Origin of the sequence: Pseudomonas sp. 32_A (assembly GCF_017490905.1) — a bacterium.
Lineage (GTDB): Bacteria > Pseudomonadota > Gammaproteobacteria > Pseudomonadales > Pseudomonadaceae > Aquipseudomonas > Aquipseudomonas inefficax.
On sequence record NZ_JAFGYI010000044.1, the window covers coordinates 1 to 45972 of the forward strand.

37 protein-coding genes, 2 pseudogenes and 1 riboswitch are annotated in these 45972 nt (G+C 65.7%); of the genes and pseudogenes, 29 read left to right on the forward strand and 10 right to left on the reverse strand.

Annotated features, from left to right (window positions below; all coding sequences use genetic code 11):
- Positions 1–335 precede the first annotated feature (335 nt).
- Complete coding sequence (locus J5M58_RS21670; protein WP_112249498.1) at positions 336–1190, reverse strand: LysR family transcriptional regulator; 855 nt, start codon at positions 1188–1190, stop codon at positions 336–338.
- Between the two features lie 92 nt (positions 1191–1282).
- Here J5M58_RS21670 and J5M58_RS21675 point away from each other — a divergent pair, with 92 nt between their 5' ends.
- Positions 1283–1711: a multidrug/biocide efflux PACE transporter gene (locus J5M58_RS21675; protein WP_112249497.1), complete on the forward strand. Its 429-nt coding sequence runs from the start codon at positions 1283–1285 to the stop codon at positions 1709–1711.
- A gap of 252 nt (positions 1712–1963) precedes the next feature.
- On the opposite strand, the gene J5M58_RS21680 is transcribed toward J5M58_RS21675, so the two are convergent.
- The 3 genes and pseudogenes from J5M58_RS21680 to J5M58_RS21690 form a co-directional block, all read right to left on the reverse strand.
- Complete coding sequence (locus J5M58_RS21680) at positions 1964–2983, reverse strand: branched-chain amino acid aminotransferase (RefSeq protein WP_013972500.1); 1020 nt, start codon at positions 2981–2983, stop codon at positions 1964–1966.
- Between the two features lie 136 nt (positions 2984–3119).
- A pseudogene (locus J5M58_RS28340) lies at positions 3120–3609 on the reverse strand (AAA family ATPase); the annotation flags it as partial.
- A gap of 165 nt (positions 3610–3774) precedes the next feature.
- Positions 3775–4134 (reverse strand): hypothetical protein, encoded by a 360-nt coding sequence (locus J5M58_RS21690; RefSeq protein WP_112254063.1) that lies wholly within the window; start codon positions 4132–4134, stop codon positions 3775–3777.
- 98 nt (positions 4135–4232) lie between these two features.
- A riboswitch (cobalamin riboswitch) is annotated at positions 4233–4446 on the forward strand.
- Between the two features lie 99 nt (positions 4447–4545).
- On the opposite strand from J5M58_RS21690, the gene cobW reads away from it, so the two are divergent.
- From cobW to J5M58_RS21710, 4 genes are all read left to right on the forward strand, one after another.
- The gene (gene cobW / locus J5M58_RS21695) at positions 4546–5613 is read left to right on the forward strand and encodes a cobalamin biosynthesis protein CobW (protein ID WP_003247913.1); all 1068 of its coding nucleotides are present in this window, start codon (positions 4546–4548) and stop codon (positions 5611–5613) included.
- Between the two features lie 3 nt (positions 5614–5616).
- A complete protein-coding gene (cobN, locus tag J5M58_RS21700; protein WP_207879550.1) occupies positions 5617–9378 on the forward strand; it encodes a cobaltochelatase subunit CobN in 3762 nt (1253 codons plus the stop codon).
- 1 nt (position 9379) lies between these two features.
- Positions 9380–10402 (forward strand): ATP-binding protein, encoded by a 1023-nt coding sequence (locus J5M58_RS21705; protein WP_207879555.1) that lies wholly within the window; start codon positions 9380–9382, stop codon positions 10400–10402.
- Between the two features lie 101 nt (positions 10403–10503).
- Positions 10504–11070, forward strand: coding sequence for a VWA domain-containing protein (locus tag J5M58_RS21710; RefSeq protein ID WP_207879557.1), 567 nt, complete (start codon positions 10504–10506; stop codon positions 11068–11070).
- 107 nt (positions 11071–11177) lie between these two features.
- Here the strand turns inward: J5M58_RS21710 and J5M58_RS21715 are convergent, their stop codons facing one another.
- Positions 11178–11444: a hypothetical protein gene (locus J5M58_RS21715; protein WP_013972506.1), complete on the reverse strand. Its 267-nt coding sequence runs from the start codon at positions 11442–11444 to the stop codon at positions 11178–11180.
- 342 nt (positions 11445–11786) lie between these two features.
- On the opposite strand from J5M58_RS21715, the gene J5M58_RS21720 reads away from it, so the two are divergent.
- Complete coding sequence (locus J5M58_RS21720) at positions 11787–13112, forward strand: sigma-54 dependent transcriptional regulator (RefSeq protein ID WP_112254057.1); 1326 nt, start codon at positions 11787–11789, stop codon at positions 13110–13112.
- A gap of 151 nt (positions 13113–13263) precedes the next feature.
- On the opposite strand, the gene J5M58_RS21725 is transcribed toward J5M58_RS21720, so the two are convergent.
- Both J5M58_RS21725 and J5M58_RS21730 read right to left on the reverse strand, forming a co-directional pair.
- On the reverse strand, positions 13264–15264 hold the full coding sequence (locus J5M58_RS21725) for a U32 family peptidase (RefSeq protein ID WP_112254056.1): 2001 nt from the start codon (positions 15262–15264) through the stop codon (positions 13264–13266).
- 215 nt (positions 15265–15479) lie between these two features.
- Complete coding sequence (locus tag J5M58_RS21730) at positions 15480–15860, reverse strand: RidA family protein (RefSeq protein WP_112254055.1); 381 nt, start codon at positions 15858–15860, stop codon at positions 15480–15482.
- A gap of 148 nt (positions 15861–16008) precedes the next feature.
- On the opposite strand from J5M58_RS21730, the gene J5M58_RS21735 reads away from it, so the two are divergent.
- On the forward strand, positions 16009–16701 hold the full coding sequence (locus J5M58_RS21735) for a tRNA (adenine(22)-N(1))-methyltransferase TrmK (protein WP_207879559.1): 693 nt from the start codon (positions 16009–16011) through the stop codon (positions 16699–16701).
- Between the two features lies 1 nt (position 16702).
- Here the strand turns inward: J5M58_RS21735 and J5M58_RS21740 are convergent, their stop codons facing one another.
- A complete protein-coding gene (locus J5M58_RS21740; RefSeq protein ID WP_112254053.1) occupies positions 16703–16963 on the reverse strand; it encodes a DUF2790 domain-containing protein in 261 nt (86 codons plus the stop codon).
- A 124-nt stretch (positions 16964–17087) separates the two neighbouring features.
- Here J5M58_RS21740 and J5M58_RS21745 point away from each other — a divergent pair, with 124 nt between their 5' ends.
- On the forward strand, positions 17088–18020 hold the full coding sequence (locus J5M58_RS21745) for a LysR family transcriptional regulator (RefSeq protein ID WP_112254052.1): 933 nt from the start codon (positions 17088–17090) through the stop codon (positions 18018–18020).
- 166 nt (positions 18021–18186) lie between these two features.
- Here the strand turns inward: J5M58_RS21745 and J5M58_RS21750 are convergent, their stop codons facing one another.
- Complete coding sequence (locus J5M58_RS21750) at positions 18187–19338, reverse strand: acyl-CoA dehydrogenase family protein (RefSeq protein ID WP_003258582.1); 1152 nt, start codon at positions 19336–19338, stop codon at positions 18187–18189.
- Positions 19339–19354: 16 nt separating this feature from the next.
- Entirely contained in the window at positions 19355–20425 is a 1071-nt protein-coding gene (locus tag J5M58_RS21755) for an enoyl-CoA hydratase/isomerase family protein (RefSeq protein WP_112254050.1), read from the reverse strand.
- Between the two features lie 393 nt (positions 20426–20818).
- On the opposite strand from J5M58_RS21755, the gene mdcA reads away from it, so the two are divergent.
- The 21 genes and pseudogenes from mdcA to J5M58_RS28030 all read left to right on the forward strand — a co-directional run.
- Positions 20819–22480, forward strand: a complete 1662-nt coding sequence (gene mdcA, locus J5M58_RS21760) for a malonate decarboxylase subunit alpha (protein ID WP_207879561.1) — start codon at positions 20819–20821, stop codon at positions 22478–22480.
- Positions 22481–22692: 212 nt separating this feature from the next.
- Positions 22693–23556 carry a triphosphoribosyl-dephospho-CoA synthase gene (locus J5M58_RS21765; protein WP_112254062.1) on the forward strand — a complete coding sequence of 288 codons (864 nt, stop codon included), beginning with the start codon at positions 22693–22695 and terminating at the stop codon, positions 23554–23556.
- Position 23557: 1 nt separating this feature from the next.
- Complete coding sequence (locus J5M58_RS21770) at positions 23558–23857, forward strand: malonate decarboxylase subunit delta (RefSeq protein ID WP_112254048.1); 300 nt, start codon at positions 23558–23560, stop codon at positions 23855–23857.
- The gene (locus J5M58_RS21775) at positions 23850–24698 is read left to right on the forward strand and encodes a biotin-independent malonate decarboxylase subunit beta (RefSeq protein ID WP_025339385.1); all 849 of its coding nucleotides are present in this window, start codon (positions 23850–23852) and stop codon (positions 24696–24698) included. The genes J5M58_RS21770 and J5M58_RS21775 overlap by 8 nt, the downstream gene beginning before the upstream one ends.
- The gene (gene mdcE / locus J5M58_RS21780) at positions 24695–25486 is read left to right on the forward strand and encodes a biotin-independent malonate decarboxylase subunit gamma (protein WP_207879563.1); all 792 of its coding nucleotides are present in this window, start codon (positions 24695–24697) and stop codon (positions 25484–25486) included. The genes J5M58_RS21775 and mdcE overlap by 4 nt, the downstream gene beginning before the upstream one ends.
- A 1-nt stretch (position 25487) precedes the next feature.
- A complete protein-coding gene (locus J5M58_RS21785; RefSeq protein ID WP_207879565.1) occupies positions 25488–26102 on the forward strand; it encodes a malonate decarboxylase holo-ACP synthase in 615 nt (204 codons plus the stop codon).
- Positions 26099–27019 (forward strand): malonate decarboxylase subunit epsilon, encoded by a 921-nt coding sequence (gene mdcH / locus J5M58_RS21790; protein WP_207879567.1) that lies wholly within the window; start codon positions 26099–26101, stop codon positions 27017–27019. Before J5M58_RS21785 ends, mdcH begins: the two co-directional genes overlap by 4 nt.
- Positions 27020–27222: 203 nt before the next feature.
- Positions 27223–27645, forward strand: a complete 423-nt coding sequence (gene madL / locus J5M58_RS21795; protein WP_003258591.1) for a malonate transporter subunit MadL — start codon at positions 27223–27225, stop codon at positions 27643–27645.
- Between the two features lie 2 nt (positions 27646–27647).
- Positions 27648–28412, forward strand: coding sequence for a malonate transporter subunit MadM (madM, locus tag J5M58_RS21800; protein WP_024087229.1), 765 nt, complete (start codon positions 27648–27650; stop codon positions 28410–28412).
- A 1201-nt stretch (positions 28413–29613) separates the two neighbouring features.
- Positions 29614–35457 (forward strand): manganese-oxidizing multicopper oxidase MnxG, encoded by a 5844-nt coding sequence (mnxG, locus tag J5M58_RS21805; protein ID WP_207879569.1) that lies wholly within the window; start codon positions 29614–29616, stop codon positions 35455–35457.
- A 20-nt stretch (positions 35458–35477) separates the two neighbouring features.
- Complete coding sequence (locus J5M58_RS21810) at positions 35478–37454, forward strand: cytochrome D1 domain-containing protein (RefSeq protein WP_207879571.1); 1977 nt, start codon at positions 35478–35480, stop codon at positions 37452–37454.
- On the forward strand, positions 37451–38107 hold the full coding sequence (locus J5M58_RS21815; RefSeq protein ID WP_207879573.1) for an SCO family protein: 657 nt from the start codon (positions 37451–37453) through the stop codon (positions 38105–38107). The genes J5M58_RS21810 and J5M58_RS21815 overlap by 4 nt, the downstream gene beginning before the upstream one ends.
- Entirely contained in the window at positions 38104–38769 is a 666-nt protein-coding gene (locus J5M58_RS21820) for an SCO family protein (RefSeq protein WP_207879574.1), read from the forward strand. Before J5M58_RS21815 ends, J5M58_RS21820 begins: the two co-directional genes overlap by 4 nt.
- Positions 38770–39026: 257 nt before the next feature.
- Positions 39027–40511 carry an ABC transporter substrate-binding protein gene (locus tag J5M58_RS21825; protein ID WP_243432446.1) on the forward strand — a complete coding sequence of 495 codons (1485 nt, stop codon included), beginning with the start codon at positions 39027–39029 and terminating at the stop codon, positions 40509–40511.
- Between the two features lie 12 nt (positions 40512–40523).
- A complete protein-coding gene (locus tag J5M58_RS21830) occupies positions 40524–41165 on the forward strand; it encodes a SurA N-terminal domain-containing protein (protein WP_112254037.1) in 642 nt (213 codons plus the stop codon).
- Positions 41166–41413: 248 nt separating this feature from the next.
- On the forward strand, positions 41414–41947 hold the full coding sequence (locus J5M58_RS21835; protein WP_046614351.1) for a response regulator: 534 nt from the start codon (positions 41414–41416) through the stop codon (positions 41945–41947).
- Between the two features lie 60 nt (positions 41948–42007).
- Positions 42008–43813 (forward strand): GspE/PulE family protein, encoded by a 1806-nt coding sequence (locus J5M58_RS21840; RefSeq protein ID WP_243432447.1) that lies wholly within the window; start codon positions 42008–42010, stop codon positions 43811–43813.
- On the forward strand, positions 43797–44588 hold the full coding sequence (locus tag J5M58_RS21845) for a hypothetical protein (protein WP_112254035.1): 792 nt from the start codon (positions 43797–43799) through the stop codon (positions 44586–44588). Before J5M58_RS21840 ends, J5M58_RS21845 begins: the two co-directional genes overlap by 17 nt.
- Before the next feature lies 1 nt (position 44589).
- Positions 44590–45132 (forward strand): PilN domain-containing protein, encoded by a 543-nt coding sequence (locus tag J5M58_RS21850; RefSeq protein WP_112254034.1) that lies wholly within the window; start codon positions 44590–44592, stop codon positions 45130–45132.
- Positions 45119–45682, forward strand: a complete 564-nt coding sequence (pilO, locus tag J5M58_RS21855; RefSeq protein ID WP_112254033.1) for a type 4a pilus biogenesis protein PilO — start codon at positions 45119–45121, stop codon at positions 45680–45682. Before J5M58_RS21850 ends, pilO begins: the two co-directional genes overlap by 14 nt.
- Positions 45682–45972: pseudogene (locus J5M58_RS28030) on the forward strand (hypothetical protein); the annotation flags it as partial. The gene pilO and the pseudogene J5M58_RS28030, both read left to right, overlap by 1 nt.

The following is a 45972-nucleotide window of genomic DNA, read 5'->3' on the forward strand; positions in this document are numbered from 1 at the left end:
GCCAGGCGATAGGGGCGCCCTGTATCCGGGCGTGGGGCGTAGGCCTCGCGCAGCAGCAGAATCGGCAGGCCGGAGCGTTCGCAGGCATTACAGGTGCCGTAGGTATTGGGGATCTCTTCCTGCATGGCGATGTGGATGGTTTTGCTGATGCTCATCAGGAGTTCCTTTTCCAGTGATTTGACGCAACGGCCAAAACACTAGCGAGGAACACCTTCGCGGGGGAGCGATGGGCTTCCTAAAATGTTGTAGGATTTTTCGCTTTACTGCCCTGTAGGAGCGGCCTTGCGTCGCGACGGGCTGCTCAGCAGCCCCTGGATCTTGCAGGCGACAAAGGCCTATTGCCCCAGCATCTGTCGCACCAGCCACTGCCCGGCCGGCCCGAGCGCGCGACGGCTCGACCAGGCCACATCCATGTCAACCCGTCGCGGGTACCCGGCCACCTGCAGCTCCACCAGCCCACTGCCAAACCGAGCCACCAATGCCCTGGGCAGTTCGGCCCAGCCGAACCCGCGCACGGCGAATTCCAGCAGAGTGAGGTAGTCCGGTGCCGACCAGGCCTGGCCACGCCCCTGGTGCAAGCTTGGAGCATAGGTCTTTATATACAGCTGCCTTACGTTCTCCAGGTGCTGCGACTGCACCTTAGGCAAAGCCGCCAACGGATGCCCGCTGGCCACATACACTGCAAACTCTGCCTGCTCGGGCAAGCGTGCCACGGCAACGTCAGCGGGATAGCTGGGCTGGGTGGCAAGAATGCCGATATGTGCCAGGCCCTGCTGGATCAGCTCGATCACATCGGCATCTTCCGACGGGCCGCAGCGCAGCTCGGTATGCGGGTAGTGCTGAGCGAAGCGGGCCATTACCGCGCCCTGGAAGGTAACGCTGTAGCTGTCCGACATCACTACCGAGACCAGTGCCTCGACGTTTTCCGCCAGCCTTACCGCCAGGGCATCGAGCTGGGCGCTGGCATCGAGAATCGCCTCGACATGGCTCAGCACCTGCCGCCCAGCCTCGTTCAGGGTGGGATGACGGCCGCCACGCTCGAACAACGGGCAACCTACATCGACCTCGAAATTGGCGATGGCGATGCTGATGGTGGACTGGCTTTTGCGCAACTTGCGCGCCGCAGCGGAAAACGAACCCAGCGATGCAGCTTCGACAAAGGCGACCAGAGCTTCGGGTGAATAACGCATGGTATTGATAAAACCGATGGTAGCTATGTCGCGAGTATCAGTTCTATCAAAGAAGATGGGAAGCACGACTCACGCAATGGATGGATTTTGCAATGAAAAACGTGTCTTTCAGCGAACGCCTGGTTCATGCCGTCGGTTATGAAGTGTTCGCCGTGCTGCTGTGTGCGCCACTGTTGTCCTGGATCATGGGCAAGTCGCTGGCGACGGCGGGAGCGCTGGCGGTGACCCTGTCGGTGATCGCCATGCTGTGGAACATGGTCTACAACGCGCTGGTCGATCGCTACGTGCAGGTCGAGCGCATCCACTGGAAGGCCAGCGTACGCTTCGTGCACGGCCTGGGCTTCGAAGCCGGGCTGGTGGTGTGGTGCCTGCCGGTGGCGGCCTGGATGCTGGAGATTTCGTTGCTGCAGGCGTTCATGGTGGAGCTGGGCTTCTTCGTGATCATCCTGCCCTACACCGTGCTGTACAACTGGGCTTTCGACAAGGCCCGGCACCTGCTGATGCAGCGTCGCCTTGCATGAGAACTACCTGCCTGCGCCGTACCTCGATTTGTGCATTGTGCGGATATCCTGGGGCCGCTTCGCAGCCCTTTCGCGACACAAGGCCGCTCCTACAGGGACGGCGCTGGTTTCAGGCATGCGCTGTACCTGTGGGAGCGGCTTTAGCCGCGAACACCGGCGCAGCCGGTGCCATCCGAAGTTGACCGGGTCAGCCGAAAAAAAACGGGGCATGCCATCGCTGGCATGCCCCGTCCTTCAAACCGCTAAAGCGCCTCAGGCGACCTTGACGATCCAGCCAGCCGGTGCTTCCACATCACCGCTCTGGATACCGGTCAGCTCGTTGTAGAGCTTCTGGGTAACCGGGCCGACCTTTTCCAGGTCGTGGAATACATGCAGCTTGCCGTTGTACTCGATGCCGCCGATCGGTGTGATCACCGCAGCGGTACCGCAGGCGCCGGCTTCGATGAAGCGGTCCAGCTTGTTGATTTCCACATCGCCTTCGATCACGGTCAGGCCCAGGCGCGATTGCGCCAGTTCCATCAGCGACAGGCGGGTGATACCTGGCAGCACCGAAGCCGATTTCGGGGTGACGAACTCGTTGTTGGCGGTGATGCCGAAGAAGTTGGCCGAACCGACTTCCTCGATCTTGGTGTGGGTCAGCGGGTCGAGGTAGATGGCGTCGGCGAAGTTGGCCTTCTTCGCTTCTGCACCCGGTTGCAGGCTGGCGGCATAGTTGCCACCGACCTTGGCCGCGCCGGTGCCTTGGGGAGCCGCGCGGTCGAAGCTGGAGATCTGGAAGTTGTGCGGCTTCATGCCGCCCTTGAAGTACGAGCCAACCGGGATGGCGAAGATCGAGAAGATGAACTCGGGGGCGGTGCGCACGCCAATGTTGTCACCGGTGCCGATCACGAACGGACGCAGGTAGAGGGCGCCTTTGCCATGCGGTGGTACGAACTTCTCGTTGGCCTTGACCACTTGCTTGCACGCCTCGATGAACACATCGGTCGGCACCTGCGGCATCAGCAGGCGGGCGCAGCTGCGCTGCATGCGGGCGGCGTTCTGGTCCGGGCGGAACAGGTTGATCGAACCGTCCTTGCAACGGTAGGCCTTGAGGCCTTCGAAGCACTGCTGGCCGTAGTGCAGGGCCGTGGAGCCTTCACTGATGTGCAGTACGTTGTCTTCGGTCAGGGTGCCTTTGTCCCACTCGCCATTGCGCCATACGGACAGGTAGCGTTTGTCGGTCTTGATGTAGTCGAAACCGAGCTTGTCCCAATTAATGCTTTCGTTGCTCATGACACCCTCATTGTCTTGCAAGTGCCCGATTGCTCGGGCTGCTGTTATATGCGCACCACGCCACCATAATACATCCGTGGCAGATCGGGAACGGCCAGTCACGAATTGATAGCCTGCAATGCATTCATTGCAGCTTCTACAGGTGCAGGTACTCGTCCAGCGCCAGCTGGTCGAGCAGTACCTGGTCGTGGGACGCCACCACCAGCGCCCCGCGAAACTGCCCGAGCATGTGTTCCAGTGCGGCCAGCGACGGCAGGTCCAGGTGGTTGCCGGGTTCGTCCAGCAGCAACAGGTCGAGTGGCCGTTCGCGGTACAGCACGGCGGCCAGTGCTGCCTTCATCCGCTCACCGCCGCTTAGCAGGCCGCTGGGCAGTTCGATGCGGGCCGCATCCAGGCCCAGTTGTGCCAGGCGGCTGCGCAAGTCGCCCCGGGCCAGTGTCGGGTTTGCCTGGCGCAGGTGATCGAGCACGCTGGTGTGGCCTGGTAGTGCGCTGCAGTTCGCGCGCCTGGCGTTGCTGCTGCTGTTTCAGCCTGGCAAGTTGCTGTTGGGCCAGCGCCGTCTGGCTGGCTTTCTGGGCCGAATAGAAGCTGTAGTTGCCGCCATAGGCCTGCAAGCCCAGGCTGGTTCCACGAGTGCGCCGCGGGCCCTGTGGGAGCGGGTTCACCCGCGAAACAGGCGACGCGGTGGATGGCACGGGCTTCGCCCGTGTTCGCGGGTGAACCCGCTCCCACATTGCCGGCGGCACCCTTAAGGTGTGCGCTGGACCTGTAGGACCGCGCATGCCCCTGGTTCAGCGCCCCATCAAGCGCTTGCTCCAGTCACCCCCGTGGCTCTGCTGGCAAGCCTCTTCACTGTCAAACCGCACATGCCAGGCCGGATGATCCAGCTGAATGCCGGCCTGCTCCAGTGCAAGGCCCGTCAGCGCCAGCATGCGCACCTTCGCGTCGCCCGCCACGGCGGCGGCCTTGTCGGCCTCTCGCTCGAACACCCAGGTAATACGCAGGCTGGCCGGAAAATCCTCGGGCGCGAGACGGTGGGTAAGCCAGCTGAAACCGACGATCTCGGCCTTGGCGGTTTCGCAGGCTTCGGTCAGGCAAACCACCAGTTCACGCTCCAGGCGTGCCATATCGCGCTTGTTCAGGGGTTTCACCGGTGGGCCTCGCTGCTCAAAGCCACCACTGTAACGCAGTTGCGCCACTGGTTGTCGGCCAGCCCGACAGCAATGGTTGACCACCCGCCAGCCACTGCGTAGCCTTGCCACTTCGAGGTTCTTCGGCCAGGCCGAAGCTAAGACGGGAACGCGGTACAAGCCGCGGCTGCCCCCGCAACTGTAAGCACCGACAACGGATCGACACAGCCACTGCGCCCGCGCGCGGGAAGGCGTCATCCCGCCAGCCTGCTGCACCAGCGGGCACATGGAACGGTGCGAGCCAGGAGACCTGCCTCGTCACGTTTTCGACTTTCAACCGGGCGGGGTGATCCGGTGGCGAACAAGCCCGGCCGGCATGGCCCGCGGCTGTCGTCCTGCATGCCCGCGCCAATCTGCCAAGGGCAATGCGACATGAAAACACTGGCCAAGCTCCCCGTCACCATCGTCACCGGCTTCCTCGGCTCGGGCAAGACTACCTTGCTGCGCCACATGCTCGACAACGCCCAGGGCCGCCGCATTGCGGTGATCGTCAACGAGTTCGGCGAGTTGGGCATCGATGGCGAAATCCTCAAGCAGTGCAGCATCGGTTGCACCGAAGAAGAAGCCAGCGGCCGCGTCTACGAGCTGGCCAACGGCTGCCTGTGCTGCACCGTGCAGGAAGAGTTCTTCCCGGTGATGCGCGAGCTGGTGGCACGCCGTGGCGACCTGGACCATATCCTCATCGAGACCAGCGGCCTGGCCCTGCCCAAACCGCTGGTACAAGCCTTCCAGTGGCCGGAAATCCGCAATGCCTGCACCGTCGACGCGGTGATCACCGTGGTCGACAGCCCGGCCGTGGCCGCTGGCACCTTCGCCGCCTATCCGGACCAAGTCGATGCCCAACGCAAGCTCGACCCCAACCTGGACCACGAATCACCATTGCACGAACTGTTCGCCGACCAGCTGGCCAGCGCCGACCTGGTGGTGCTGAACAAGGCCGACCTGATCGACGCCGAAGGCCTGGCCAAGGTCCGCGCCGAGGTGGCCGAAGAGCTGCCGCCAGCGGTCAAGGTGATCGAAGCCAGCAGCGGCAAGCTGCCGCTGGAGGTGCTGCTGGGCGTGGGCGCCGAGTCTGAGGCGCACATCGATGGCCGCCGTACCCACCATGATTCGCACCATGACGGCGATGACCATGACGATCATGACCACGACGCCTTCGACTCCATCTCCATCGACCTGCCAGAAGCCGACGAAAGCCTGCTGCTCGACGCCCTGACCCAGCTGGTGGTGGAGTTCGGCATCCTGCGCGCAAAAGGCTTCGCGGCCATCCCCGGCAAGCCGATGCGCCTGCTGGTGCAAGGCGTGGGTACCCGTTTCGACAAGCATTTCGACCGCGCCTGGCGCGCCGACGAGCCGCGTATCACCCGCCTGGTGCTGATCGGCCAGGACCTCGATGCCGCCCAGCTGGAAGCGCGCCTGCGCCAGGCCCTGGGCGCCTGACCCATGCACCTGCTGCGGACCCAGCCCGGCGGCTTCGTGCCGGATGACAGCATTGCCGACCTCGGCCAGACGCCCGCCGAGCTGGTGATTCTCTGCAGCGGCGATTCGCACCTGGCATTGCTCGCCGACACCGCCGAGCAATTGCCCGACGATTACCCCAGCCTGCGCCTGGCCAACCCGATGCAGGTACAGAACCATGCCTCGGTCGACCTGTATGTCGACCAGGTACTGCGCCATGCCAAGGTCATCCTGGTGTCGCTGCACGGTGGCGTCGGCTACTGGCGCTATGGCGTCGAGCAACTGGTCGAGCTGGCCGGCCGTGGCGTGCAGCTGATCCTGGTGCCGGGCGACGACCGTCCGGACCCGGAGCTGACCAGCCTGGGCAATGTCAGCAGCGAGCAGGCCGAACGCCTCTGGCACTACCTGCGCCAGGGCGGCAAGGCCAACGCCATCAACCTGTTCAACTGCCTGGCCAGCCAGTGGCTGGGCCGCGACTATGCCTGGGACGAGCCGCAGCCTTTGCCGCGCACCGCCGTGTATCACCCGGCCAAGGGCAGCGCCACGCTGGAGGACTGGTACCCGCAGTGGCACCCCGAACAGCCGGTGGCGCCGCTGCTGTTCTACCGCTCCCATCTGCAGGCGGCCAACACCGCGTTCATCGATGTGTTCTGCCAGCGGCTGCAGGTCGCCGGCCTCAACCCGTTGCCGATCGCCGTGGCCAGCCTCAAGGAAAGCGCCTGCCTGGAGCAGGTCGAAGCCTGGCTGGACGAGGTGGGTGCCGAAGTGCTGGTCAACACCACCGGCTTTGCCCTGTCCAGCCCCGAGCGCCCCAACCTGCGCCCGTTCCGTCGCGACATCCCGGTGCTGCAGGCCATCTGCGCGCAAGACAACCAGCCCGGCTGGGAGGCCAGCGAGCAGGGCCTGGGTGCGCGTGACCTGGCCATGCACATTGCCTTGCCCGAACTGGACGGGCGCATCATCACCCGCCCGGTCAGTTTCAAGGACATGGCGTGGCGCAGCGAGCGCAGCCAGTCTGACGTGGTCTGCTACCGCGCGCACCCCGAGCGCATGGATTTTGTCGCCGAGCTGGCTCGCCGCTGGGTCGAGCTGGCGCGCCTGCCGAATGGGCAGAAGCGCGTGGCCCTGGTGCTGGCCAACTACCCGACCCGGGATGGCCGCATTGGCAACGGCGTTGGTCTGGATACGCCCGCGGCCGCGCTGAACATCCTCGCGGCCCTGCAAGCCCAAGGCTATCCGCTGGCCGATTTGCCGGGCAGTGGCACGCAACTGATCCACCAGTTGCTCGGCGGCGTGACCAACGACCTCGACCAACTGGACCTGCGCCCCTGCGCGCAGAGCCTGAGCCTGGCCGATTACCAGGCCGCCTTCGAGCGCCTGCCAGAGGCCAACCGCCAGGCCGTGCTGGAGCGCTGGGGGCCGCCGCAGCAGGACCCGATGTACCGCAGTGGTCGGCTGATGGTGGCCGGCCTGCGCTTTGGCTTGACCTTCGTCGGCATTCAGCCGGCGCGGGGCTATCAGGTGGACCCCAGCGCGGTGTACCACGACCCCGACCTGGTGCCGCCGCACGGCTACCTGGCGTTTCACTTCTGGCTGCGCCATGCCTTTGCCGCCGACGCGGTGATCCACGTCGGCAAGCACGGCAACCTCGAATGGCTGCCCGGCAAGGGCGTCGGGTTGTCGGCGCAGTGCTGGCCGGACGCCTTGCTCGGCCCGCTGCCGAACATCTACCCGTTCATCGTCAACGACCCGGGTGAGGGGGCCCAGGCCAAGCGCCGCACCCAGGCGGTGATCATCGACCACCTGATGCCGCCGCTGACCCGTGCCGAAACCTATGGCCCGTTGCGCCACCTGGAGCAACTGGCCGACGAGTTCTACGAAGCACAGCTGCTCGACCCGCGGCGCGCGCGCGAGTTGCAGCGCGACATTCTGGAGCTGGTCAAGGCCAACCACATCGACCGCGAACTGCAGCTGGAAGGTCAGCTGGACGATGCCGCCGTGTGGCTGCCGCGCCTGGACACCTACCTGTGCGATCTGAAGGAATCGCAGATTCGCGATGGCCTGCATGTGTTCGGCCAGTCCCCGGAAGGCCGGCTGCGCCTGGATACCCTGCTGGCGCTGGTGCGGGTCGAGCGTGGCGACGGTCGCGGCGGCAATGCCAGCCTGCTGCGGGCTTTGGCCAAGGCGCTGGTTCCGGGTTTCGACCCGCTCGATTGCGAACTCGGGCAGCCGTGGCAGGGCGCACGCCCCGAGCTGTTGCAGGCCGTGAGTAGCGAGCCCTGGCGCACCTGTGGCGATACCCGCGAACGCCTCGAACTGTTGGCGCTGCAAGTAATCGACCAGGCGCTGGGCGGAACAATACAGTTACCAGCCCAGAGCGAATGGCAGCCGGTGCACGATGTGGTGCAGGCGCTGCGCGAAGTGGTAGCCCCCAGCCTGGACGCCTGCGGCAGCGCCGAAATGAATGGCCTGCTGGCGGCGCTGGCCGGGCGTTTCGTGCCCGCGGGCCCCAGTGGCGCGCCCAGCCGCGGGCGCCTGGACGTGCTGCCCACCGGTCGCAACTTCTATACCGTGGATGTGCGCAACCTGCCCACCACCACCGCCTGGCGCCTGGGCTTCGCCTCGGCCAACCTGATCCTGGAGCGTCATCTGCAGGACCACGGCGACCACCTGCGCCAGCTCGGCCTTTCGGTGTGGGGCACGGCAACCATGCGTACTGGCGGTGACGACATCGCCCAGGCCATGGCGCTGATGGGCGTGCGGCCGGTGTGGGCCAGCGGCAGCCAGCGGGTCGACGATTTCGAGATCCTGCCGCTCAGCCTGCTCGACCGCCCGCGGGTGGACGTGACCTTGCGCGTTTCCGGCTTTTTCCGTGATGCCTTCGGCAACCTCATCCGCCTGTTCGATGCCGCAGTGCAGGCGGTGGCGGCACTGGACGAACCCGACGATCTCAACCCCCTGGCCGCCCGCGTGCGCAGCGAGCGGGCCGCGCTGCAGGACCAGGGCGTGGACCCCGAGCAGGCCGCCCGCCAGGCCGGCTGGCGGGTGTTCGGTGCCAAACCCGGGGCCTACGGCGCCGGGGTGCAGAACGCCATCGACGGGCGCCTGTGGCACAGCCGCGATGACCTGGCCGAGGTCTACCTCAACCACGGCGGCTATGCCTACGGCGCCAGCGACGACGGTACCCCGGCCCGCGCCCAGTTCGCCCAGCGCCTGGCCAAGGTGCAGGCGGTGCTGCAGAACCAGGACAACCACGAACACGACCTGCTCGATTCCAATGACTACTACCAGTTCCAGGGTGGCATGCTGGCGGCGTCGGAAACCTTGTCCGGCGCGGCAGTCGCCAGTTACCACGGTGACCATAGCCAGGCCGACCGGCCGCGCATCCGTACCCTCAAGGAAGAACTGAACCGGGTCATCCGCGCCCGGGCGCTGAACCCGAAGTGGATCGACGGGGTCAAGCGCCATGGCTACAAAGGTGCCTTCGAGATGGCGGCGACGGTCGACAACCTGTTCGCCTTCGATGCCACCACGCAGCTGATCGACGACCATCATTACCAGGCGCTGGCCGATGCCTACGTGCTCGACCCGGCGACCCGCGATTTCATGCGCGAGCACAACCCCGAGGCCCTGCGCGACCTTACCGAGCGTTTGCTGGAGGCCCAGCAGCGCGGCCTGTGGCAGGCGCCGGGCGACTACCGCGAAGCCCTCGAGGAACAACTGCTCGACGGCGAGGAACAGGCTTGAAATGAGTGAACCCGTGCAATTTCCACTGGCAGCCGTGGTCGGTGCCGACGACCTGAAACTGGCGCTGTGCCTGACCGCCATCGACCCCAAGATTGGCGGTGTGCTGATCGAGGGGCCGCGCGGCATGGCCAAGAGTACCCTGGCCCGAGGCTTGGCCGACCTGCTCGGTGAGGGCCCGTTCGTCACCCTGCCACTGGGCGCCAGCGAAGAACGCTTGGTCGGCACCCTCGACCTGGATGCCGCACTGGGGCAGGGCAAGGCGCAGTTTTCCCCGGGGGTGCTGGCCCAGGCCGATGGCGGCGTGCTGTATGTCGATGAGGTCAACCTGCTGCCCGATACCCTGGTCGACCTGTTGCTCGACGTGGCGGCCAGTGGCACCAACCGTATCGAGCGCGACGGTATCTCGCATCGGCACAATGCCCGCTTCGTACTGATCGGCACCATGAACCCGGAGGAGGGCGAACTGCGCCCGCAGTTGCTCGACCGCTTCGGCCTCAACGTGGCCCTGGAAGGCTTGCCCGAGCCTGAGGCGCGTCAGCAGATCATTCGCCGCCGCCTGGCCTTCGACAGCGACCCGCAGGCCTTCTGCGCGCAATGGGCCGAGGCTCAGGCGCAATTGCGCGAGCGCTGCCAGGCGGCGCGTCACGCCTTGGCCGATATTGCCCTGGACGACCAAGCGCTGGCCTGGATCACCGAACGCTGCTACGCCGCCGGGGTCGACGGCCTGCGCGCCGACCTGGTCTGGCTGCGCGCCGCACGCGCCCACTGCGCCTGGCGTGGAGGCGAGGCCATCGAAGAGGCCGATGTCGATGCAGTGGCCGAGTTCGCCTTGCGCCATCGCCGGCGCGTTACGCCCCAGGCCAACCTGCCTTCGGCGCCGCAGCAGCCTGAGCAACCACCCGGTCGCCAAGGCGCGGGCAACCCTGGCGCACAGGGCGGGCAGGGCGACTGGGGCGCAATGCCAGCGCAGCCGGTGGCCAGCGGCGCCCGCCGCGAGGTGCCGAACTGGGCAAAAAAGCCCTGAGCATCCCCCAGCCACCTGCCAAAGGGGCGGATGCCAAAGCAGGCGCAGGCAAGCAGTACGGGGCCAGCCGAGGCCGGGCGCACAGTGCTGCGGCCGGTCGGGTGGCCTGGCTGCCGACTCTGCTCAAGGGCCGGCCACGCCAGCGCCAGGACCTGTGCTGGCAGCAACGCCAGGCCAGGCCTGCAGAACTGTGGCTGGTAATCGTCGATGCGTCGGCCTCGACCCGCCGCCACCAGGCGCTGGCACAAACCAAAGGGCTGCTGGCAGCGCTGTTCGACCAGGCCTACCGCCAACGCGCGCGGCTGGCCCTGCTTACCGCCAGCGGGCGCACGCCGCAGTGGCAGCGCCACGGCCTGAAGGCCTCGACCGCTTTGCAACCCTGGCTGCAAGCCTTGGGTGCCGGTGGCGGCACGCCGTTGATCGCTGCACTGGAACAAGCTCGGCACTGGTTGCAGGCGCGGCAACGGGCACACCCTGAAGAAGCATTGCGCTGCCTGGTGTTTACCGACGGTCGGCTGCAGCACTGGAATGCCGTGCAACCAATGCCGTGTGCCACTTTGCTGGTGGATATGGAACTGGCGCCGGTGCGCCTGGGCCGTGCGCAGCGTCTGGCGCAACAACTTCAGGCTGATTACCAGCACCTGCAACAGTTCAGGTTGGTGGATTGAAAAAGTATCGATGCGACACTATGTCGCAATAAGAAAAGTTGCCAGAACAGCAACCCGGAAGTTGTACAAGTGCGTGGCGGTGCACGCACTTGGTTTGCCGGCCGATATTATTTCGGCATTGACCACGGTTGCAGGTCGTAACCTTTTTCGCACAGTTCGGCACGCACTTCCTCGATCAGGCTGGCCCACTGGGCCGGGTCGGAGTAGATGCGCGAAGACACTTGCTTGCTGCCGATGCGGGTACTGGTCCGGTCGATCACTGCCAGGCTCAGTTCACCAGTACCGTTGGGTGCATCCCAGGCTACGCACTGGAAGGGTTCGAAGGCGTGGTCGGCAATCAGCAGTGCTTCGTTGACACGGAGCGGGGCATTCATGGTTCGGTCTCTCTATGGTCCCAAACATCCAGGTGAAGTCCGCGTTGCTTCATAGTCGCCTCGGTTATCGCGAAGTGCAGCGCGGGGTTATGTGTACTGATGCTCGTTGTCCGGGTGCGAGTCACACATTGGCTGTAAAAAAATTTGCCAAGGTCGAATCCGTTCTTGCCCATGCCGCCATGTGATGTCGATAAAGTGCGAAAATTCCCGTCACGTATTGTAAAAAATTGATTCGGCAGACAGACGGTACTGGGAACCGTCAACTTCGTTGCTACTGTTAATCGGGCGCCACAACTTGCTGTTTTATTTCAAAAAACCGAAAACTGGCGCCAAGGATCGGTCATGCAGCAGCCTGCCGCCCAACGCCGTTTGCTCATCGTCGACCCCTGCGATGACTGCCACCGTTTGTTGCCTGGCTTGCGCAGCGCAGGCTGGGATGTACACAGCTGCATGCTCGGTGCCGCGCTGGATCATCCTTGCGATGTGGGCCTGCTGCGCTTGCAGGCGTCGCACCTCAGGCGCCCCGACGGGGTCAAGGACTTGATCAAGCGCAGCCACACCGAATGGATTGCAGTGCTCAGCGCCGAACAGCTGCGCATGCCGGCGGTCGGCGATTTTGTTTGTGAATGGTTCTTCGATTTCCACACCTTGCCGTTCGACGTTTCCCGCGTGCAGGTTACCCTGGGCCGCGCCTTCGGCATGGCGCGCCTGCGCGGCAAAGGGGTGGCGAGGGTGGATGAAACGAGCCACGAGCTGCTCGGCGATAGCCGCCCGATCCGCGATCTGCGCAAGCTGCTGGGCAAGCTGGCGCCTACTGAGTCGCCAGTGCTGATCTGCGGTGAAAGCGGCACCGGCAAGGAACTGGTGGCCCGTACCCTGCACCGCCAGTCGCAACGCAGCGAGCAGCCGTTCGTTGCCATCAACTGCGGGGCCATTCCCGAGCACTTGATCCAGTCGGAACTGTTTGGCCATGAGAAGGGCGCCTTCACCGGTGCTCATCAGCGCAAGGCCGGGCGCATCGAAGCGGCTCATGGTGGCACGTTGTTCCTCGACGAAATTGGTGACTTGCCGCTGGAGTTGCAGGCCAATCTGCTGCGCTTTCTGCAGGAAAAGCACATCGAGCGCGTGGGTGGCAGCCAGCCGATCCCGGTGGATGTGCGCGTTCTGGCGGCTACCCACGTGGACCTGGAAAGGGCCATCGAGCAAGGGCGCTTTCGCGAAGACCTGTATTACCGCCTGAACGTGTTGCAGGTAGTGACCGCGCCTTTGCGCGACCGGCATGGCGACCTGTCGATGCTGGCCAATCATTTTGCTCATTTCTACAGCCTGGAAACCGGGCGCAGGCCGCGCTCGTTCAGCGACCATGCCTTGGCGGCGATGGGCCGGCATGACTGGCCGGGCAATGTCCGCGAGTTGGCCAACCGGGTGCGACGCGGGCTGGTGCTGGCCGAAGGCCGGCAAATCGAGGCACAGGACCTGGGGTTGCAGACCCTCGACCAGGTACAGCAACCCCTGGGCACGCTGGAGGAGTACAAGCACCGGGCCGAGCGCCAGGCGCTGAGTGATGTGCTCAGCAGGCACAGCAACAACCTGAGCGTGGCGGCGAAGGTGCTAGGTATTTCGCGGCCGACTTTCTATCGGCTGCTGCACAAGCATCAGATGCGCTGATCCCTGTGGGAGCGGGTTCACCCGCGAACCGGGCGCCGCGGTGGATGGCACCGGCTACGCCGGTGTTCGCGGGTAAACCCGCTCCCACAGGTACTGGCGCAGTTTCTGTGGGAGCGGCTTTAGCCGCGAAAGGGCCCTTGCAAGCTAATGATCAATGCGGCCCGCGCGGAATGGTCTTCAGCAGGTCTTCCGGGCTGATATGCCCAACCACCTGGGCTACCGCGCTGCCCGGGGTCGGCAGGTCGATGATGTGGCTCTTCATCTTGCCGATCACATGCATTTCGCACGGCTTGCAGTCGAACTTCAGGGTCAACACCTCATCACCCTGGATCAGCTGCATCGGTGCCACCTTGGTGCGCACGCCGGTCACGCCCTTGGCTTGCTTGGGGCACAGGTTGAAGGAGAAGCGCAGGCAGTGCTTGGTGATCATCACCGGCACTTCGCCGTGCTCTTCATGGGCCTCGTAGGCCGCGTCGATCAGCTGCACGCCGTGGCGGTGGTAGAAGTCGCGAGCCTTCTGGTTGTACACGTTGGCCAGGAACGACAGGTGCGACTCGGGGTATACCGGCGGTGGCGTGGTCTCGGCCTTGCGCCCGCCACGCGGGTGTGCCTGAACCCGTGCAGCAGTCAATGCCTCGATGGCTTCACGGCGCAGGGCCTTGAGCTGCGAGTTGGGGACGAAGTACGCCTGCGGTGCGTCCAGCTCGATGCTGTCGGCATGGTACATGGTGGTACCCAGCTGGCCGAGCAGGTCGTGCAACTGCTCCAGCGCCTGCTGCGGCTTGTTGGCCGGGCCGAACGGGCCGTCCAGTGCCACTTGCACGCTCACGCCTTCCTCGCTGGTGACGGTCAGCGCCAGGCGTTGCTCGCGCAGTACCGCCTGCCATTGCACGCCGATGCGGCGCTCGGCCGAGGTGCGTTGCAGGGCCTGCTGCCAGTTGTGGTCGAGGTTGCGCGACAGCGGGTGGTTGGGCCGCAGCTTGTGCAGGCCTTCGGGCATTTCGTTGGGCTCGACGCGGTAACGGTAGCGCTTTTCGCCGTCTTCCTCGAACTCGCCACGCGGTTCGGCGATGTTGGCGCGGAAGCCCACCACTTCGCGTTTTACCAGCACATTGAGGCCGTCGCCGTTGGTCAGCGGTACTTCGGTGACCACCTGCATGTCACGCTTGCCGACCTTTTCCACCACGCCCACCGGCAGGCCGGTGAAGGTTGGCGAGTCGAAGGCGCCGATGTCGACCTTGCGGTCGGTGACGAAGTAGTCGGTGCTGCCGCGGTGGAAGGTCTTGTCCGGGTCGGGCACGAAGAAGTGCTCGGTGCGGCCGCTGGAGGCGCGGGCCAGCTCCGGGCGGCCTTCGAGGATGGCGTCGAGTTCCTTGCGGTAGTGGGCGGTGATGTTCTTCACATAGGCCATGTCCTTGTAGCGGCCTTCGATCTTGAACGAGCGCACGCCGGCATCGACCAGGTCAGCCAGGTTGGCGGTCTGGTTGTTGTCTTTCATCGACAGCAGGTGCTTCTCGAACGCAACCACGCGGCCCTGGTCATCCTTCAGGGTGTAGGGCAGGCGGCAGGCTTGCGAGCAGTCGCCACGGTTGGCGCTGCGGCCGGTCTGCGCATGGGAGATGTTGCACTGGCCGGAGAAGGCCACGCACAGCGCACCGTGGATGAAAAACTCGATGGCAGCGTCGGTTTCGGCGGCGATGGCGCGGATCTGCTGCAGGTTCAGCTCGCGCGCCAGCACCAGCTGGGAGAAGCCGGCCTGGTCGAGGAACCTGGCCCGTTCCAGGGTGCGGATGTCGGTCTGGGTGCTGGCGTGCAGCTCGATCGGCGGAATGTCCAGCTCCATCACCCCCAGGTCCTGCACGATCAGCGCGTCGACACCGGCGTCGTACAGCTGGTGGATCAGCTTGCGCGCGGGCTCCAGCTCGTTGTCGTGGAGAATGGTGTTGATGGTGGTGAACACGCGTGCATGGTAGCGATGGGCGAACTCGACCAGTTCGGCGATATCGCTGACTTCGTTGCAGGCGTTATGGCGCGCGCCGAAGCTCGGGCCACCGATGTAGATGGCGTCTGCGCCGTGCAGGATCGCTTCGCGGGCGATGGCCACGTCACGGGCAGGGCTGAGCAGTTCCAGGTGATTCTTTGGAAGGGACATGTCGTTATAGGTTCGGGCTGTCACGGTTTAGGCGGGCATTGTAGCGGCGAAACGGGCTGGCGGCATCATCGGGCTGCTTGTAGGAGCGGCCTTGTGTCGCGAAGGGCCGCAACGCGGCCCCGGCAATACCTGCTGCGGAGCTGAGAATCTGGGGGCGCTGCGCACCCCAATCGCGACACAAGGCCGCTCCTACAGGATTGCGTATTGCGCGAAAATCAGCGCTTGGCAGCCATTGCGGTCACTTCCACACGCATGCCTTCGAACGCCAGTGCAGCCACACCCACGGCGGCGCGTACCGGCCATGGTTTGCTGAAGAAGCGCTGGTACACCTCGTTGAATGCCGCGCGGTCGGCCATGTCGGTGAGGTAGATGGTCAGGTGCAGCACGCGGTCCATGCCGCTGCCGGCCTTCTCCAGCGCCACTTTCAACGCCTGCAGGGTGCACTCGCTCTGCTCGACGATGCCGCCCAGTTCCAGGCTGCCATCGGCGTGGGTCGGGATCTGGGTGGTGACCAGCACGCCGTTGAATTCGGCAACGTCGGAGGAAATCGACTCGGCGTCCGGGTCAGGGGTGTAGATGATGTCTGCTTGTGCCATGGTGAGTTTTGCCTTGCTACGGAAGGAAAGCGGCAAGCCTACGCGAGCCGGCCGGCCCGGTCGAGGGTGGCTGGCCCGGGGTGGCGGGGTTTGAAATGCGCGGCGTTCACCGTCAGAATCGCGGCCGATTGCAAAGCAGGGGTTTACGTTGAACGAACAGACATTGTCCAGGCGCCTGGAGCGCGTGGCTGCACAAGTACCGCATGGCGCGCGCCTGGCCGACATTGGCTCGGACCATGGCTACCTGCCGGTTGCCCTGATGCTGCGCGGCGTGCTGGACGCGGCGGTAGCGGGCGAGGTGGCGCAGACGCCGTTCGCCTCGGCCCAGCGCAACGTCCGCAGGAATGGCCTGGAAGACCGGGTCAGCGTGCGCCTGGCCGATGGCCTGGCGGCGGTCGAGCCGGAAGATCGAATCTCGGTGGTCAGCATCTGCGGCATGGGTGGCGACACCATGTGCGAGATCCTCGAGGCCGGCAAGCAGCGCCTGGCCGGCGTCACTCGTCTGGTGCTGCAGCCCAATGGCGCCGAGCGCGAATTGCGCCAGTGGCTGATGGGCAATGGTTACCGGATCGTCAGCGAAGAACTGCTACGGGAAAACCGCTTCGACTACGAGATCATCGTCGCCGAGCCTGGCGGGGCGGCGTACACCGCTGAACAGCTGTACTTCGGCCCGGTGCTGGTGCAGGAGAAGAGCGAGGCGTTCCTGGTCAAGTGGCGGCGCATGCTGCGACAGAAGCAGCAGACCCTGGCCAACTTCGAGCGGGCCCGCGGTGCGGTGCCTCAGGCGAAAATCGACGACTTCAGGCAACAGGTCGGCTGGATCACCGAGGTGCTGGCCTGACTCACTGCTGCGAGCAGTTGCCCATTTCCCGGTAGTCGATTTCGTGCTTCTGGCCCTGGTGGTCGACATACACCATGTGCGCGGTGCCAACCTGGCAGTCGGCGGCGTTGCTGGCCGGGGTGATGGAGATGACCTTGGCCACATCCAGCGGCATGCCGTATTCGTAGTTGCTGCTGACCGGCTGGTTGCTGGCGCTGTCGGCAAGGGCACCGAACGACGCGAGAGCAGCGGCAACGGCAAGGACAGCGATCGAACGTTTCATGGCAGGCTCCTTTTTCAATGTATGGCTAATGATCCATTCATTGGTCATCCACAATAAATGGGCTAACCCGTGATAGATTCCTGCCTGTAACGCAAGAATAAGACCAAACAAGGAGCACACCTTCATGGACATGCTGCATGCCATGCGTACCTTTGCCCGTGTGGTGGAATGTGGCAGCTTCGCTGCGGCCGCCAATGCCCTGGACATTTCCGCGGCGCAGGTTTCGCGCATCGTTGCCGAGCTGGAAAACCAGCTGCAGACTCGCCTGCTGCACCGCACCACGCGGCGTTTGCGCATGAGCGAGGCGGGCGAGCGGTTTCTCGAGCGCTCGCGGCAGATCATGTTGCTGACCGAAGAGGCGGTGGGTGAGGCCCGTGGCGCGCACCTCACGCCCCGCGGCCGCCTGCGCCTGCATTGCCCGCACGGGCTGGGCCTGTTGCTGATGCCGCTGGTGGCGGGCTACAACGCATTGTGCCCGGAGGTGTTGATCGAGCTGACCTTGTCCCAGCGCAACCCCGACCCGCTGGCCGAAGGGCATGACGTGGTGATTACCGTGGACGGGGCGTTGCCGGATTCGCAGCTGATCGCCGTGCCGCTGGGCAACATCTTCAGTATCCCCTGCGCGGCGCCGAGCTACCTGGTGGCCCACGGCGTGCCAGAGCGCCCGGAAGACCTGCACCAGCACCGTTGCCTGCGCATGGCTTATCCGGTGTACGAAGGTGACTGGGTGTTCCCGCAAGGGGTGGACCAGTGTGTGATCACGCCGAACGACAGTTTTTCCACCAACGTCGCCGATGCCATGCTGGTAGCCAGCGAGCTGGGCATGGGCATTGGACTGCTGCCGTTCTATACCGCCAGCCAGGCGATCGAGCAAGGGCGGTTGTGCCGGTTGCTGGCGCCGTATCGCCTGCGCGAAAGCGCGCTGTATGCGATCTACCCGTCACGGCATTACCTGGATGCCAAGGTGCGCACCTGGATCGACTACCTCAAGGAGCAGCTGCCGGCGCTGTTCGAGGGGCATGCCAGGGTGGTGGATGATTCGCGGTATTGGCGTTGAAGGACTGATCTGCTTTTTTGAGGCAACTTCTTGCACTGCCTTTACTGGCCCTATCGCCGGCAAGCCAGCTCCCACAGGTTCATCAAGTGCTCTGAGAGCGGCGCAGTACCTGTGGGAGCTGGCTTGCCGGCGATGGGCCGCACAGCGGCCCCAATATTCCAGCTGATTACAACGGATAGTGCTTCAACTCCCGCGCAATCAGCATCCGCTGGATCTCGCTCGACCCTTCATAGATCTGCGTGATCCGCGCATCGCGGTAATAGCGCTCTACCGGGTAATCCTCCAGGTAGCCATACCCGCCGTGCACCTGGATTGCCATTGAACATACCCGCTCGGCCATTTCCGAGGCGAACAGCTTGGCCTGTGAAGCCTCCGACAGGCATGGCTTGCCGGCGCTGCGCAGGCGTGCGGCATGCAGGATCAGCAGGCGAGCGGCATTGACCTGCACCTGCATGTCGGCCAGCAGGTTGGCGATGCTCTGGTGCTCGTTGATCGGCTTGCCGAACTGCACCCGATCACGCGAGTAGGCCAACGCTGCCTCGAACGCGGCGCGAGCGATACCCAGCGCCTGGGCAGCAATGCCGATACGGCCGCCCTCGAGGTTGGACAGGGCGATGGCCAGGCCCTTGCCACGCTCACCGAGGATGTTGGCGGCCGGGATGCGGCAGTTGTCGAAGGTGACCGCGCAGGTGTCGGAGGCGCGGATGCCCATCTTGTGCTCGCTGCGATCGACCTTGAAGCCCGGGTTGTCGGTGGGCACCAGGAACGCTGACAGGCCCTTTTTGCCCAGTTCCGGGTCGGTCACCGCGAAGACAATGGCCAGGCCGGCGCGGCGAGCGTTGCTGACAAACTGCTTGGCGCCGTTGATTACCCACTGACCATCCACCAGCTCGGCGCGGGTGCGCAGGTTGTGCGCCTCGGAACCGGCCTGTGGCTCGGTCAGGCAGAAGCAGCCGATCACCTCACCGGTGGCCAGGCGTGGCAGCCACTGCTGTTGCTGTTCGGCCGTGCCGTAGGCCAGCAGCGGGCCGCAGCCCACCGAGTTGTGGATGCTCATCATGGCTCCGGTGGCGCCGCAACCGGCGGCGATCTCTTCCACCGCCAGGGCGTAGGCGACGTAGTCGGTGTAGCTGCCGCCGAAGTCTTCCGGCACCACCATGCCCAGCAGGCCCAGTTCGCCCATCTTGCGCACCACGCCATCGTCGATCCAGCCGGCCTTTTCCCAGGCCTGGGCATGCGGGGCGATCTCGCCACGGGCAAAGTCCCGTGCCATGTCGCGGATCATGATCTGTTCTTCGCTCAGTTCCAGGTCTTGCATCTGTGTACTCCCGGGCTCACAGGCCTTCGAAGAATTGGTCGACCCGCTGGCGTTGCAGTGCGGCCAGGGTCGGCGGGTTCCAGCGTGGCTGCTTGTCCTTGTCGATGATTAGCGCGCGCACGCCTTCGATGATGTCGCCGTGCTGGAACCACTGGCGGTCCAGGTGCAGCTCCATGGCAAAGCAGTCGTCAAGGCCCAGCTGGCGACCACGGCGCAGCATTTCCAGAGTAACCGCCATGGCCAGCGGCGAACGGCTTTCCAGCTGGTCGGCGGTGGCCACGGCCCAGGCGTGGCTGTCGCCAATGCTTACCGCACGCAGTTGCTCGACAATGGCGGGCACGTCGGGCAGGGCGAAGTAGTGGTCGATGACCGGGCGCAGTTTTTCCAGTGGCGCATTGTCGAGCACCTGGGTGCCGAGCCTGGCCAGCAGGTTCTGCAGGTCCTTGAGTGGGTGGTCGCCAAAGCGCAGCTGGTCCAGGCCCTGGTCGAGGGCTGCCAGCTGGTCGCTGGCCAGGTACCAGTCGGCCAGGCCGCAGTACAGCGCATCGGCGGCGTGGATCTGGGTGCCGCTGACGCCCAGGTAGATGCCCAGCTCGCCAGGGATGCGCGACAGGAAGTAGCTGCCACCCACATCCGGGAAGTAGCCGATGCCCACTTCGGGCATGCCCAGGCGGCTGCGTTCGGTAACCACGCGCAGGTCGCAGCCCTGGGCCAGGCCCATGCCGCCACCGAGGGTGAAGCCATCCATCAGCACCAGTATCGGCTTGCGGTAGCGGTGGATAGCGAGGTCAAGGGCGTACTCCTCGACGAAGAAGGTTTCATGCAGCGTTTCGCCGGCCTTGAAGCTGTCGTGCAGCGAGCGGATATCACCACCGGCGCAGAAACCCTTGGGGCCCTCGCCACGCAGCACCACGGCATGTACGTGGGGGTCTTCGGCCCACAGGTCGAGGTGCTGGCGCAGGCTGCGGACCATGTCCAGAGTCAGGGCATTGAGGCCGGCGGGGCGGTTCAGGGTCAGATGGCCGATCTGGTTGCGGACCTCGGCCAGCACATGGTCGGTTGCCGAGATATGAGCGTGCGCAGTCATTGCGTTCTCCCTGCTTTGTTATTGATTTTCCAAGTGAAGTCTGGAGTTCGCTGGAGGATCGCAGGATCCTGTCATGCGAATTTGCCTTGCACAATCGACAAATCTGCAGGGGGATTCTGCATTTTTGTCTTGTGTGGCGATAACGCCACTCTAGCAAGGTTTCAGGTTGGCCGGGCTGGCCCTATCGCCGGCAAGCCAGCTCCCACAGGTACCGCACAACTTTCAAGGCCTGCGCTGTGCCTGTGGGAGCTGGTTTGCCGGCGATAGGGCCATGAGCGAAAGCGCATATGCTGAATCGTTACCCTGACCGTAACGATCAGTGCCTGAGCTTGATTGATGCGCAACCACCCCAGCCCTAAGGTGACTCCACGACAGCGAACCCGTGGAGTCACCATGACAACAACCAAGAATCCACCGCCGCAATGGTCGCGGCGGCGCGCCGAAAAGCAGCGTCGCCTTGACCGGGTCCGTCACCTCGCCGACGGCGTGGTGCTGCCCACCGAGCGTATCGTTGAAGCCCTGGAACTGCTGCTGGCGCCCGGCGACCGGGTAGTGCTCGAAGGCAACAACCAGAAGCAGGCCGACTTCCTCTCGCGCGCGCTGGCCAAGGTCGACCCTGGGCGCCTGCACGACCTGCACATGATCATGCCCAGCGTCAGCCGCGCCGAGCACCTGGACCTGTTCGAACGTGGTATCGCCCGCAAGCTCGACTTCTCCTTCGCCGGCCCGCAGAGCCTGCGCATTGGCCAGCTGCTGGAAGACGGCCTGCTCGAAGTCGGTGCCATCCACACCTACATCGAGCTGTACTCGCGGCTGCTGGTCGACCTGATTCCCAACGTCACCCTGGTGGCAGGGTTCATGGCCGACCGCGACGGCAACCTCTACACCGGCCCCAGCACCGAAGACACCCCGGCGCTGGTGGAGCCGGCCGCTTTCAGCGACGGCATCGTCATCGCCCAGGTCAACCAGCTGGTGGACCGCGTTGATGACTTGCCAAGGGTCGATATCCCGGCATCCTGGGTCGATTTCGTGGTGGTTGCCGACCAGCCTTTCTATATAGAGCCGCTGTTCACCCGCGACCCGCGCCATATCAAGCCGGTGCACGTGCTGATGGCGATGATGGCCATTCGCGGCATCTACGAAAAGCACCAGGTGCAGTCGCTGAACCATGGCATAGGCTTCAACACCGCCGCCATCGAGCTGATCCTGCCTACCTATGGCGAGTCGCTGGGCCTGAAGGGCAAGATCTGCCGCAACTGGACACTCAACCCGCACCCGACGCTGATCCCGGCCATAGAGACTGGCTGGGTGGAAAGCGTGCACTGCTTCGGCACCGAGCTGGGCATGGAAGACTACATCGCCCAGCGCCCAGACGTGTTCTTCACCGGCCGTGACGGTTCACTGCGTTCCAACCGCATGATGTGCCAGCTGGCCGGGCAGTACGCCGTCGACCTGTTCATCGGCGCCACCCTGCAGGTGGATGGCGATGGTCATTCCTCGACCGTGACCCGCGGCCGCCTGGCTGGCTTCGGTGGAGCGCCGAACATGGGCCACGACCCCCGTGGCCGGCGCCACGCGACCCCGGCCTGGCTGGACATGACCGTGCCGGAAACCCTGCTCGAGCGCGGTCGCAAGCTGGTGGTGCAGATGGTCGAGACCTACCAGGAAGGCGGCAAGCCCACCTTCGTGGAAACCCTCGATGCCGTGGAGGTGGCCAGGAAAGCCGGCATGCCGCTGGCGCCGGTGATGATCTATGGCGACGACGTCACTCACCTGCTGACCGAGGAGGGCATTGCCTACCTGTACAAAGCCCGCAGCCTGGAAGAACGCCAGCAGATGATCGCCGCCGTGGCCGGGGTTACCGCCATCGGCCTGCGGCACGACCCCAGGGACACCTTGCGCCTGCGCCAGCAAGGCCTGGTCGCCTTGCCCGAGGACCTCGGCATCCGCCGCACCGACGCCAGCCGCGAATTGCTGGCTGCGCGCAGCATCGCCGACCTGGTCGAATGGTCCGGCGGCCTCTACAACCCGCCTGCACGGTTCAGGAGCTGGTGATGAAAGCACTCGACTTGCAACCGCATGAGCTTCTTCGCGGGCACGCCCGCTCCCACAGGAAAAGTGATGCACTCGACATTTGCACCATCCCTGTGGGAGCGGGCATGCCCGCGAAGAGGCCTGACGCCGAGCCCAAACCAGGCGCGGTCCCTGTGGGAGCGGGTTTACCCGCGAAGAGGTCTGACGCCGAGCCCAGACCAGACGCGGTCCCTGTGGGAGCGGGTTTACCCGCGAAGAGGCCAGCACAGGCAACCGAATTACCCCTGGCCGACCACCTGGCCGACCTAGCCGTGGAAGCGTTGATCGACGAAGCCGACCTGTCCCCCAAACCCGGCCTGGTCGACCGACGTGGCAACGGCGCCCATCCCGACATGTCTCTGGCCCTGATGCACGCCTCGGCCCTGGCCTTGTGGCCATGTCTGCGGCAGATGGCCGAAGCCGCCCAGACCATCGGCGCAATCAGCCCCCTCCTGCGTGCCACACTGGGGCAGCTCGGCCGCGAAGGCGAGGCGGCGATGCTGGCCGCCACCGGCGGGGTCAACACTCACCGCGGCGCAATCTGGGCCCTCGGCCTGCTGGTAGCATCCAAGGCCCTCGCCCCCCAGGCGCAAGCCACCACATTGGCCGCCCGCGCCGGGCGCATCGCACTGCTTGATGACCCGGCCATGCCCCCGCAAGACAGCCACGGCCTGCAAGTATGCCGCCGCTATGGCACTGGCGGTGCCCGTGAGCAGGCGCAACAAGGTTTCCCAGCGGTTATCGCTCACGGCCTGCCGCAACTGCAGCGCAGCCGCGCCGCTGGAGCCAGCGAGCCGCACGCCCGGCTCGACGCGCTGCTGGCGATCATGGCCGTGCTCAACGATACCTGCGTGCTCTGGCGCAGCGGCCCGACCGGGCTGGCTGCCGTCCAGCACGGCGCCCGTAGCGTGCTGAGCGACGGCGGCAGCGCCACGCTGGCCGGGCGCCGGCAGCTGCGCCGGCTGGATCAGCATCTGCTGCACCTGAATGCCTCACCGGGCGGCGCCGCCGATCTGCTGGCCGCCTGCCTGTTCCTCGACAAAGCCGGGAGCCTGTGACATGGAAACCCTGACCTTTCAATTCCCCGCCGCTGCACCTGGGCGTGGCCGCACGCTGGTGGGCTGTGTCAGCTCCGGCGACCTTGAGGTGCTGATCGAGCCTGGCACCGCCGGCAGCTTGCAAATCCAGGTAGTGACTTCGGTCAACGGCAGCGCTGCCCGCTGGGCGCAGCTGTTCCAGCGCCTGTTCGAGGGCCGCAGCTGGCCGGCCATGAATATCGACATTCATGATTTCGGCGCCACCCCAGGCGTGGTGCGCCTGCGTCTGGAGCAAGGCTTCGAGGAGATCGCCCATGACTGATATCGCACGCCTGCTGCACAGCCGCAGCTTTGTCGAACTGGGTGCCCGCCAGCGCGCCCGCGCCGTGCTCGACCCGGGCAGCTTCCGTGAACTGCTGGGGCCGTTCGACCGGCTGATGTCACCCTGGCTACCGCGCCAGGGCATCGTGCCCCAGGCCGATGATGGCGTGGTCATCGCCAAGGGCCTGCTGAACGGGCGCAACGCTGTGGTTGCCGCCATCGAAGGCGGCTTCCAGGGCGGCAGCATGGGCGAGGTGGGGGGGGCCAAGATCGCCGGTGCGCTGGAACTGGCCATTGAAGACAACCGCAACGGCATCCCCACCTGCGCCGTGCTGCTGCTGGAAACCGGCGGTGTACGCCTGCAGGAAGCCAACCTGGGCCTGGCGGCGATTGCCGAAATACAGGCGGCGATTGTCGAGCTGCGCGCCTGGCAGCCGGTGGTCGGCCTGGTCGCAGGTTCGGTCGGCTGTTTCGGCGGCATGTCCATCGCCGCCGGCCTGTGCAGCCACTTGCTGGTCACCCGCGAAGCCCGCCTGGGCCTCAACGGCCCGCAGGTGATCGAGCAGGAAGCGGGCATCGGTGAATACGACGCCAAGGACCGCCCCTTCATCTGGAGCTTGACCGGCGGCGAGCAGCGCCACGCCAGCGGCCTGGTCGATGCCTATGTGGCCGATGACATCGAGGCGTTGCGCGAACGCTTGCTGCAATTGCTCGACGAGCCTTCAAGGGATCGCGCCGGTCAACACGCCTGGTTCCTCGAACGCCTGGCCCGGCTGGGCGATGGCTGCCCGCAACTGGATGCCGCTGCCGTGCGTGACCTTTACCAAGGAGAAGCCAAATGAACCGTGCCTTGAACTGGCTGCCGGGCCTGGCCGGCGGGCAAGCCTTGCCCGGCTACCCCGCGTCGTTGCGGGTAATCGATGGCGAACTGGACAACCGCCTGGCGCGTTTCATCGCCGTGGTGCCGGACGCCGACAACCCGTTCCCCCGGGCGCGCTCTGGCGAAGTCGGCCTGCTGGAAGGCTGGGGCCTGGCCAAGGCCGTGAGCGAAGCGGTCGAGGCTGACCGCCACGGTCAGAAGCGCGCCATCGTCGCGGTGATCGACGTGCCCAGCCAGGCCTATGGCCGCCGTGAGGAGGCATTGGGGATTCACCAGGCTTTGGCCGCTGCGGTGCAGGCCTATGCCCAGGCGCGGCTGGCCGGGCACCCGGTGATCGGCCTGCTGGTCGGCAAGGCCATGTCTGGTGCCTTCCTGGCCCACGGTTACCAGGCCCAGCGCCTGATCGCCCTGGACGATGCCGGGGTCATGGTGCACGCCATGGGCAAGGCGGCGGCGGCACGCATCACCCTGCGCAGCGTCGAGCAACTGGAAGCCCTGGCCGCCGAGGTGCCGCCAATGGCCTACGACCTGGCCAGCTACGCCTCGCTGGGTCTGCTGTGGCGTCGCCTGACGGTGGACAACGCCGAGATGCCGAGCAGTGCCGACATCGCCCAGGTACGTGCCTGCCTGGCTGATGCGGTGCGCGACATCGGCAGCTCGAGCGACCTGTCGTCGCGGCTGGCGGGCGAAAACCGCAGCGCCTCGCGCCAGGTGCGCGAACAGCTGCGCCGCCAGTGGCAGGGTGCTTGAGATGAACGTGCCAAGGCCGCACGACCTGCTCTGGGGCATGCCCGTATCGGACCTGCCTGCCGATGCCCCGCGGTGGGCGCAGGATGTACTGCTGAGCGGCCAGCCGGTGGTGGTGCGCCGTGCCACCTGTGCGGACGCCTGGGTGGCGGTGGGGCTGCGTGGCCAGGGCAGGGCGCAGCGGTCGGGTGTACTGATGCGGCTGGCCGATATCCAGTGTCAGCAAGGCCCCGAAACGCTGCGCTGGCAAGCTGAAAGCCCTTGGCCTGCATTGCAGGCCCTGGCCTCGGTCACCCCGGTACTGGATGCCAGCGGGATGGCGTGGGGGCCGACAGGTGGGGTGGGGTACCAGATCGCCACTGGCATTGAGGTGGTACACGCCGACAGCGACCTGGACTTGCTGTTGCGCACACCAAAACCGCTGGCGCGGGCGCGGGCGCGTGAGCTGCTGGATATCCTCGATTGCGCGCCTTGTCGTATCGACCTGCAGCTGGAAACCCCCGCGGGTGCGGTCGCCCTGCGTGAGTGGGCCGGCTTCGCCCGCCGCGTGCTGCTCAAGTCGGCCCATGGCCCACGCCTGGTCAGTGACCCATGGGCAGCGATGGAGCGTGCGGCATGAGCAGCCTGTTCGCTTTCCCCGGCCAGGGCGCCCAGCAGGTGGGCATGCTGCAGCGCCTGCCTGAGGGTGCTGGGCAATTGCTGGAAGAGGCCAGTGACACCCTTGGCCAGCAGGCCCTGGCGCTGGACAGCCAGCAAGCCCTGCAGACGACCCGTGCCGTGCAGCTGTGTCTGTTGCTGGCTGGCGTGGCCTGGGCGCGCTGGCTGATGCAACGCAGCCCCGCCCCGGATTACGTAGCGGGCTTGTCGATTGGCGCCTATCCGGCGGCGGTCACGGCGGGCGCCCTGGGCTTTGCCGATGCCGTGCGCCTGGTTGCCCTGCGTGGCGAACTGATGCAGCGCGCCTATCCGCAAGGCTATGGCATGACCGCACTCAGCGGGCTGGACCTGGCCAGTGTCGAACGCTTGTTGAACGATACGGACGGTGAGGTGTATGTCGCCAACCTCAACAGCGACAACCAGATTGTCATCGCCGGTAGCGATTCCGCGATGGCTGCGGTTGCCGCCAGGGCACGCCGCCTTGGCCAGGGTGTGGCCCGGCGCCTGGCGATCAGCGTGCCGTCGCATTGCCCGTTGCTGGATGGCCCGGCGGCGGAACTGGCCAGTGCCTTCGCCACGGTCGAGCTGCAGCGACCGCGAATCACCTACCTCAGCGGCAGCAGCGCACGGCCGGTTTTCGACCCACAGCGTCTGCGCGACGACCTGGCCGGCAACATGGCGCGGGTGGTCGACTGGCGTGCCACGTTGCGCAACGCCTATGAGCGTGGCGTGCGCCTGCACCTGGAACTGCCGCCCGGCAACGTACTCAGCGGGCTGGCCCGGCCGGTGTTCGAACAGGGCAGGGTGGTTGCTGTTGAAGGCACACGTTGGGATACCCTGGATGCGCTGCTGCGCCAGGAGGTGGCCGACGAACGATGATGGCAACACCGCGGCGGATGGTGATCCCTGTGGGAGCGGCTTTAGCCGCGAAGAACTCAACGCGGTGCATGGCACCGGCTGCGCCGGTGTTCGCGGCTAAAGCCGCTCCCACAGAGTTCAGTTCCATGGGGGCGAAAGCTGCACAAAGTGTGTTTACGAAGAACAACAACAAGCAACTTCGACACTACCTGAGGACAACAACAATGATCATCTATGGTGTGGCACTGCTGGCGGTCTGCACGCTTGCCGGCGTCATCGTCGGCGACTTCCTGGGCGTGCTGCTGGGCGTCAAATCCAACGTGGGCGGGGTCGGCATCGCCATGATCCTGCTGATCTGCGCACGCCTGTACATGCACCGCAACGGCGGCATGAGCAAGGAATGCGAGTTCGGCGTGGGCTTCTGGGGCGCCATGTACATCCCGGTGGTGGTGGCCATGGCTGCCCAGCAGAACGTGGTCACCGCCCTGCACGGCGGGCCGGTGGCGTTGCTGGCGGCAGTGGGTGCGGTACTGGTGTGCGGTGCGACCATTGCCCTGATCAGCCGCAGCCACCGCGGCGAACCCTTGCCGGCAGTGGAGGCCGGCCCCGAAAGCAATGTGCAGGCTGCCCCTGCAGGAGGGCGTTGATCATGTGGCCGATCATTGACAATGCCCTGGAACATAACGGTTTGATCACCGCCTTCGCGGTGGTGGGCGCGATCATGTGGTTGTCGGTGGTGCTGTCGAAGTACCTGACCTTCGGCCGCGTGCACGGCTCGGCCATCGCCATCGTCATCGGCCTGGTGCTGGCTTGGGTCGGTGGCACCATTACCGGTGGCCAGAAAGGCCTGGCCGACATGGCGCTGTTTTCCGGCATCGGCCTGATGGGCGGGGCCATGCTGCGCGACTTCGCGATTGTCGCCACCGCCTTCGAGGTGCAGGCCACCGAGGCGCGCAGGGCCGGGATGATCGGTGCAGTGGCGCTGCTGCTTGGCACGGTGCTGCCGTTCATTGTCGGCGCTGCGGTGGCCTACGCCTTCGGTTACCGTGATGCGGTGAGCATGACCACCATCGGTGCGGGTGCGGTGACCTATATCGTCGGGCCGGTGACCGGGGCGGCGCTGGGGGCCAGCTCGGATGTGATGGCGCTGTCGATTGCCACCGGGCTGATCAAGGCGATCCTGGTGATGGTGTTCACCCCGGTATCGGCGCGCCTGCTGGCGCTGGACAACCCACGTTCGGCGATGGTGTTCGGCGGGTTGGCGGGGACCGTGTCGGGGGTGACGGCCGGGCTGGCGGCGACCGACCGGCGGCTGGTGCCGTACGGGGCGCTGACAGCCACCTTCCATACCGGGTTGGGTTGCCTGATGGGCCCGTCGATCCTGTACTTCTGCGTACGCGCCCTGGTCGGTTGACAACAATCTGCTGGACTGCGCAGACCCCTTGTAGGAGCGGCCTTGTGTCGCGATCGGGCCGCAACGCGGCCCCAGCGATATCCGCACCGCAGCCAAGATCCTGGGGCCGCTGCGCGCCCCATCGCGACACAAGGCCGCTCCTACAGGTACTGCGACAACCTCGAGAACAATGCTGTACCTGTGGGAGATTGCCCAGCCCTTTGGGCTGCGCTGTCGCGTAGAAAACTGAATTCGCAAGCGGCCGCGTACCCTGTGGGAGCGGCTTTAGCCGCGAAGAATCCAACGCGGTGCATGGCACCGGCTGCGCCGGTGTTCGCGGCTGAAGCCGCTCCCACAGAGTCCCTGCTAATTCGATGAGTTATGTGCAGTTCTATGAGAGCTGGCTTGCCGGCGATGAGGCCAGTCGACTGAAGGTGGCAGCCGTACGCGGGCGTGCGAAAGCCGAGAAGAAGCTAGCAAAGACCCGGCCAGGCGAAAGACCGCCCACGTACGGCCACCATAGAGGTGCTGCTAGCTTATCTGTCGGGTTCTCATGCCCGGTCACCGGAGCGACCCGAAAACGTTATCCGTGAGGTGTTTCCCCGACAACAGCGATAGTTCGGCAGCGCGCGTAGGATAATTCCCAAGCGGGTCGTTTCTGAAGTATTTGGTTTTATGTTCAGAAATGTCTTACAGGTGATGGCTTTGTTGGCTGTGGGGTGTAGGGCGAGAGGTTGGGGTCAGGGCTGCCATGTGTCCGCCACTCCATTGTCGGTGCCAGTTAGATCGAGCGCCGCCCGCGCGGCGCTTCGCGGGGCAAGCCCGCTCCCACATTTGTTGCAACGTGGCCATGTCTGTTAGGCCATGGTTGTCAGCCTTGTTGGTCTGACTCGATTTCTCGGTTGGCGCTGCTGCCGCCTCACCAGTCTCAAGACGTGCTCCAAGGCAGGCAACCATGGCCTGACAGGTTCGGCACGTTGCAACAAATGTGGGAGCGGGCTTGTCCCGCGAAGCGCCGCGCGGGCGGCGCTCGATCTCACAGGCTCTGAAAATCTCGTGATGAACACCCGCAACCCACCCCCCGTTTCGGGGAAAACCGCTGGGGAATCCTCCCCAATCTGTTTCGTTTACCGCTGCAACCAACTGAAAATAAAAGCAATCCGCTCCTGGCATACACCTTGCTCCAGCTCCACGCAGAGATCCTGTGTCCCGGAGGTGCAGCATGTCTATGCCACTCAAAGGCCCCATCCTGTCATCACTCGTTCTGGCCTTGCTCGGCTGGGAGTCGACCAGCGAAGCCGCCGTGCAGTGCCAGCGCACCCTGGTCGCCAACGTGGTGGCACTGGACCAGCCACTGATGTTCAACCGCCTTGGCGCGCAAAACGCCAACGGCATGATGTTCGCCCTGCGCGAGGATGTGGTGGACGACAAGATGGTCCCCCTCAGCATCGGCGGGGCGGCGGTCCCGGGCAAGGTCACCCTGCGCCCGGACAAGCGCCCGCGGCCCATCGTGCTGCGGGTGGCCGCCGGTGAATGCCTTACGGTCAACCTGACCAACCTGCTCGATTACAAGGCCAACCCCAACAAGCACGGCATCGAGGCTGAAGAGCCCGAGGGCGAAGAGGAGGGGCCGGAGCTCGAAAATGAAGCCGCCGAAGGCTTCGTCGCCGACGAGCAGGTGGCCGAGCGCATGGTCGGCTTCCAGGTCAATGGCATGCAGGCGGTCAACAGCATCGCCGACATCTCTGCCTACACCGGGCGTAACGGCAACTTCTTGGTCAGCCCCGGCAGCACGCGCAGCTATACCTTGTACGCCGAACGCGAAGGCGCTTTCGCCGCTACCAGCAAAGCCGCCACCTTCGGCGGCGAGGGTACCGCGGGCAACGTTGCCAACGGCCTGTTCGGCCAGGTAGTGGTGGTGCCCAAACTTGGCCGCACCTACCGCAATACCCTCACCGAAGAAGAAATGCGCCTGGCCACCACCGGCCGTACCGCCACCGGCCAGCCGGTGATCGACTACGAAGCGCGCTACCCGCAAATGCAACCCTGGATCGCCGAAGGCAAGGCCGGCAAACCGATCATTGCCATGGTCGACGGCAACCAGATCATCAACAGCGAAACCGATGCCATCGTCATGGGCCCCAACCCCGATGGCAGCTTCCCCAAATCCACCTACCCGCTGGAAACCCTGGGCAAGCGCAACCCGGCGCTGCCCAACCGCCTGGAGGCGTTCCGTGACTTCGCCTCGCAGTTTGCCGACGAGGTGGCCGGCACCCAGGCATTTCCTGGCTATTGGGCCGACCCGGTGATGGGCCACGTACTGGAACCCACCCGCGACTCATTCATGATCAACTACGGTTCCGGTGGCATGGGCGCCGAAGTGGTGGCCAACCGCCTGGGCGTGGGGCCGATGCATGACTGCCTGTCGTGCGCCTATGAGGAGTTCTTCCTCAGTGCGCACACTGTCGGTGATGTCGGGACCTTGGTGGACGTGCCGGCCAACGTCGGCCTGGAGCACATCCGCCCTGGCGAGATACCACCAGCCAGCGCCGTCGGGGTCAAGGCCAGCATGGCCCTGTTCCCGGCGGAACCGGCCAACGTGCACCACAGCTACATCGGTGACTTCACCAAGTTCCGCAACACCCACAACGGCCATGAACAGCACATCTTCCACCTGCACGGCCACCAGTGGCTGTTCAACCCCAATGACGACAATTCCGACTACATCGATGCCCAGGGTATCGGCGCGGGGGTCGGCTACACCTACGAAATCGCCAATGGCGGTGCGGGCAACCGCAACCGGGTGGCGGGCGATGCCATTTACCATTGCCACTTCTACCCGCACTTCGCCCAAGGCATGTGGGCCATGTGGCGGGTGCACGACGTGTTCGAGGAAGGCACCCGCCTTGCGGTGAGCGGGCAGGGCGAGAACGGCTTCCACGACACCCCGTTCGCCCTGCGCAGCGGCAAGCCAGCAGTTGGCGCCCGGGCGCTGCCCGATGGCGAGATCGTTGCCGGCACGCCGATCCCGGCCATCGTGCCGCTGCCCGGCAAGGCCATGGCGCCGATGCCAGGCAAGGTGGTGGTGGTACCGAAGCTGTCCGAAGAGCTGGTTGCCGCCAACGATGACGACGAGCCCGAAGAAGAGGATGACGAACCAGGCGACCAGACGCCGGTACGCAAGGCCATCGGCTCGCTGGCGCTGGTCGACCGCAGCGACGCCAACCGCAACGCCGACGGCACCTTGAAGAACCCTGGTTATCCGTTCTGGATCGGCGGCATGGAAAGCAGCGTGGGCAACCGCCCACCAACCCCACCTCTGGACATGCTCGACCCGGCCATGGCACGCCAGCTCAAGGAAAGCGGCAAGGCACTGTGGGCCAACCTCGACCCGAACCAGGTCGATGGCTGGGACGGCGGCCTGGGGCGCCACGCGCTGGACGGCGTATCGGCTGGCGGCGAAGCCGAAACCACCACCACCAAGCTCGATTTCACCAAGGTGGTACACAAGGCCAAGCCGATCTACCTGCCTGAAGAGGGCACCGATGTCGAGCAAGCGGCCATGCAGTTCCACGCCCTGGCCGAACACCCAAGCTTTGCCCTGATCCCCGGCAGCCAGCCGGTGGCCAAGGCGTTCCGCACCAACGGCGCCTTGCCGACGGCAGGCGCGCCGTTCTACGAGCCGTGCATGGATGACCGGGGCAAGCGCCTGACCCAGTCTTCCGGGGCAGGCGAGTACTTCAGCGGCGAAAGCCTGTCGGGCCTGAACTTCCGTGGCGCGTCGGCCTTCACCGCCGACCGCCCACGCATCTACAAGGGCGCCAACATCCAGTTCGACGCGGTGTACAACAAGGTCGGCTATCACTTCCCGCAGGCCCGCATCATTGCCCTGTGGGAAGACGCTTGGCCGGTGATCACCAAGCAGCGCCCGCCAGAGCCGCTGGTGATGCGCATGAACACCTTCGACTGCACCATGTACCAGCACACCAACCTGATCCCGAACATCTACGAGATGGACGACTACCAGGTGCGCACCCCGACCGACGTGATCGGCCAGCACATCCACCTGCCCAAGTGGGACCTGACCGCCGCCGACGGCTCGGCCAACGGCTGGAACTACGAAGACGGTATCCTCTCGCCCGGCAGCGTGGTCGAGCGGGTGCAAGCCATTCGCGCCTACAACGGCTGCACCCAGGGCGATAGCCGCGACGGCACCGCCGCCTGCCCGCAAGCCCGGCAGCACCCGTACTTCGGCCGCTTCGGCCGGGCCGACTGGCTGGGCGCACGCACGGCCATGCAGCGCTGGTTCGCCGACCCACTGGTGAACGTGTACAACGTGGACCGTGGCCTGGGCACCATCTTCACCCACGACCACCTTGGCCCATCGACCCACCAGCAGCTTGGGCTGTATGCCACCGTATTGGCCGAACCGGCCAACTCCACCTGGTACCACGCCGAAACCGGCGAGAAACTGTACAACCCGGCCACGCGCCAGGACGGTGGCCCGACCTCGTGGCAGGCAGTGATCCAGACCGGTGACCATGATGGCGACGGCAAGAACGACAGTTATCGCGAGTTCTTCCTGGAATACAGCGACTTCCAGCACGCCTACGAGGCCGGTGTGTACGTCGGCGCCGGGCCGGACGGCATCCCCAATGGCCAGTCGTACCCGGCCACTGCAGACAGCTTCCGCTACGCCATCAACCCGCCGGTGCGCGGCAAGGCGTCGAACCTGCTGGAGGCCATCGTCGAGGAACGCGGCGGCATCAACCCGGGTTGCCCAAGCCGGCCTTGCCCGCAGGCGATCTCGGTGGATGACCCGGGCATGTTCGTCGTCAACTACCGCAACGAGCCCCTCGCCCTGCGGGTGTACGACCCGAACAAGGTCGGCCCGGACGGCAAGCGTGGCATGCAGGCCGACGGCCTGGCCGGCGACCTGAGCTACGCCTTGCAAACCCGTACCGACCGCGCCATCCCGGCACTGAACCTGGCGCCCTCGGCGATCACCTCGGCGGTCGGCCCCACCGGTGGCACTACGCTGTTCCCGCCGCACATCAACGCGGCCGGCAGCGAACCCGGCGACCCGTTCACCCCGATGCTGCGCACCTACTCCGGTGACAACGTACGCCTGCGCATGCACGCCGGCGGCCATGAAGAGGAGCACAACGTCACCTTGCACGGCGTGAAGTGGCTGCAGAACGGCACCGGCTACGGCAACAGCTCCAACTCCGGCTGGAAGGCATCGCAGATGATCGGTATTTCCGAACAACTGGGCTTCATGGCGCCGGTGTCGATGATATCGAGTTCGGCGGCCACCAACGGTGACTACCTGTACTCGCTGGATGCGGCCCTGGAAGGGTACTGGAACGGCATCTGGGGCATCATGCGCAACTACACCGCGCAGCGTGCCGACCTGTTCCCGCTGCCCAACAACCCGCAGCCGGTGGCCATGCGCAACACCGTGAACTTCGACGGCATCTGCCCGAAAACCACGGCCAACCCCAACGGCATCGGCAGCCGCCCCACGGTCAAGCGCAACTACGAGATCGTCGCGGCACTGGCCAACGACATTCTCGAGAACCGCAACGGCGTCAGCATCAGCGACCCGGCCGGTGTCGGCCAGCATGTCGGCGGCCCGCTCAAGGCCAACGGCGGCACCTTGGTGTTCAACAGCCGCAAGACTGCCATCCCGCTGGTCAGCGGGGTAGACCCCGAAGATGGGGAACCCTTCACCATTGGTGGCCACAGCGCGCCACTGCACGACCCGACCGCGATCCTGTACGTGCGCAAGGCCGACCTGGATGCCACCACCGGCAAGCTCAAGGCGGGGGTGCCCGTGGAGCCGCTGGTGCTGCGCGCCAATGCCGGCGAGTGCATCAGCATTACCCTGGAAAACCGCCTGCCGCTGGTAATGCCGGACCTGCCCAGCACTGCGGTGATGCACAACGTGGTCAAGCGTGACCGCTTCGACAGCGAGGGTGCCACCGCCTTCGCCAACAACCTGATGCGGCCATCCAGCCACGTAGGCCTGCATGCCCAACTGCTGGCCTACGACATCACCAAGTCGGACGGTGCCAACGTCGGCCTCAACCCGGTGCAGACCGTGCCCCCGCGTGCCGGCACCAGTGGCGCCTGGCCGACCCGGACCTACCAGTACTATGCGGGCCACCTGGAGCGTGAAGGCAAGCCGGTGTCGCAACTGGGCCGCACGGTGGACAACATCAACAGCACGGCCATCGAGTTCGGTGGCCTCAACCTGACCCCGTCGGACGTCATCAAGCAGCCGCAGAAAGGCCTGGTGGGTGCCATGAGCATCCTGCCGCAAACTGCCACCTGGACCGAGGACGCCGCAACACGGGCCCAGGCCACGGTCAAGGTCAGCGGCCAGCCGGACTACCGCGACTTCGTCACGGTCTGGCAGCGTGCGCTGAACATGCGCTGGGCCGACGGCCGACCGGTGGAGGGGATCAATACCGAAGGCAACGGCGCCGCCGGCGACCCGCAGGACAACGGCAACATGGCGGTCAACTACAAGACCGAACCCCTGTGGCTGCGCTTCGGCATGGCCCCCGACTCACCCTTCGGCCGCGCCGGCGGCCTGGGCTTTGGCGATGTACCCAACGCCCACATGGCCTACGCCAACGCCCTGGTCGGTGGCGACCCGCAAACCCCGGTGCTGTACGCCAAGCCCGGCCAGCCGGTGCGCAACCATATCGTGATGCCCAGTGGTGGCAGCCGCGGCATGGTCTACCAGCTGGATGGCCACCTGTGGCCACTGCACAACTACCAGGCCGAGAAGAACGACGTGGACGGCTACCCGCTGAGCCTGCCCGGCATCGGTTCGGTGCGCTTCGGCTACAACCCGATGGCCATGTACATCGGTGCCCAGGAAAGCGTCCTGCCGGCGGCGCACTTCAGCTTCATGCTGCCCAGTGCCGGCGGCGCCAACGCGGTGGCGGGTGACTACCTGTTCCGCGACTACGCCGCCTACGGCAACCTCTCGGGGCTGTGGGGGATCTTGCGGGTGACCAATGAAGCGCCACCGGCAACGGCACCGGCGCAGTGAAAGTGGATGGGGGCGCGAAAATGAACAAGAAGACCCGCCTTGGATACATGGGGGTAGCACTGGGGGCTGTGCTGATTAGCCTGGGCGTGGCCTATGAAAGCCTCTGGTGCGATCCGCGCGAGCTGTTGCAGGACTCTGCCGACCCGCAGGCCCTGCACCGGCTCAGCCGGGACGGCGTGACCGTGGAGTTCGAGGCGCGGCCGCTGGCGGGGGGCGAGCTGCAGGAGGGCAGCTTCGCCAACATCCGTTTCAAGGTCAGCGACCAGGCCAGTGGCCAGCCGCTGTCGGGCATGGCCCCGGGGGCATGGATCGACCCGACGCAGTCGGCCCCGGAGGGGGACCGCGACCAGAGCTGCAAGGCCCGTGTCGCGTTGTTCCTCAAAAGCAGTATCGGCGCCCGTCCGTTGCTCGACCTGAATAGCTACTTCCTGTTGATGATGAACAAGGACGCCAGCCTGACGGTGATCGACCCCACCGTTTCTGTGGGCGGCGTGACCAGTACCATGGCCCGTATCGACCTGCCTGGGCGGCCCATGGACTGGGTGGCAACCGGTGATGACAAGCAGGTGTTCGTGTCCATTCCCGAGCGCGGCAAGGTCTCGGTGATCGACACCGAAACCTTCACCCGCGTGGCCGACCTGGAGGCTGGCGACCAGCCGCTGCGCGTGGCCCTGCAGCCGGACCAGCACCGGCTGTGGGTAGGCAACAACAGCAGCGACCCGGCCAAGGGCGGGGTAACGGTGATCGATGTACCGGGGCGCAACACCCTGAAAACCTTCAACACCGGCGGCGGCCACCACGAAATCGCCTTCAGTTCCGACTCGCGCTACGCCTTTGTCAGCAACCGTGACAGCGGCACCCTGAGCATCATCGACATCCCGGAAATGCGCCTGGCCAAGACCATCAAGGTCGGCCCGCATCCGCTGTCGGTCAGTTATTCGGCGTTGTCCCAGGCGGTGTACGTGGTCGATGGCAAGGAGGGCAGCGTGCGCGTGTTCGATGCCCGCAACCACCAGCTGCGCCATACCGTCCAGGCCGAGCAGGGCCTGGGGCCGATGCGCTTCAGCAGCGATGGCCGCTACGGCATCGTGCTCAATACCCTGGAGAACCAGGCCCTGGTGATCGACGCCAGTACCGACAGGCTGATCCACCGAATCCCGGTGGCGGCCGAACCGTACCAGCTGACCTTCACCAAGGGCTATGCCTACGTACGCGGCCTGGCGTCGCCGAAGGTGAGCATGATCAACCTGGCCAGCCTGGGCGAAGGGCGCTCGCCGATCATCCAGGGCTTCGAGGCCGGCCCGGCGGCGCCACGCCAGGCTGGTGACCTGCCGCTGGCCCAGGGCCTGTCGGTGTCACGTGACGACAATTCGGTGTTCGTGGTCAACCCGGTGGACAACACCACCTACTTCTATGCCGAAGGCATGAACGCACCGATGTCCGGCTACAACAACCGTGGCCACCAGGCTCGCGCCGCCATTGTCGTCGACCGCAGCCTGCGCGAGCTGGCGCCGGGCGTGTACGGCTCGACGGTGAAGATGCCCGCCGCCGGCAAGTTCGATGTGGCCTTCCTGCTCAACCAGCCGCAGATCATCCACTGCTTCAGCACCGACGTGGCCGTGGCGCCGAATACCGGCAAGCGCAAGGGCGCGCACGCCGAGTTCATCGGCCTCGACCGGCCGTTGTCGCAGCACAGCGCCATTACTGCACGGGTGCGCATCGTCGGCGACGACGGCCAGCCGCGCCTGGGCCTGAGCGACCTGAGCCTGCGCTACTTCCTGGCGCCTTCGTCGATGCCGCGCAACTTGCAGCTGGAGGAGGTGGGCGAGGGCATCTACCAGGCCGCCCTGACCCTGCCCGAAGCCGGCGCCTGGTACCTGCATGTGCAATCGCCGTCGCTGGGGCGCAGGTTCGCCGAGGAAAACTACACCAGCCTGCGCGTCCTGCCGGCCGCCACGTCCACCGTTTCCGAGAATGATGTGAGGAACCTGCGATGAACGCCAAGCATCCTTGCAAACTGCTGGCCCTGAGCCTGGCTTTTGCCGGCAACCTGGCCATGGCCCATGGCGGCCACGATCATGATGGCCACGCCGCACAGCCGCCGGCGGCGCGCCAGGAAAAGGCCAGCGTGCGCTTTGCCGATGTCTCGCTGCTGAACCAGGACGGTATGCCGGTACGCCTGGAGAAAGACCTGGTAGGCGACCATCTGGTGGTCATGGGCTTCATCTACACCAGCTGCACCACGGTGTGCCCGGTGGTGTCGTCGATCATGGGCAAGGTCCAGCAGCAATTGGGTGGCCGGGTAGGGCAGGACATTCATCTGGTGTCGATCAGCGTCGACCCGCAACGTGACGACGCCAGGCGCCTGCAGAGCTACGCCAAGGCCTTCCAGAAGGGGCCGGGCTGGAGCTGGCTGACCGGCACGCCATACGCTATCAGCGAAACCCTCAAGGGTCTGGGCAGTTTCAGCGCCGACCTCACCCAGCATCCGCCGCTGATCCTGGTAGGTGACGGGCGCACCGGGCACTGGACGCGCTACTACGGCTTCACCGACCCGGCAGTGCTGATCGATGAAGTCAACCGCCTCGGCGCCCGCCGGGTGCATGCCAAGAGCACGGCGATTGCCGACCATCACGAGGTGCAACCATGAGCCAGACAAGCTCCCGCCGCGTAGGCATGCGCGGTTTTGACTGGCTGGTGCTGGGGGGCTGCCTGTGGATCCTCGCCTCGGTGGCGTTGGCCCATGACGGCCATGCCGCGCAGGCGCCAGAACCGCAGCCGGCCCCGCCGGCGATGACCAGTGGCGGCGGCACCCGTGATGCCCAGACCTGGTTCACCGACACTGTGCTCAAGGACCAGAACGGCCGCGAGCTGCGCTTCTACAGCGATGTGCTGAAGGACAAGGTGGTGATGCTCAACGTGATCTTCACCCACTGCACCGACGCCTGCCCGCTGATTACCCGCAAGTTGCGCGAAGTCCGCGAGGCCATGGGGCCGCAGCTGGCCAGCCAGGTGACCTTCGTGTCGATCAGCAGCGACCCGCTCAACGACAGCCCTGAGGTGCTCAAGGCGTTTGCCGGGAAGCAGGGCGTGGACGGGCCCAACTGGTTGTTCCTGACCGGTGACAAAGCCAATGTCGACCTGGTGCTCGGCCGCATCGGCCAGTTCCTGCCCAGCCCCGAGCAGCATTCGACACAGCTGATTGCCGGCGATGTGGCCGGCAAGCGCTGGAGCAAGATCCGCCCGGATGCACCGCCGGCGGCGATTGCCCAGCGCATGCAGTTGCTGGCCCTGCCTTTGGCAGGGCGGTGAGCATCATGCGCAGTACTTCGCCAATGCCGGCGCCAAATTTGGCGCGAATCCCGGCGCGAATCCCTGTAGGAGCGGCCTTGTGTCGCGATCGGGCGCGCAGCGGCCGTAATACCGGCATACCCGGAGTACCTGATGAAACACATTCGCCGGTCCTGCGGCCGCTGCGCGCCCGATCGCGACACAAGGCCGCTCCTACAGGGATTCGCGTCTGTATTGAGGCAGTGCTGCGCTATCTGGCATTCGCAGTAGGCATTGCCATGTGCAGCGGTGCACTCGCCCTGGACCTGACCGAACATGAACAAGCCGGCAAACACCTCTACCGCCAGGGCGTCTCCAGCAGCGACGCACAGCTGCAGGCCCGGGTCGGTGCCAGCGACATGACAGTCCCCGCCAGCGTGCTGCCCTGCGCCAGCTGCCACGGCAACGATGGCCGCGGCCGCGCCGAAGGGGGGGTGCGCCCACCCAGCCTCGACTGGCAACGCCTTGCGCTAGGCCAGGGCGAACGCGAGGTCAACGGACGACGCTATCCGGCCTACACCGACAGCAGCCTGGCCCGGGCCATTCAGCGTGGCGTCGATCCGGCAGGCAATCGCCTGGATCCGGCCATGCCGCGCTTCGAGCTGACCCTGGCCGACCAGCGCAATCTCACGGCCTACCTCAAGCGCCTGGCCCAGGAACGCGATCCCGGGGTAGAGGAGGGCGTGTTGCGCCTGGGCACCTTGCTGCCGGCCTCCGGCCCGTTGGCCGAGGCCGGGCAGGTGGTGCGTGCGGTGCTGGAAGACGGCCTGACGCAACTCAACCAGCAAGGCGGCATCCACGGGCGACGCCTGGAACTGGTGGTGCTCGACCCGGGCGGCAACCCCGCCAGCGCCGAACGGGCCCTGCAGCAATTGCTGGAGCAGGAGCGGGTGTTTGCCCTGATCGCGCCATTGGCACCGATGCTCGACCAACGCCTGGCAACCTTGCTGGCCCCCCATAATGTACCGCTGATCGGCAGCACCCCACGCAGCGGCGGCAGCCCACAGATTTTCGACCCGTTGCCCGGCTTGCCCGCGCAATTGCTGAGCCTGGCCGGCCACGCCCGAGCGACGCTGGGCCTGAAAGCGGACGACTTGCGTGTGGTGTATGCCGGCAATGAACAAGCGGCGTTGGCCGAGCAGGTGCGCGAACGCCTGCAGCAGCAGGGCTGGGCAACACCTGCGGCCCAGGCCTTTGCTGGCCAGGCCGTGGACGGGCAGGGCATTGTCTTCCTCGGCCGTGCCCAGGCCTTTGCCGAACTGGCTTCGGCGCTGCAGTCAGCCGGCCGCCAGCCATACCTGTTTGGCGCCTCCAGCCAAGTGACCGGCGCCGTGGCGCGCTTGCCCGAGTTCTGGTCGCAACGGGTGTTCCTGGCTTATCCCTACGTGCCCGAGGACTGGACCGAACAGGGCCTGGCGACGCTGGCCGGCCTGCAGCAGCGCCACGGCCTCGACCCCCGCCAGGCGTCGCTGCAGGTCAATACCCTGTGCGCCCTGCGCCTGCTGAGCGAAGCGTTGAAGCAGACTGGCCGTGACACCAGCCGCGAGCAGCTGATTGCCGCGCTGGAAGGCCTGCATGATGTGTTCACCGGCCTGACCCCGGCCTTGGGCTTCGGCCCGGGTCGCCGCCAGGGCATGGCCGGTGCCCATGTGGTGGCGGTGGCCCTGCCCGGGCCGCGCTTTACCGCAGTCACCCCGTACCGGCCGCTGCCGGACAGCCCTTGAGCGGAGGTTGCCATGCGTGTTCTGTTGTTGTGCCTGTTGCAGGTACTGGCCAAGGCAAGCTGGGCCGATATGCCGGCGGCGCGGGTCAACGGTGTGGAGATCGGGACGATGCGCCTGGAGCGCTATTTCAGCGAATACCTGGACACCCAGGGCCGCGCGGTGGCCAGTATCCGCAACCCGAACCTGTACCAGCGCCTGCGCGACCAGGCCCTGGATGAACTGATCGACAAGGAGCTGTTGTGGCAGGAGGCCCAGCACCGCGGCATAGCCATCAGCGACGAGCAGGTGTCGGCGCATGTGGGCCAGGTCGAGGCTGCGCTTGGCAGCCCGGCAATTTTCGAACGGCGGCTGGCGGAAGCGGGTTTCGATAGGGCACAGTACAATGAGTACACCCGGCGCGAGCTGGCCGCGCAGCAGGTGTATGCCCAGCTCAGCGCGATCGCCGCGCCCAGCCAGGCCGAAGTGGAAGCATTCTATGATGCCAACCGGGAAACCCTGCAAGGAGCGCAGCAACAAAGTGACGAGCCTTCGGTCATACGCGAACAGGGCCTGGTACTGGCCAGGGCCACGCTCATCGGGCAGCGGGAGGCGCAGGCGCGCCAGTCCGTGCGCCAACGTTTGCGCGCGTCCGCTACGGTGGAGATCGCCGACTGAGGTCCCTGATGGCGTTTACCCAATGATGGGGAATAACGATCTGGCAGCGTGCCAGCAGTTTCCCCGCATGTGGGGAACGGGGCCGGCGTGCCTGCCCGTCGCGTTGCCGACGCTGGACGGTGCCCTCGGAAAATCAATGACTTACAGTGGTGCAGCATGACTATTCACGCCTGGCACGAAGCCTGCTCAAGCCTGTACAGGGGCGCACTTCGCAGACCGGGTTACCGGGCAGTTCTTGGGAGTCGACCTTGGTGAACAGAGTATTGGTAGTCGATGACGAACAGACTCTTGCGCAGAACCTGCAAGCGTACCTGCAGGCGCAAGGCCTGGAAGTTCATGTTGCCCACGACGGTGCCAGTGGTATCGAGCAGGCCGCAAGCCTGGCACCGCAAGTGATCGTGCTGGATTACCGCTTGCCCGACATGGAGGGTTTTCAGGTTCTGGAGACCGTACGCAGGAACAGGCAGTGCCACTTCGTGCTGATTACCGCCCACCCCACTGTCGAGGTGCGTGAGCGGGCCGCCGAACTGGGGGTGAGCCATGTCCTGTTCAAGCCGTTCCCATTGGTGGAACTGGCCCGTGCGATCTTCGACCTGATGGGCATCGAGCGCCGGCGCAGGGCCACGGACAACCCGGCTGAAGGGTTCGTCGAGCGACGCCAGAACAGGAACGAATCGTTCCCCCTGCAGTTGTACGATGGAAGCTGGGTTTTGGCCGACCGCCGCCGTAACGGCGCCAAGCCTCCAGGGCCCGACGACGATCAACTGCTCACAGGGGAATAGCGGCGCCCGCACCCCTGGCCGAGCCAGCCTGCGACGCGCCCCTGAGCGGAGTCGCAGGCCATGCCAGAAGCACTCGATGCATCACAGGAAGCGTTACTGCCTGCACCGGCCTCTTCGCGGGTAAACCCGCTCCCACAGGGGCACTGCAATCCTGAAGACCTTGGACATCCTGTGGGAGCGGGTTTACCCGCGAAAGGGCCGGAACAGGCAAAAGCGCATTCTGCCTACCCCCGCGACCTGCTGGCCCAGGCCCGCCTGCAAACCAGCGACGAACGCCTGCTCACTCGCCTGGAACAACTGGCCTGCGACACCCCCGACACCTTCACCCAGCGCCTGGGCCTGACCCTGCATTACCCGGTGCTGGACAGCCACACCCTGCTGGCCAGCACCCCACGCTTCGACAAGGTCAGCCTGGCGATGTGCCTGAAGCGCGAATTCGTGCTGATCGAGCAGGGCGGCCAACTGCTGGGCGTTTTCGCCGACCCCTTCGACCATGCCCGCCTGGCCTGGATCGACGATGTGCTGCAAGGCGCACCGCTTTACCTGGCCCACGCTGCAGACCTGGCTACCTTCCTGGCCCGCCACGAAGAAAGCTTCCACGCCGTGGATGCTCTTGACCACGACGCCGAAGCCAGCAGCGAAAGCGACCCGCTGCAGCGCCTGTCGCTGGCCAGTATCAGCGAAGACCAGAGCCGCGTGGTCAAGCTGGTCAACTCAACCTTGTATGACGCCCTGAAGCTGCACGCCAGCGACATCCACCTGGGCATGACCGGCCAGGGCCTGACCATCAAGTACCGTATCGACGGCGTGCTCAACGGCGCCGGCAAGGCCAGCGGCAGCGCCTTCGCCGACCAGGTGATCTCGCGCATCAAGGTGATGGCCGAGCTGGACATCGGCGAAAAACGCGTGCCCCAGGACGGCCGTTTCAAGGTTGCCGTGGGCGACCGGCAAATCGACTTCCGGGTATCGATCATGCCCAGCATCTTCGGCGAAGACGCGGTGCTGCGGGTGCTCGACAAGCAGGACCTGTCCGACCGGGTCAGCGGTGTGCAGCTGCAGGCCCTGGGCTTTGCCGAGGAAACCCTGCGCGCCCTGCGCCGGTTGGCTGCCGAACCCTACGGCATGATCCTGGTCACCGGCCCCACCGGCAGCGGCAAGACCACCACCCTGTACGCCATGATCAGCGAGATCAACCACGGCGTGGACAAGATCATCACCATCGAGGACCCGGTCGAATACCAGCTGCCCGGTGTGCTGCAGATCCCGGTCAACGAGAAGAAGGGCCTGACGTTCGCCCGTGGCCTGCGCTCGATCCTGCGCCACGACCCGGACAAGATCCTGGTCGGTGAAATCCGCGATCCCGACACCGCGCAAATCGCCGTGCAGTCGGCGCTCACCGGCCACCTGGTATTCACCACCATCCACGCCAACAACGTGTTCGATGTGATCGGCCGCTTCAGCCAGATGCAGGTCGACCCCTACAGCTTCGTCTCCGCGCTCAATGCGGTGCTGGCCCAGCGCCTGATCCGCCTGGCCTGCCCGCACTGCGCCACGCCGTGCGAAGTCGACGACGACACCCTGTACGGCGCAGGCCTGACCCGCGAGGGCGTGGCCGGCTGGAAGTTCGTCCGCGCCCAGGGCTGCGGCCAATGCCGCGGCAGTGGCTACCGCGGCCGCAGTGCCATCGCCGAACTGCTGCACCTGGACGACGACCTGCGGCAAATGATTGTCGAGCGCCGCCCTCTGTCGCAGATCAAGAACCTCGCCTGCCAGCGCGGCCTGCGCCTGCTGCGGGCCTCGGCCCTGGACCTGGTCCGGGATGGCCGTACCACTCTCGAGGAGATCAACCGTGTCACATTCATCTGATCGTGGCGCTTACAGATACAGCGCCGTGCTCGGCGCCGAAGGTGCAGGCCTGGGTAGCTGGCACGCCAATCACCACCAATGGCTGGGCAGCCGCGACTTTACCTGCGATGCCGCTCAACCGGCCTGGGAGGCCGCCGTCGACGCCCTGGCCACGCTGCTGGCCGAGCATGCCGTGCGTGGTGCCCAGTTGCGGGTGCTGCTGTCGGCCCGCTACAGCCGCTTCTGCCTGGTGCCCTGGAGTGATGCCATCAGCCACCCGCGCGAGCTGGACGCCTACGCCCGGGCCTGTTTCGAAAACCTCTACGGGCAGCCGCTGGACGACTGGCGCATCGTGTTGTCGCCCGAGCCGGCCGGTGCCGCGCGCATCGCCACGGCGTTGCCCGAAGCCCTGCTGCAGCGGCTGCAGGCGCTGGGCCGGGAAAACCACCTGAGCCTGCGCTCGGTGCAGCCGTACCTGATGGCCGCCTACAACCGCTGCTCGGCACAGCTGGAGCAGGGCGACTTCCTGTTCGTCCTGGCCGAACCGCGCCGCAGCGTGCTGCTGCTGGCTGCCGGCGGGGCCTGGCAGCAAGTGCTGGCGCAAGGCTGCGCCGATAGCGACCAGGCCCTGCAAGCACTGATCGAGCGCACCTGCGAGCTGTATGGCGAGCACCTGCCACGGGTCTACCTGCATGCCCCGGGCCGGGGCGAGGTGCCGCAACTGGCGGCGGTGCAACTGTGCCAGCCGGCCAGCGATGCCGACCCGCTGTGCGCCATGTGGCGGGCGGTGGCCTGACATGCGCCGCCTGGACCTGGAGTTCCAGCCCCGGCGCAACAGCCCGTTGGCCTGGTCGCTGCTGGCCGTGGCGAGCGCCATGGTCGCCGGCCTGGTGCTGCTGCAACAAAGCTTGCAGGCCGAGCAGGTCGAGCGGGAGGCCAGCGTGCACAGCCTGGAGCAACAACTGGGCCGTCGCCCGGCCACCGTCGCGCCGCTGAGCAGCGCCGCCAGCCGTGAACAGGCTGAGCGCCTGGCCCAGATGCAAAGCGTCTCGCAGCAGTTGCAACGGCCCTGGCAGCAGCTGTTCGCCATGCTCGAAGCGCAGCCCCAGGACGACGTGGCGTTGCTCAGCCTGGCCCCCGACGCGCGCAAAGGCCAACTGCGCATCACCGCCGAGGCGCGCAACCTGGAAGCGATGCTCCAGTACCACCAGCGCCTGGAAGCCAGTGCCGAGCTCAGCGATGTGTCGCTGCTCAACCACGAGGTGCTGGCCGCGCAGCCCGAGCGCCCGGTGCGCTTCACCCTCACCGCCACCTGGGAGACCGGCCATGCGCGCCCGTGAATCGCTGAACAGCCTGATCCTCCAGGAGCGCCTGCGTCGCATCGGCCCGGTCGGCCTGGCGGCGGTTGCGGTGGGCCTGCTGGCCGTAGGCGTGCTGTGCGCCGGGGTGTTGCCGCAATGGCAGAACCTGCGCGAGCTGCGCGCCACCGAAGCGGACGCTAGCGTGCAGGTCGAGCGGGTCAGGCGTGGCGAGCTGAAGATCGCCGTCAAACCCGAGCAGCAGGCGCTCGATAGCCTGCGCCAGCAACTGCCAGGGCAGCCCCAGGCCAGCGAGCTGATCGAGCGCCTGTACCACCTGGCCAGCGCCGAGCATATCAGCCTGGCGCGTGGTGAATATGCCCTGGGCATCGACCCCAGGACGCAGCTGGCGCGCTACCAGATCGTGCTGCCGGTGCGCGGCAGCTACCCGCAGATTCGCGGTTTTCTCAAGGGCCTGCTCAAGCAGTTGCCGACCCTGGTGCTGGAAGACCTGGAGCTGCAACGCAAACGCATTGGCGACAGCGAGCTCAATGCCCGCCTGCGCATGACCCTTTACCTGTCGAGGTCGTGATGAACACACAACGTGCTGTCATCTGGGTTGGCTTCCTCGGCGTCAGCGCGGCGCTGGCCTGGGCCCCGGGCCACTGGTTCGGCCAGGAAGATAGTGTCGCCCCCTTCGCGGGCGCGCCCGCTCCCACAGAGGATTCGGCTGCGTCCCCGTCCCCTGTGGGAGCGGGTTCACCCGCGAATAGGCCGGAACAGGCCTCTGGTGATCTCTTCCCAACCCAGCAATGGACCAGACCCCAGGCCCTTGCCACCGTCACCGAACAACCCGTGAACGCCGCCCCGGTCGCCCCCTCA

What these genes read in the sequence shown, in the direction of transcription:
- J5M58_RS21705 (WP_207879555.1), top strand. Translation starts at nt 9,380, where the DNA reads ATGAGTGAACCCGTGCAATTTCCACTGGCAGCCGTGGTCGGTGCCGAC.
- J5M58_RS21825 (WP_243432446.1), top strand. Translation starts at nt 39,027, where the DNA reads ATGTGCAGCGGTGCACTCGCCCTGGACCTGACCGAACATGAACAAGCC.
- mdcE (WP_207879563.1), top strand. Translation starts at nt 24,695, where the DNA reads ATGAACCGTGCCTTGAACTGGCTGCCGGGCCTGGCCGGCGGGCAAGCC.
- J5M58_RS21850 (WP_112254034.1), top strand. Translation starts at nt 44,590, where the DNA reads ATGCGCCGCCTGGACCTGGAGTTCCAGCCCCGGCGCAACAGCCCGTTG.
- J5M58_RS21810 (WP_207879571.1), top strand. Translation starts at nt 35,478, where the DNA reads ATGAACAAGAAGACCCGCCTTGGATACATGGGGGTAGCACTGGGGGCT.
- J5M58_RS21770 (WP_112254048.1), top strand. Translation starts at nt 23,558, where the DNA reads ATGGAAACCCTGACCTTTCAATTCCCCGCCGCTGCACCTGGGCGTGGC.
- J5M58_RS21755 (WP_112254050.1), bottom strand. Translation starts at nt 20,425, where the DNA reads ATGACTGCGCACGCTCATATCTCGGCAACCGACCATGTGCTGGCCGAG.
- J5M58_RS21740 (WP_112254053.1), bottom strand. Translation starts at nt 16,963, where the DNA reads ATGAAACGTTCGATCGCTGTCCTTGCCGTTGCCGCTGCTCTCGCGTCG.
- pilO (WP_112254033.1), top strand. Translation starts at nt 45,119, where the DNA reads ATGCGCGCCCGTGAATCGCTGAACAGCCTGATCCTCCAGGAGCGCCTG.
- cobW (WP_003247913.1), top strand. Translation starts at nt 4,546, where the DNA reads ATGAAAACACTGGCCAAGCTCCCCGTCACCATCGTCACCGGCTTCCTC.
- J5M58_RS21675 (WP_112249497.1), top strand. Translation starts at nt 1,283, where the DNA reads ATGAAAAACGTGTCTTTCAGCGAACGCCTGGTTCATGCCGTCGGTTAT.
- J5M58_RS21820 (WP_207879574.1), top strand. Translation starts at nt 38,104, where the DNA reads ATGAGCCAGACAAGCTCCCGCCGCGTAGGCATGCGCGGTTTTGACTGG.
- J5M58_RS21830 (WP_112254037.1), top strand. Translation starts at nt 40,524, where the DNA reads ATGCGTGTTCTGTTGTTGTGCCTGTTGCAGGTACTGGCCAAGGCAAGC.
- J5M58_RS21725 (WP_112254056.1), bottom strand. Translation starts at nt 15,264, where the DNA reads ATGTCCCTTCCAAAGAATCACCTGGAACTGCTCAGCCCTGCCCGTGAC.
- madM (WP_024087229.1), top strand. Translation starts at nt 27,648, where the DNA reads ATGTGGCCGATCATTGACAATGCCCTGGAACATAACGGTTTGATCACC.
- madL (WP_003258591.1), top strand. Translation starts at nt 27,223, where the DNA reads ATGATCATCTATGGTGTGGCACTGCTGGCGGTCTGCACGCTTGCCGGC.
- J5M58_RS21775 (WP_025339385.1), top strand. Translation starts at nt 23,850, where the DNA reads ATGACTGATATCGCACGCCTGCTGCACAGCCGCAGCTTTGTCGAACTG.
- J5M58_RS21715 (WP_013972506.1), bottom strand. Translation starts at nt 11,444, where the DNA reads ATGAATGCCCCGCTCCGTGTCAACGAAGCACTGCTGATTGCCGACCAC.
- J5M58_RS21680 (WP_013972500.1), bottom strand. Translation starts at nt 2,983, where the DNA reads ATGAGCAACGAAAGCATTAATTGGGACAAGCTCGGTTTCGACTACATC.
- J5M58_RS21750 (WP_003258582.1), bottom strand. Translation starts at nt 19,338, where the DNA reads ATGCAAGACCTGGAACTGAGCGAAGAACAGATCATGATCCGCGACATG.
- cobN (WP_207879550.1), top strand. Translation starts at nt 5,617, where the DNA reads ATGCACCTGCTGCGGACCCAGCCCGGCGGCTTCGTGCCGGATGACAGC.
- mdcH (WP_207879567.1), top strand. Translation starts at nt 26,099, where the DNA reads ATGAGCAGCCTGTTCGCTTTCCCCGGCCAGGGCGCCCAGCAGGTGGGC.
- J5M58_RS21785 (WP_207879565.1), top strand. Translation starts at nt 25,488, where the DNA reads ATGAACGTGCCAAGGCCGCACGACCTGCTCTGGGGCATGCCCGTATCG.
- J5M58_RS21730 (WP_112254055.1), bottom strand. Translation starts at nt 15,860, where the DNA reads ATGGCACAAGCAGACATCATCTACACCCCTGACCCGGACGCCGAGTCG.
- J5M58_RS21815 (WP_207879573.1), top strand. Translation starts at nt 37,451, where the DNA reads ATGAACGCCAAGCATCCTTGCAAACTGCTGGCCCTGAGCCTGGCTTTT.
- mdcA (WP_207879561.1), top strand. Translation starts at nt 20,819, where the DNA reads ATGACAACAACCAAGAATCCACCGCCGCAATGGTCGCGGCGGCGCGCC.
- J5M58_RS21670 (WP_112249498.1), bottom strand. Translation starts at nt 1,190, where the DNA reads ATGCGTTATTCACCCGAAGCTCTGGTCGCCTTTGTCGAAGCTGCATCG.
- J5M58_RS21720 (WP_112254057.1), top strand. Translation starts at nt 11,787, where the DNA reads ATGCAGCAGCCTGCCGCCCAACGCCGTTTGCTCATCGTCGACCCCTGC.
- J5M58_RS21745 (WP_112254052.1), top strand. Translation starts at nt 17,088, where the DNA reads ATGGACATGCTGCATGCCATGCGTACCTTTGCCCGTGTGGTGGAATGT.
- J5M58_RS21840 (WP_243432447.1), top strand. Translation starts at nt 42,008, where the DNA reads ATGCCAGAAGCACTCGATGCATCACAGGAAGCGTTACTGCCTGCACCG.
- mnxG (WP_207879569.1), top strand. Translation starts at nt 29,614, where the DNA reads ATGTCTATGCCACTCAAAGGCCCCATCCTGTCATCACTCGTTCTGGCC.